The 57,671-nt window shown below is 46.3% G+C and carries 48 protein-coding genes (1 of these 48 running past the window's edge); 17 read left to right on the forward strand and 31 right to left on the reverse strand.

Annotated elements, in window-relative coordinates:
* Positions 1–502, forward strand: a 502-nt coding sequence (locus H8K33_RS17945) for a hypothetical protein (protein WP_186892448.1), incomplete at its 5' end; no start/stop codon positions are given.
* Positions 503–1,562: 1,060 nt separating this feature from the next.
* Here H8K33_RS17945 and comJ read toward each other — a convergent pair.
* The 5 genes from comJ to H8K33_RS17980 form a co-directional block, all read right to left on the reverse strand.
* Positions 1,563–2,036 carry a competence protein ComJ gene (gene comJ, locus H8K33_RS17950; RefSeq protein WP_186892449.1) on the reverse strand — a complete coding sequence of 158 codons (474 nt, stop codon included), beginning with the start codon at positions 2,034–2,036 and terminating at the stop codon, positions 1,563–1,565.
* Positions 2,036–3,433, reverse strand: coding sequence for an RHS repeat-associated core domain-containing protein (locus H8K33_RS19770; protein WP_222613488.1), 1,398 nt, complete (start codon positions 3,431–3,433; stop codon positions 2,036–2,038). Before H8K33_RS19770 ends, comJ begins: the two co-directional genes overlap by 1 nt.
* A gap of 615 nt (positions 3,434–4,048) precedes the next feature.
* The gene (locus tag H8K33_RS17970; RefSeq protein ID WP_222613489.1) at positions 4,049–4,393 is read right to left on the reverse strand and encodes a hypothetical protein; all 345 of its coding nucleotides are present in this window, start codon (positions 4,391–4,393) and stop codon (positions 4,049–4,051) included.
* Positions 4,394–4,410: 17 nt separating this feature from the next.
* Complete coding sequence (locus H8K33_RS17975; RefSeq protein ID WP_222613490.1) at positions 4,411–5,586, reverse strand: RHS repeat-associated core domain-containing protein; 1,176 nt, start codon at positions 5,584–5,586, stop codon at positions 4,411–4,413.
* Between the two features lie 297 nt (positions 5,587–5,883).
* Entirely contained in the window at positions 5,884–6,183 is a 300-nt protein-coding gene (locus H8K33_RS17980) for a hypothetical protein (protein ID WP_186892451.1), read from the reverse strand.
* A gap of 514 nt (positions 6,184–6,697) precedes the next feature.
* Between H8K33_RS17980 and H8K33_RS17985 the strand changes: the two genes are divergently transcribed.
* Positions 6,698–8,578, forward strand: coding sequence for a pre-peptidase C-terminal domain-containing protein (locus H8K33_RS17985; protein ID WP_186892452.1), 1,881 nt, complete (start codon positions 6,698–6,700; stop codon positions 8,576–8,578).
* 224 nt (positions 8,579–8,802) lie between these two features.
* Positions 8,803–9,138 carry a zinc ribbon domain-containing protein YjdM gene (locus H8K33_RS17990; RefSeq protein ID WP_186892453.1) on the forward strand — a complete coding sequence of 112 codons (336 nt, stop codon included), beginning with the start codon at positions 8,803–8,805 and terminating at the stop codon, positions 9,136–9,138.
* Between the two features lie 84 nt (positions 9,139–9,222).
* On the opposite strand, the gene H8K33_RS17995 is transcribed toward H8K33_RS17990, so the two are convergent.
* The 3 genes from H8K33_RS17995 to H8K33_RS18005 form a co-directional block, all read right to left on the reverse strand.
* Positions 9,223–10,686, reverse strand: coding sequence for a M4 family metallopeptidase (locus H8K33_RS17995; RefSeq protein ID WP_186892454.1), 1,464 nt, complete (start codon positions 10,684–10,686; stop codon positions 9,223–9,225).
* 463 nt (positions 10,687–11,149) lie between these two features.
* Complete coding sequence (locus H8K33_RS18000) at positions 11,150–11,923, reverse strand: LytR/AlgR family response regulator transcription factor (RefSeq protein ID WP_186892455.1); 774 nt, start codon at positions 11,921–11,923, stop codon at positions 11,150–11,152.
* Between the two features lie 49 nt (positions 11,924–11,972).
* The gene (locus H8K33_RS18005; protein ID WP_186892456.1) at positions 11,973–13,178 is read right to left on the reverse strand and encodes a sensor histidine kinase; all 1,206 of its coding nucleotides are present in this window, start codon (positions 13,176–13,178) and stop codon (positions 11,973–11,975) included.
* Between the two features lie 240 nt (positions 13,179–13,418).
* On the opposite strand from H8K33_RS18005, the gene H8K33_RS18010 reads away from it, so the two are divergent.
* A complete protein-coding gene (locus H8K33_RS18010) occupies positions 13,419–13,973 on the forward strand; it encodes a cytochrome b (protein ID WP_186892457.1) in 555 nt (184 codons plus the stop codon).
* Between the two features lie 95 nt (positions 13,974–14,068).
* On the opposite strand, the gene H8K33_RS18015 is transcribed toward H8K33_RS18010, so the two are convergent.
* The 4 genes from H8K33_RS18015 to H8K33_RS18030 form a co-directional block, all read right to left on the reverse strand.
* Positions 14,069–15,043, reverse strand: a complete 975-nt coding sequence (locus H8K33_RS18015) for an alpha/beta hydrolase (RefSeq protein WP_186892458.1) — start codon at positions 15,041–15,043, stop codon at positions 14,069–14,071.
* Between the two features lie 209 nt (positions 15,044–15,252).
* Positions 15,253–16,512: a pyridoxal phosphate-dependent aminotransferase gene (locus H8K33_RS18020; protein ID WP_186892459.1), complete on the reverse strand. Its 1,260-nt coding sequence runs from the start codon at positions 16,510–16,512 to the stop codon at positions 15,253–15,255.
* Positions 16,513–16,736: 224 nt separating this feature from the next.
* Positions 16,737–20,375, reverse strand: coding sequence for an ATP-binding protein (locus tag H8K33_RS18025; protein ID WP_186892460.1), 3,639 nt, complete (start codon positions 20,373–20,375; stop codon positions 16,737–16,739).
* Positions 20,376–20,812: 437 nt separating this feature from the next.
* Entirely contained in the window at positions 20,813–21,214 is a 402-nt protein-coding gene (locus tag H8K33_RS18030) for a DUF2845 domain-containing protein (protein ID WP_186892461.1), read from the reverse strand.
* A gap of 882 nt (positions 21,215–22,096) precedes the next feature.
* Here H8K33_RS18030 and H8K33_RS18035 point away from each other — a divergent pair.
* The 4 genes from H8K33_RS18035 (at position 22,097) to H8K33_RS18050 (ending at position 25,132) form a co-directional block, all read left to right on the forward strand.
* Positions 22,097–22,762 carry a 2OG-Fe(II) oxygenase gene (locus H8K33_RS18035; RefSeq protein WP_246443714.1) on the forward strand — a complete coding sequence of 222 codons (666 nt, stop codon included), beginning with the start codon at positions 22,097–22,099 and terminating at the stop codon, positions 22,760–22,762.
* Between the two features lie 101 nt (positions 22,763–22,863).
* Positions 22,864–23,325 carry a MarR family winged helix-turn-helix transcriptional regulator gene (locus H8K33_RS18040; RefSeq protein WP_186892462.1) on the forward strand — a complete coding sequence of 154 codons (462 nt, stop codon included), beginning with the start codon at positions 22,864–22,866 and terminating at the stop codon, positions 23,323–23,325.
* Between the two features lie 350 nt (positions 23,326–23,675).
* Positions 23,676–24,098, forward strand: a complete 423-nt coding sequence (locus H8K33_RS18045; protein WP_186892463.1) for an organic hydroperoxide resistance protein — start codon at positions 23,676–23,678, stop codon at positions 24,096–24,098.
* Positions 24,099–24,307: 209 nt separating this feature from the next.
* Positions 24,308–25,132, forward strand: coding sequence for an alpha/beta hydrolase (locus H8K33_RS18050; protein ID WP_186892464.1), 825 nt, complete (start codon positions 24,308–24,310; stop codon positions 25,130–25,132).
* A gap of 159 nt (positions 25,133–25,291) precedes the next feature.
* On the opposite strand, the gene H8K33_RS18055 is transcribed toward H8K33_RS18050, so the two are convergent.
* The 3 genes from H8K33_RS18055 to H8K33_RS18065 all read right to left on the reverse strand — a co-directional run bounded on the left by H8K33_RS18055 (position 25,292) and on the right by H8K33_RS18065 (position 33,374).
* On the reverse strand, positions 25,292–26,065 hold the full coding sequence (locus H8K33_RS18055; protein WP_186892465.1) for a hypothetical protein: 774 nt from the start codon (positions 26,063–26,065) through the stop codon (positions 25,292–25,294).
* 134 nt (positions 26,066–26,199) lie between these two features.
* Complete coding sequence (locus H8K33_RS18060) at positions 26,200–29,574, reverse strand: methylmalonyl-CoA mutase family protein (RefSeq protein WP_186892466.1); 3,375 nt, start codon at positions 29,572–29,574, stop codon at positions 26,200–26,202.
* Between the two features lie 197 nt (positions 29,575–29,771).
* Positions 29,772–33,374: an indolepyruvate ferredoxin oxidoreductase family protein gene (locus H8K33_RS18065; protein ID WP_186892467.1), complete on the reverse strand. Its 3,603-nt coding sequence runs from the start codon at positions 33,372–33,374 to the stop codon at positions 29,772–29,774.
* 1,211 nt (positions 33,375–34,585) lie between these two features.
* Here H8K33_RS18065 and H8K33_RS19775 point away from each other — a divergent pair.
* Positions 34,586–35,149 carry a hypothetical protein gene (locus H8K33_RS19775; protein WP_222613492.1) on the forward strand — a complete coding sequence of 188 codons (564 nt, stop codon included), beginning with the start codon at positions 34,586–34,588 and terminating at the stop codon, positions 35,147–35,149.
* Between the two features lie 238 nt (positions 35,150–35,387).
* Here the strand turns inward: H8K33_RS19775 and H8K33_RS18080 are convergent, their stop codons facing one another.
* From H8K33_RS18080 to H8K33_RS18095, 4 genes are read right to left on the reverse strand one after another with little or no spacing between them, the layout of a single operon-like run.
* Positions 35,388–36,110: a LytR/AlgR family response regulator transcription factor gene (locus H8K33_RS18080; protein WP_246443717.1), complete on the reverse strand. Its 723-nt coding sequence runs from the start codon at positions 36,108–36,110 to the stop codon at positions 35,388–35,390.
* The gene (locus tag H8K33_RS18085; protein ID WP_186892471.1) at positions 36,100–37,224 is read right to left on the reverse strand and encodes a sensor histidine kinase; all 1,125 of its coding nucleotides are present in this window, start codon (positions 37,222–37,224) and stop codon (positions 36,100–36,102) included. Before H8K33_RS18085 ends, H8K33_RS18080 begins: the two co-directional genes overlap by 11 nt.
* Positions 37,182–38,114 carry a LysR substrate-binding domain-containing protein gene (locus H8K33_RS18090; RefSeq protein ID WP_186892472.1) on the reverse strand — a complete coding sequence of 311 codons (933 nt, stop codon included), beginning with the start codon at positions 38,112–38,114 and terminating at the stop codon, positions 37,182–37,184. The genes H8K33_RS18085 and H8K33_RS18090 overlap by 43 nt, the downstream gene beginning before the upstream one ends.
* Before the next feature lie 60 nt (positions 38,115–38,174).
* A complete protein-coding gene (locus H8K33_RS18095; RefSeq protein WP_186892473.1) occupies positions 38,175–39,224 on the reverse strand; it encodes a GGDEF domain-containing protein in 1,050 nt (349 codons plus the stop codon).
* 693 nt (positions 39,225–39,917) lie between these two features.
* Here H8K33_RS18095 and ettA point away from each other — a divergent pair.
* The 3 genes from ettA (at position 39,918) to H8K33_RS18110 (ending at position 42,822) form a co-directional block, all read left to right on the forward strand.
* Positions 39,918–41,585 (forward strand): energy-dependent translational throttle protein EttA, encoded by a 1,668-nt coding sequence (gene ettA / locus H8K33_RS18100; RefSeq protein ID WP_186892474.1) that lies wholly within the window; start codon positions 39,918–39,920, stop codon positions 41,583–41,585.
* Between the two features lie 103 nt (positions 41,586–41,688).
* On the forward strand, positions 41,689–42,108 hold the full coding sequence (locus tag H8K33_RS18105) for a flagellar basal body-associated FliL family protein (protein ID WP_186892475.1): 420 nt from the start codon (positions 41,689–41,691) through the stop codon (positions 42,106–42,108).
* A gap of 111 nt (positions 42,109–42,219) precedes the next feature.
* Positions 42,220–42,822, forward strand: a complete 603-nt coding sequence (locus H8K33_RS18110) for an IMPACT family protein (RefSeq protein WP_186892476.1) — start codon at positions 42,220–42,222, stop codon at positions 42,820–42,822.
* On the opposite strand, the gene slmA is transcribed toward H8K33_RS18110, so the two are convergent.
* The 4 genes from slmA to argB form a co-directional block, all read right to left on the reverse strand.
* Positions 42,814–43,386: a nucleoid occlusion factor SlmA gene (slmA, locus tag H8K33_RS18115; RefSeq protein ID WP_186892477.1), complete on the reverse strand. Its 573-nt coding sequence runs from the start codon at positions 43,384–43,386 to the stop codon at positions 42,814–42,816. The two genes, H8K33_RS18110 and slmA, sit on opposite strands and share 9 nt — an antisense overlap.
* Before the next feature lie 54 nt (positions 43,387–43,440).
* Complete coding sequence (locus H8K33_RS18120) at positions 43,441–44,133, reverse strand: pyrimidine 5'-nucleotidase (protein ID WP_186892478.1); 693 nt, start codon at positions 44,131–44,133, stop codon at positions 43,441–43,443.
* A gap of 297 nt (positions 44,134–44,430) precedes the next feature.
* On the reverse strand, positions 44,431–44,781 hold the full coding sequence (locus H8K33_RS18125) for a DUF2489 domain-containing protein (protein WP_186892479.1): 351 nt from the start codon (positions 44,779–44,781) through the stop codon (positions 44,431–44,433).
* 18 nt (positions 44,782–44,799) lie between these two features.
* On the reverse strand, positions 44,800–45,723 hold the full coding sequence (gene argB / locus H8K33_RS18130) for an acetylglutamate kinase (RefSeq protein WP_186892480.1): 924 nt from the start codon (positions 45,721–45,723) through the stop codon (positions 44,800–44,802).
* A gap of 91 nt (positions 45,724–45,814) precedes the next feature.
* Here argB and H8K33_RS18135 point away from each other — a divergent pair, with 91 nt between their 5' ends.
* The 4 genes from H8K33_RS18135 to H8K33_RS18150 all read left to right on the forward strand — a co-directional run bounded on the left by H8K33_RS18135 (position 45,815) and on the right by H8K33_RS18150 (position 48,115).
* Positions 45,815–46,402: a sigma-70 family RNA polymerase sigma factor gene (locus H8K33_RS18135; protein ID WP_186892481.1), complete on the forward strand. Its 588-nt coding sequence runs from the start codon at positions 45,815–45,817 to the stop codon at positions 46,400–46,402.
* Between the two features lie 53 nt (positions 46,403–46,455).
* A complete protein-coding gene (locus H8K33_RS18140; protein ID WP_186892482.1) occupies positions 46,456–46,662 on the forward strand; it encodes a zf-HC2 domain-containing protein in 207 nt (68 codons plus the stop codon).
* Between the two features lie 140 nt (positions 46,663–46,802).
* Positions 46,803–47,507, forward strand: coding sequence for a GTP cyclohydrolase I (gene folE / locus H8K33_RS18145; RefSeq protein WP_186892483.1), 705 nt, complete (start codon positions 46,803–46,805; stop codon positions 47,505–47,507).
* A 182-nt stretch (positions 47,508–47,689) separates the two neighbouring features.
* The gene (locus H8K33_RS18150) at positions 47,690–48,115 is read left to right on the forward strand and encodes a BLUF domain-containing protein (RefSeq protein WP_186892484.1); all 426 of its coding nucleotides are present in this window, start codon (positions 47,690–47,692) and stop codon (positions 48,113–48,115) included.
* A gap of 18 nt (positions 48,116–48,133) precedes the next feature.
* Here H8K33_RS18150 and H8K33_RS18155 read toward each other — a convergent pair whose 3' ends face one another.
* The 5 genes from H8K33_RS18155 to H8K33_RS18175 form a co-directional block, all read right to left on the reverse strand.
* Positions 48,134–50,134, reverse strand: a complete 2,001-nt coding sequence (locus H8K33_RS18155) for a M48 family metallopeptidase (protein ID WP_186892485.1) — start codon at positions 50,132–50,134, stop codon at positions 48,134–48,136.
* Positions 50,135–50,186: 52 nt separating this feature from the next.
* Positions 50,187–50,774, reverse strand: a complete 588-nt coding sequence (locus tag H8K33_RS18160) for a LemA family protein (RefSeq protein ID WP_186892486.1) — start codon at positions 50,772–50,774, stop codon at positions 50,187–50,189.
* A gap of 63 nt (positions 50,775–50,837) precedes the next feature.
* On the reverse strand, positions 50,838–51,509 hold the full coding sequence (locus H8K33_RS18165; protein ID WP_186892487.1) for a BON domain-containing protein: 672 nt from the start codon (positions 51,507–51,509) through the stop codon (positions 50,838–50,840).
* On the reverse strand, positions 51,502–52,098 hold the full coding sequence (locus H8K33_RS18170) for a phosphoheptose isomerase (RefSeq protein WP_186892488.1): 597 nt from the start codon (positions 52,096–52,098) through the stop codon (positions 51,502–51,504). Before H8K33_RS18170 ends, H8K33_RS18165 begins: the two co-directional genes overlap by 8 nt.
* Before the next feature lie 243 nt (positions 52,099–52,341).
* Positions 52,342–52,728, reverse strand: coding sequence for a YraN family protein (locus tag H8K33_RS18175; RefSeq protein ID WP_186892489.1), 387 nt, complete (start codon positions 52,726–52,728; stop codon positions 52,342–52,344).
* A gap of 45 nt (positions 52,729–52,773) precedes the next feature.
* On the opposite strand from H8K33_RS18175, the gene rsmI reads away from it, so the two are divergent.
* Complete coding sequence (gene rsmI / locus H8K33_RS18180) at positions 52,774–53,685, forward strand: 16S rRNA (cytidine(1402)-2'-O)-methyltransferase (protein ID WP_186892490.1); 912 nt, start codon at positions 52,774–52,776, stop codon at positions 53,683–53,685.
* A 22-nt stretch (positions 53,686–53,707) separates the two neighbouring features.
* Here the strand turns inward: rsmI and H8K33_RS18185 are convergent, their stop codons facing one another.
* The 3 genes in view from H8K33_RS18185 to mrdA are tightly spaced (at most 9 nt apart) and all read right to left on the reverse strand, a layout consistent with a single transcriptional unit that may run on beyond the window.
* A complete protein-coding gene (locus H8K33_RS18185; RefSeq protein ID WP_186892491.1) occupies positions 53,708–54,901 on the reverse strand; it encodes a septal ring lytic transglycosylase RlpA family protein in 1,194 nt (397 codons plus the stop codon).
* Positions 54,902–54,910: 9 nt separating this feature from the next.
* On the reverse strand, positions 54,911–56,020 hold the full coding sequence (gene rodA, locus H8K33_RS18190) for a rod shape-determining protein RodA (RefSeq protein WP_186892492.1): 1,110 nt from the start codon (positions 56,018–56,020) through the stop codon (positions 54,911–54,913).
* A gap of 1 nt (position 56,021) precedes the next feature.
* A protein-coding gene (gene mrdA / locus H8K33_RS18195) for a penicillin-binding protein 2 (protein ID WP_186892493.1) crosses the window boundary here: on the reverse strand, positions 56,022–57,671 show its 3' portion. Its footprint extends 453 nt past the window's final position; 1,650 of the gene's 2,103 nt are visible here — the last part of the coding sequence; its start codon lies beyond the right edge, outside the window; its stop codon occupies positions 56,022–56,024.

Consider the following 57,671-nt stretch of genomic DNA (forward strand, 5'->3'; position numbering starts at 1 on the left):
TGGCCGGACTGACATTGGCGCTCAAGGGCGTGCTGTTGACTGTGAAGTTGGCTGTGACAGTGGCACTGGTGCTGGCATTGGTACTGTCTTTGACTGTGACCGTCCAGCTCTCTGTGAGGCTTTCTCCCGCTGTGTTGAGGGTGGCACTGATGCTGGGGTTGCTACTGGTCGTATTGGAGATGTTGCTACGACTGCCGCTGTTTCTGATCCAGGCGTAGGTGTAGGGGGCGACGCCACCACTCGGTGTTACGTTGACAGTTCCGCCCATGAAGCCCGGTGCTGTGGCCGTGAGGTTCAGGGGGCTGGGGTTGATGCTGGCACTGAAGGTCGGTATCGTGACTTTGAAGTTGATGCTGACACTGGCAGTGGTACTGACCTGCGTGCTGTCTTTGACCGTGACGGTCCAGCTTTCCGTAATTTTGGCTTCGCGTGGCTCTTTTCTGACTCACGGCATCGCGCGGTCGTGAGCGACGAAGAAGCGAACTTTGTTTCACTTGACTAGGCTTTGCTGCTTATCGAAGCCGCGAACATCAAGAACGATTAGCGCTAGCTTGGCGCACGCCTTGCTCCGTGCGCCTGATCAACTATTCCGCACGGCTCGCAAGGCGCATGACAAGCGATTTGATACGCTTAGCTTCTTCTTTATCTGCCAACTAACTCAACGGCTGGAATGGTGCAGTAGATAAAGCCCATTGCACCTTATCAATTCCTTACCCCTTACGGTCTTGGCGCGGAACCTGTAGGGCTGACTAATCTTTGCGCATCGAAGCGCACAAGCATAGCTTGGCGACGTGGAGGGGCGTAAGACATAAAGCCCGTTATGCGTGATTGCACCACCAAGTGTAACGACTGGGCAATTTCGCATAGCGTGCATTATGTGAACATCGCGCAGCGATTTCCCCCGCAACGACTGTGCTTTTGATCTTGACTTTGCGTGGCTCTTTTCTGACTGCCGACACCGTGCGGGTATGAGCGACGTAGGAGCGAACTTTGTTTCACCTGATTAGGCTTTGCTGATCGTCGAAGCCGCGAACATCAAGAACGATTGGCGCTAGCTTGGCGCACGCCTTGCCCCGTGCGCCTGATTAACTATTCTGCACGGCTCGCAAGGCGCGTGACAAGCGGTTTGATACGCTTAGCTTCTTCTTTATCTGCCAACTAACTCAACGGCTGGAATGGTGCAATAGATGAAGCCCATTGCACCTTACCAATTCCTTACGCCTTACGGCCTTTGTTCGAAATGAGTCGTCTGCAATGCGAGCCACAAGGGGTTGGAACCGAAAGGTAGCCACAGATCTGCCCATCAATTGGACGCAAAGCGGTACTGAGATGCTTCTGGAGTAGCAGTGCTACTTGGGCGAAAACAGTAACACCATTTTCGCTAGAACCACATGGGTGACTGGTGCGATTCACGCAACCACACGACGAAGCAAAAGGCACGATGGCATTTTGAAACGGACGTGTGGTGGCGCTACAGGAAAACTTTTATCGCGGTAATTTGCGAGTATTTGGTTCGACTACTTGACTACCGGGGGCTAATGGGTGACCCCGCGCTTTCAACTCTATGTTGCTGGTACAGCCTTCAAATCGAAATCCTCATCAAGAATCAATTCTTCATCGGCTTTCAAGATTGCGAATTCAGTCTGTCCTTTGTTTAGCCTGATATTTATCTCAGGCATCACCTCATCGTCGAGATGGAGGAACTCAACCTGCAAAGAGTACTTTCCCGGTGGTATCTCCAAAGGGGTTGAATCTGAGATACCCGCAATTTCGATTTTACCGTCCGAAGTCTCAAAAGGTACCCTGAAGGCTCGCACAATATGATCTTCTAAATCAGAACTAGGCTCATTGATAAATAAATTGACTTTGTGATTGCCCGCATCTGTAAGTGCGCGAAACGAAACGCTTCCTTTTCGCCAAGAAAATCCTTGAGTGAAATTTCGGTCACTCCAGTCATTATATGGCTGTGAGATGGAACTCGAAAAAATAGAAATCTGAGAATATGATAAATATATTTGAAATGTTAAATTAGCCATTAATCGACAACCCTTATTCTAACTTTTTCACCATTGTTGAGACCGCGACAAGCATTACCAATGCAAGCACCTGCGCCCATATTGTTGCTGGGATTAATTGCTCTAACACTCGCTCCTGCACCTCCCTCTTTCATCATCGCAGGAGGGTACTCATCTAGCTGCTTGCCGGCAACCTTTGGTATCCCACCAATCGAGGCTTTTCTATTTGGGTCAGCGCTATCGCGAGCTATTGTCAACACATCTGGATGACCAGCTTTTTGTGCGTCAGCTATATGCTCTGCTGCTTCGCCATATTTGGCTCTAGAAATGTCTATGGTCTTTGCAACATCATCGGCTTTGTGCTTTGCCAAATCTGCCACTGCACCATCAACCGCATGTGCCATTTTCTTGAGAGCAAAACCACCAACATTCTGCGCAGAACGACGTACTGATAGGAAATCCGAGGCACCACCAGTATAGTGACTCGCCACTTCTGCTGCGGCTTCTTTCACCAAAAAGACAACAACTGGCACGAGGAACGGCAATCGTCCATCTGGATCAACATACTTATACGGATTATTCAACGCATAGGTATATCGATTGAAATGCGCAGCGGAATTTTCATCCGTTAAAACCGGATCAGTACTGAGGAACCGCCCCGCGACCGGATCATAGTACCGCTGCTGCATATAAGTCAAACCAGTATCGGCATCATTGACATGCCCAGTGAACCCTATCGTCGGAATCGCCGTCCCTGCTACCGTCATCCCATACGGTTCATAACGGGTTCTGCTGTTGGCTATCAAATTCCCACTCGCATCACTCTTTGCAACCGGGCTACCTAATCCATCGGTATGGATATAGCGCACCACTGCCACTCCCGATGTCGTCACTTTGAAGTTGACGATCACATTGGCATTGCTGCTCACATTGTTGGCATCGGTGATGACGACGTTCCAGGTTTCTGTGAAGTTGTCATTCACACTGAGGGCGGCGCTGATGCTCGGGGCGCTTACCGTACTGCTGGAAATCACACTGCGACTGCCGACGGTTCGACTCCATTGGTAACGATATGGTGCGATGCCTCCACTGGGCGTGGCTGTGACGGTACTGCTGACGGTGCCCGCTTCAGTGGTGTTGAGATTGACCGTGGCCGGACTGACATTGGCGCTCAAGGGCGTGCTGTTGACTGTGAAGTTGGCTGTGACAGTGGCACTGGTGCTGGCATTGGTACTGTCTTTGACTGTGACCGTCCAGCTCTCTGTGAGGCTTTCTCCTGCTGTGTTGAGGGTGGCACTGATGCTGGGGTTGCTACTGGTCGTATTGGAGATGTTGCTACGACTGCCGCTGTTTCTGATCCAGGCGTAGGTGTAGGGGGCGACGCCACCACTCGGTGTTACGTTGACAGTTCCGCCCATGAAGCCCGGTGCTGTGGCCGTGAGGTTCAGGGGGCTGGGGTTGATGCTGGCACTGAAGGTCGGTATCGTGACTTTGAAGTTGATGTTGACGCTGGCAGTGGTACTGACCTGCGTGCTGTCTTTGACCGTGACGGTCCAGCTTTCCGTAATTCTGACTTCCCGTGGCTCTTTTCTGACTCACGGCAACGCGCGGTCGTGAGCGACGAAAAAGCGAACTTTGTTTCACTTGACTAGGCTTTGCAGCTTATCGAAGCCGCGAACATCGAGAACGATTAGCGCTAGCTTGGCGCACGCCTTGCTCCGTGCGCCTGATCAACTATTCTGCACGGCTCGCAAGGCGCGTGACAAGCGGATTGATACGCTTAGCTTCTTCTTTATCTGCCGAGTAACTCAACGGCTAGAATGGTGCAATAGATAAAGCCCATTGCACCTTACAACTTCGTTACGCCTTACGGACTTGGTGTTGTTTTGTTTTTAAACGATATTTTGTTTAGGGACATTGAGGTTACTTCTTCTACGATGTACGTACACACTCATTTACATTCGAATTCAATGCTGAACAGAACCATAACCGCAAAACCTCATCACAAATAACTGCTTTTTGAGATGGGTGTCTTACTTGGTTCTGCGTCGCTCACCCTGCCGAAAATACATTGAAGACACTACGAGTAAAACGCAAACAAAAATATAGGGTATAAATCCCTTATTCAGTTGCACAAAAATTTTTTCATCAAACACAGGAGGGATAACAAAAAGAGCGGTAGTAAAAAATCCTCCTAAAATTTTAGATGGAAAAAATAACCATAAGCCAAAAATTAGCGCCACGAATATAAAGAAGCAGAAAGTTAAAAACTGAGCCTTTTCAGAATCAACATACCATCCATACCGTAACATCAAAATATAATATGAAAGAAGGATACCAATCCCAAGTAATACCTGAGACATAATTTTAGTATTCATGCTGTTCAAAATACTCATTATTTACCTTCAATTTTATTGATAATTTTTTCTTGATTATCGTTCCATACTTTTGTTACTTGTGGATTCCAAACTTCCTTCAAAGCTGGCATCTGCTGCCACGCATTTCCTTCACAATAACTACGCAATGTTATCGCACCGTTGGAACCAATTTCACCAAACCTCATAACAAAACCTTCATTAAGTCCATGAGCACCTTTCACAGTGTAGTTCACTGTTATATCTGTGAATTTGGATGGATCTGGTGAGGCAACTGAAAACGACTTAACGAAATTAGAATTACCAGACGATGGAATACCACCAACCATATTGACAGTACCATTCGGTGACGCAGTATTATTCTGCAAAGGTGTAGGCGAACTAGCTATTCCCCTACCAACGGCTCCCGCGTCTGTCAAATTACTTTTAGTAGTGACGTTGTATGTATGGAAGAACATATCTTTTGTAGAAACGCCTGAAGCAAATACTGTATTCGGTATTGAAACACGAGGGACAGATTTATCCTCAGGGATTATATTAATTTTCTTTCCATTTACAATGGATTCTCTTCCATCCGGGTCAACATATTTATACGGATTATTCAGCGCATACGTGTAACGATTAAAACTAGCACCGGTATTGTAGTCAGTTAAAACTGGATCAGTACTCAAGAACCTCCCCGCGACAGGATCATAGTACCGCTGCTGCATATAAGTCAAACCAGTATCGGCATCATTGACATGCCCAGTGAACCCTATCGTCGGAATCGACGTCCCTGCTACCGTCATCCCATACGGTTCATAACGGGTTCTGCTGTTGGGTATCAAATTCCCACTCGCATCACTCTTTGCAACCGGGCTACCTAAACCGTCAGTATGGATATAGCGCACCACTGCCACTCCCGATGCCGTCACTTTGAAGTTGACGATCACATTGGCATTGCTGCTCACATTGTTGGCGTCGGTGATGACGACGTTCCAGGTTTCTGTGAAGTTGTCATTCACACTAAGGGCGGCGCTGATGCTCGGGGCGCTTACCGTACTGCTAGAAATCACACTGCGACTGCCGACGGTTCGACTCCATTGGTAACGATACGGTGCGATGCCTCCACTGGGCGTGGCTGTGACGGTACTGCTGACGGTGCCCGCTTCAGTGGTGTTGAGATTGACCGTGGCCGGACTGACATTGGCGCTCAAGGGCGTGCTGTTGACTGTGAAGTTGGCTGTGACAGTGGCACTGGTGCTGGCATTGGTGCTGTCTTTGACTGTGACCGTCCAGCTCTCTGTGAGGCTTTCTCCCGCTGTGTTGAGGGTAGCACTGATGCTGGGGTTGCTACTGGTCGTATTGGAGATGTTGCTACGACTACCACTGTTTCTGATCCAGGCACTTACATAAACTCGATCCGTTCATTGCCTGCAGCTTTCAACCAATTTCATTCGGCGTAATATGCTTTAACCGCTTATCCTAAGCTCAATCAATCTAATCAAACGATCTCATTCTTGACTCGGTGCGGTGGGGTTCGCAACTTGTACGACCTGTGCTGCTCTAGTGATGGCATCATGCAAGCAAACGGTGCAGATCCAGCACCAATTTGCTACCGAGTCGGCATAGTCATTCCACCCCCGATCTTTGATCCGGGCATCTTCGCAGATATTGCACCATGCTTGTTCGGGATATTCCTCGTCAGCTGGATTAATATAAATACAGCGACAAGCTTGCTCGCCTATATGTTCACAACTCATCACCGCTCCCGCGATGCCATGGCGCTCGCAACGAATGATCTGTTCACTCATAAAGATTCACCTCACTTCGAAAAATGTAGTTCAAGCTAGTGCAAAAAATATCATACAAAAATTCTATTTCCTAGTGGAAATTTGCTCAGATATTTATTCAGACCAAGGGGATAGAGCGCTATTTTGGTCTCGCATCGTTCAGCAAAGCCATCAAAAAACCACAAATGACGTACCAATAAATAAACTTATATCAGTAAACATTCCTATGACATAAATGGAATAAAAATGACTATTCCATGGCAAAGACGATTAATAGGCGACATTTATACTTAACATATACATACAAAGAAAATTTATCGAAAAATCATGCAATTCGTCTATACATATTTAAAGAATTTCAATATACCAAAGGTATATTGAACTGCAAGATTTTCTGTTTAACTCTCTCTTCGCTCCATCTTCACAGCGAATGTCAATCCAGCGGATTTCCTCGATCAAGGACTTTTTCAGATGGAGCGAGCACAAGCGGCAGTAAAGCCGCACACATCGTCGTAATTAAATTAGGGAGACAAACATGAAAAAAAATTCACCACAAAAAACAAGTAATACAACTCAAGGAATCTTGGGCTCAAGCTTGCTTTGCGCTTCGTTACTAAGTGCATTTGGTGCAGCAACTGCAGCAACCACAGCAACAGACGGTACCCGTCAAGAGATTGGTAATGCCGATGCCCTGATTCGAAGTTTAGGGGCACAGCACGCAAATCCCAATGCAAGTTTTTTGCGATCTACCGACACCAGTTCCGCTAAGAACAAACACCTCGATACAGACATCACCGACTATCACTTCAAAGATGGATTGGTATCCGTGTCAGGTAAAGCCCGAGGAAGTGCGAACTCGCATTTCTATTTAAAAGGTAACGCAAAAAATTTACGTGGCTACCTGGTGAAACATGATGAGAAGAAAGCGTATGAATACAGCACCGATGCAAACGGTGTCGTCAGTGTGACCGAAGTACCTATCAACAAAGTCGTTCCTGATTTAGATGAAAACTGGTTGAAAGCGACCACCTTCAACACCCTTGCAGGGGCAATTCATCCGGTATATAGCCCGATGGCTTTACGTCAAGCACGTCATATTGGTCCTTATAATAATGAAGACGTCACGAAGCTGGAAAGCAAACCTGGAAGCGCATGGGTTTTTTACTTAAACCATTCAGCAGTCATGAGCGGGACAACCCCATTAAATGGTGTAAGCAAAGAAAATATGTATCGGGTATGGCAAATCGTGGCGGATCAATTTTCGATGTACAACATCAATATCACCACGAATCCTGCGGTTTATAACGCTGCAAAATCTGCCAATATTTTGCGTACAGGTGTATTAAATTTCGTCAACCAAGATGGCCGCTCCAACGCACCGTTGAGCTCATTCGGTACCACCTCAGCGGGCACTTTATATCGCAATCCATCCAGTGGCTTTGACTATGGTTATGGCATCGGCATGACAGCTGCACATGAAATTGGTCATCAAATGGGCATGCTGCATGATGGTGGCGGCAGCGGCGGTGAGTATTTTGAAGGGATAGCAGCATTCCAATGGGGCCCGATTATGGGTAACTATTGGATGGGTTCCCAGTGGGCCGCTAGTCGCTGGACTTGGAGCAAAGGCGAATACAACACGGCAAATCGATTTGAAGACGACTTACGCATCATGAATGTGAATGAATCTATCCCTTATGTCGCTGATGACAATCCTTCTGGTAAAAACTTAGCGGTGGATACTGCAGGCAACATCAGTCCAAGCACCAACTTCGGACAAATCGAAAAAACTGGCGATACCGACACCTACAATTTTACGGTGACAGGAAATGGTAAGTTGGATTTGAAAATTGATCCGATTGAGTATTTTGGTATGTTGGATGTGGACGCGAAAATCTACAATTCTGCCAATACTTTAATTGCGAGCAGCAATAAGGCCGTCAATCGTTCTGCAGAATTTATCGGCTTAAATTTAAGCGCAGGTAACTATCGCTTGGTGATTGCAGGTGGTGCGGAAGGTACTCCCCAAAATGGCTTCTCTAACTATTCTTCACTTGGTTACTACGGTTTGAAAGGCGCTTTAGTTGGCAGCACGCCACCAGTCGATGTCATGCTCACGAGCGGCGTTGGATTAGCCAATCAAAGCGCATCAACAGGCACATGGAAATACTACGCGATTGATGTTCCAGCTGGAAAAACTAGCATTGTATTTAATGTAAACGGTGCGAATGGTGATGCAGATTTGTATTCACAATTGTCGGTAAAACCAACGACTGCATCGTACAAGTGCAAATCTGATGGCGCAACTTCCGTCGAAACCTGTACCGTCAATGCCCCTGCTGCAGGTCGTTACTACCTCGGTGTATATGCTTACTCAGCATTTAATACTTTGACCGTGAAAGCCACCGTCAACTAAGCGAGAGTGCAGTAAGCGCAACATCGCTTGTCCACAAAAAAGTGGTGAACGCAACAATACGTTCACCACTTTCTTCATTTCTTAGCTAAAACAACAAACCCTAAGTTCGCGTTAAACATAGACAACGAGTCACTTTATCGAGCTACATCAAACATCGTGATCACAAATCTATCTACTTGGTCGGTTATACTAGCGGCTCTCAAGCTCCTCGTAAGAAAGAAATTATGTCTCAGTTACCAGCCTGCCCAGTTTGTGGCATGGAAAACACCTATCCCGATAACGACAATTATGTCTGTGCAGATTGCGGTCATGAATGGCCGATGCAAGCCGCAGCCGAAGAATCCGATGAACGTATCGTGAAAGATTCCAACGGTAATGTCTTAGCGGACGGCGATGCAGTCGTGTTAATCAAAGACCTTAAAGTCAAAGGCTCTTCTATCACTTTAAAGCAAGGTAGCAAAGTAAAGAGCATACGCTTAGTCGGCGGTGATCATGAAGTTGACTGCAAGATGGATGCAGGTAATTTTATGCTGAAGGCTTGTTACTTGAAAAAAGTGTAATTGATCAAAAATCACACATCAATAAAAAAGCCCGGCGAAAATATGAATTGACGCCAGGCTTCTCGTTAAGGTGACTCAACAATATTACGGTGTGCAGGTCACGCCAACCGCAGAAAATGCCGCAGTCACGTCGGCTTTTACATAGCCACGGTTCAATGCGGCAGTTTCAACGCCACATGCACCTTGATTAAACGTACTGTTAGCAGTCCAGTACAAACGATTCGCATCAGCCATTACCTGGAATGCTTTTTGTACATTCCATCCAGTTTTGGTCGCTAACAAATAGAAAGCTTTGTTATATACGCCGCTTGAATAATGCACATCCATCGTGCTAGTAAATCTGGAAGCGTGATCAATCGAGCGACCATCTTGTGGTGGATTTGCCATATAACGTAAGGCACCTGCGCCTTTGAAAATATCTGCACCGACCAAGAAATCATTCGTACCTTTCATATAGGATTCTGCAGCTTCGCCAGCCATGTCAGAAAACGCTTCGTTCATACCACCAGACATACCGGAATACACCAAGCCAGCATTTTGCTCAGTGAAACCATGACTGACTTCGTGCGATGTTACGTCTAAGGATACCAATGGATAGAAAGTTGTCGCGCCATCGCCAAAGTACATCGCTGTGCCATCCCAGAATGCATTTTCATAGGAACGCTTGTAGTGCACCTTCATAATCAGCTTTTGCGTTAAAGGACGAACGCCAGCCCATGCTTGATACATATTGAAAACGACGCCACCGAAATAGTGTGCATCGTTCATTGGTGAATATGCGCCATTGATCGCTTTTACCGTATTACGTGGGCAGGTGTAACTATGTGGCTTTGATGGTGTGCTAGTACGCGAATTCATGTTGTAAGTCGCAACGTTTGCATTATTGAGCGAGCAAGTAGAACCTGACTGCGTTACATCGAGAAAACCATAATTCACGCCAAATTCATATTGACCAGTTTTGGAATTTCCTCCAGGTCCTGTGCCATTGGCGTGATTAATTCCTTCCCAATGATCAATCACAGCTCCTGTATTCGCATCCAACATGTAAAAAGGACGACGTGGCTCTTCAGTATTTTTTGCGTTGAACGACACCAAATAAACTAAACGCACAGTGTTATTCTCTTCACGTTTGACATACATCTTTACCTGATGATTTTCAATTTCAAAAATTTGCGCTTTAGTCTGCGCTTGTATCAACGCCTGAATTTTGTTAAAGATAGGCGTGACCGATGGAAGGTCTTGATCTAGGTTGCGTAGCATTGCACCAGTAACTTCGCGCTTCCCACTTTTAGCAACATGTTCAACTACGGCTTCATTCCAGACAGGAATGCCTTGAAAAGTTTGCTGATGACGCGTAACAACCAAACCGCTTGGATAAGTGATGCTGCGTTCTACCTTAAGTGCAGATCCCTTTAAGCTTGGCTGAGCCAAAGTGGCCGGAGACAAATCTTTCATGACTTGACGATCTGCCGCCTGCACACTAAATGCACTGGCAACCAAGATCGCCATAACTAACGGACGTACTACTTTATTTTGCTGCTTTACCATAATTAAATATCCCCATTTTTTTGAAATAATTATGAACAGGCAGATTGATCGACGGTGACAAAACAAGTTTGCCATCATCTCGCTGAGCTTACATACCAATTTTGTAATTCAGCGCCTATAGCTTTTGACTACAGGTTCTCCCCGAACGCTTCATTTGATCCAATTTATCTCAGATTTATTTGGATTCTGTATTTGTATGTAAAGTGTAACGGCAAGTATCAAATTGTACGAGTCAAAATTTTAGAGGAAAAATCACTAAATTCATTATCAAATAAGCCGAAGACATAGATGAATACTGAATTTTATATAGTTTCAAAACACCGCAAAAAAATTTCTATGCGGTTGTATAAAACAAACGAAGATAAAAACAACAATAGTTAATAAGGCAAATAAAATCAATGCAACTGTCAAAACTACTGCTTTAGCAGCATGTTTATTCAGAATAGCGAACATACCACTTCATTTATTCACGAAACAAATAAGTGAAGTTTCGACTGACAAGCAACTTCTCACTATGCCCTTTAACCAAGATCTGCATACGTTCAGCATCAATACGCTCAGCCGCCGCAATCGCCTTTGCATTCACGACGGTAGAGCGATGTACTTGCCAAAATTTGTCGCTATCGAGTCCATCTAATAAGTCCTTCAATGGCGTTCTCAGTAAGGCCTCATACTCCGCCAATACCACACGGGTGTATTTGGTATCCGATTGAAAAAACAAAACTTCGTCGACATCAATCAATTTGATTTGCTTGCCAACACTCGCTTTAATCCACTTCATCTTTTCTGGTTTAGTGGTCACCGCTGCGGCTTGCAGACTTTTTAATATCGACGTCAAATCATGTGATGTTGTGTGCAGCGCATTTTGCGAAACATTGCGCAATTTATCTTGCACACGTTCAATTGCTTTTTGCAGGCGCTCTTCCTGCACAGGCTTTAAAAGATAATCAATAGCACCAGCATCAAAAGCGTCTATCGCGTATTGGTCGTAAGCGGTGATAAAAATGATCTGCGCATTTTTGCCAATTCGTTGCGCAACTTCAATCCCAGATAAGCCGGGCATGCGAATATCGAGCAAGACCAAATCTGGCTCGTGCTCAAGGTAGCCATCCCAAGCATCGTTCCCGTTTTCTGCCACCATCACAATCTCTGCCTGAGGCCACAACTTGGTCAGTTGCATGATCAGGCGTTCACGCATCAATGGTTCATCTTCAGCGATGAGAATTTTTGTTTTCATTTTCCAGATTCCTATAATCCACAGAACAATTTATGCGATCGTCAACTAGTCACGCCAAAGGAATATTCACCTCGACGATGACACCGCCCTGCTCAGCTTCTGCAATCGATAGAGAAGCATGTGCGCCATATTGCAAACGCAAACGATCTCGCACATTTTGCAGTCCAATTCCCGGGCTTGGTGTGTCACTTAAACCGACACCGCTATCTTGGATCGTGATCAAAAGATCCGTGCCAAGTTTTTCGGCGAAGACATGAATATGCCCACCCCGCAAAGACGGTTCAATACCATGTTTGATTGCATTCTCGGCTAACGTCAGCAACATCATACTAGGCACAGGAATCGCCGCCAATGCGGTGGGCAAGTTGATATCAAAGCTTAAGCGCACCCCCATTCTGGCCTTCATTACTTCCAAATAAGCGTGAATCAAACGGAATTCTTCAGCAAGCGTAATTTGTTCTGCGCGCATTTCACTCATGCTGGCGCGTAAAAACACAATTAAGTTGGCAGTCAATTCAGCGGCTTTTGGCGTACCTTGCTCAGCTAATTGTTGAACCGCGCCTAGCGTATTGAATAGAAAATGTGGCTCGATTTGCGCTCTCAATAGACGCAACTGCGATTCGCTTTCTTGCCGTGCATTTTTTTCTCGCTCTGCATCTAGTGCCAATTGGGCGGCAATCTTTTCATAGCCTTGGTTACGCCAACCAGCAACAATACCGATCAAGAGCACGTACACAGCCCCCAATACTGCCGCGACAATTAATACCAATGGTCCGTCTTTCCAGATGGTTGTCCACACGTCCTTACCTTGCACTAGTGCGCTGAGCGTCGTGAAGCCAAAGAAACCACACAAAACGCCCATGAAGGCACTGAGCGATATGCGGAAGCGACGCTTTGCAATCTGACGATAATTAAACCAAATACCCACTAAAGCGAATACCAAGATCCATCCCAACATATTGACCACCAAAATCGCGGGGAGCCAATGTAACTTGGTTTTCATCGAATACAAAACCAAACCCAGACATGAAAATACCAAACTTAATTTGAGTATGGTCAGCCACAATTTAGCACCCTGATAAACGATACTAAATTGATAGAGTTGCTGACGCTCGATCTCAGTGAGCGTCAATAATTGCTTAGCCATCTTTTTACGCCAAGGGATCGTAATATCTTCTGCGCGTTGCGGATCTAACAGCACTGCAAGTTGTTCATCATTCCAATCTTTGTACCAAGAAGACAATTTCTTCCACATATGCTTTCCTTGTTCAGTTCAACGCGGATACTACTGTAAGACGTGTAGCATCAATGCGTGCGCGAAATGAGATCAACGACGAATTCCGCTCACTCAAATACGAAATATCAAAGGACTTTCTCATCGCTACACAGCATCGCTTGCGCTTTTACAAATAATACGACACTTTTTTGCAGTGCTAGGCTGAGTTCGCCTATCATATAAAGACAAGGGTCGATTAACCCAATCAAAGGAATTTTTATGGCTATCCCGAAGGCAGTACCCACCATCAGCATCCAGCGTTATCACAAGCTTAGTATCGGCTTACACTGGTTTATGCTGCTATTACTTATCGCCGTCTATGCAACGATAGAATTACGCGAGCTTTTCCCCAAGGGCACCGATGCGCGTAAAGCCATCAAGATGTGGCATTTCATGCTGGGCTTATCCGTGTTAGGTTTTGCCGTTTTACGACTGTTGATACGCTTGCGCAATCCAACGCCCGCCATTATTCCTGCGCCACCAGCATGGCAAGCCTTGTTGGCGAATGTTATGCACATCGCTCTATATGGCCTAATGATAGGAATGCCACTTGCAGGGTGGCTTATCTTGAGTGGTGAAGGCCAAACCATACCCTTCTTTGGTCTTGAATTACCACCATTAATTGCGCCAGATAAAGCGCTCGCAAAAAGTATCGAAGAGCTACATGAAACTGCCGGCTTGGTCGGCTATTACTTGATTGGCCTACACGCGCTTGCTGGCTTGTATCACCACTACTTCGTCAAGGACAACACCTTGAAACGCATGCTGCCTTAGAAGATTCAGTCCATCAGACTACAAAAAAATAGCACCGTAAGAATGCTGAATCCATTGCATTTTTACGGTGCTCAATTTATTTGAACACGCAATCTTTATTTCGTCGCCATATTCTTCTTTAAGAAAACAATGAGTTTTTTAACGAAGTCTCCGTCGAGCATCAGATTGGGATCGCTGTATGAAGCCACTTGTTGACTATTCTCTGCGGGTACCGACTTCATAATATGGTTCATTCCTTTGATCACATGAAACTCTGCCTTGGGCTGTGCCTGTGCTAATAGCACAGCTTGATTCACACCAACCTGAATATCGGTATCGCCCTGAAAAATCGCAATCGGCATGGTCAGCTTTTTAATCGCATCCGCTGGCACGATAGGAAACCAAGACATCAAATAACTCTGTACGCTAGGGCGATACAAAGCCAATAGAGGCGCAGGAACATCTTTAACGTATTCAGATTTTTCCATGTTGGTCAAAATCGCCTCGTTCATTTTGGCCAAATCAGGAGGCAACTTGTTCGCCAATTGCGTTCGCAAAATTTTGGCTGCTGATTGCCCTGGGCCAGCAACAGAAACATAGGCTTGCGCGGAGAGGTTCTGCAAAGCCATAATTCCCAAGGTCGAGCCTTCACTGTGGCCTAACACAACAACACCGCTAAAACGCGCATCTTGACTTAATAATTTGATCCAACTTTGCACGTCAGCGACATACGTTTGAAAACGCAAATCCTCTTCTGCACCACCCGCAGCAAAGCTTTCACCAACACCGCGTTTATCGTAACGAACCGAAGCAAAACCGGCAATCGCCAACTCTTCTGCCAACATCTTCAGACTATTATTTTTGCCAGGTAAAGCTGGGCTATTCCCGTCGCGGTCAGTTGGCCCTGAACCAGCAATCATCAGCACCACCAAAGGTTTGGCTTTATGTCCGGGCACTAACAAACTGCCATGCAAAGTATTGACGCCCTCGCCCACCGTGATCGCCGTTTGAATAAACTCCGCTTGGGCGGGCGCAAAAATGAAAAGCGATAGACTGAATAAGATTTGTCGGATGACAGGCAGCACAGACATAAACAACTCCAGGTTAATGAATGGTCTCTAAGGCGTAATCTTCAGCGACGAATAGAGAGATATACGAACCGCCGCGCGAATACTATACAAGCAAATCATCGCAACACGAGCAGCCGGAAGCTATCTCGGATTTTAATAGAAAAGTAGCACGAAATGCGCAGTTTGACGCACAAGACAACAGCATTCGATGTGCGGATCAACTCATCACGTTAAGAAACACGACGACTTTGCCAAGTTTGTAGGCCGCGCGCAATCCTATCGACCGCTTGCTGCAAACGCGGTAAATCCTGGGTGTATGCAAAACGCACGTGCTGCTGCGCCTGATATTTGCCGAAATCTAATCCCGGCGTAAAGGCAACATATTCAGTTTCTAAAAAATGCTGACAAAAAGCATAGGCATCGCCGCCAAACTCGCTGATATCTGCATATAAGTAAAATGCACCTTCTGGTTCCACAGTGATCTTGAAACCCAATTCTCGCAACGCTGGTAATAAGAAATCACGGCGACGGGCAAATGCGTGACGACGCTCTTCAAATATCGCGATGCTGGCAGGTTCAAAACATGCTAAAGCGGCATATTGCGCGACGCTTGGCGCACTGATGTATAAGTTTTGCGCTAATTTCTCGAGTTCGCTCACCGCGGCTTCCGGTGCAAGCAACCAACCAAGTCGCCAACCTGTCATGCCAAAATACTTGGAAAAACTATTGAGCACAAATGCTTCGTTATCAACTTCCAACACACTTGCGGCATCAACGCCATAAGTGAGTCCATGATAAATTTCATCAACCACAAGATGTCCGCTACGCGCACGAACCGCCGCCGATAACGCAGCTAATTCTTCTCTCTTCAACAACGTTCCGGTTGGGTTGGCAGGTGAGGCAATTAATGCGCCAACGGTATCTGCCTGCCAACATTGCGACACTAATTCTGGGGTCAATTGATAACGTACTTCAGGCCCTGCTGGCACCAATTGTGCAGAGGCTTCAATCAAACGCAAAAAATGTCGGTTGCAAGGATAGCCTGGGTCTGCCATCAACCAGTGCTTACCCGGATCCACCAGTAAACTGGTGGCCAACAGTAATGCACCAGAACCACCGGGTGTAATTAAGATGCGGCGCGGATCGATTTGCACACCGTAACGCTGTTGATAAAATCCACTAATTGCCTCGCGCAATTGTGGTAACCCACGCGCCGCGGTGTAACGGGTGTGGCCCGCGGCCAGCGCAGCCTGCCCCGCCTGAATAATCGGTGCCGCTGTGACGAAATCGGGCTCACCAATCTCGAGGTGAATGACATCATGCCCACTCGCTTGCAACTCGTTTGCACGTGCCAATAAGGCCATGACATGAAAAGGTTCAATCGCCTGACTACGCGCACTGTAACTGCCAGATGCCAGCTTTGGCGAGCTAGAAACAAGAGTGGCTGAAGTAGCTGCCAGAGCCGGTGAAACCGAGGGAGGTAGAGTCATCAATTATTACGTCAAGGTGAAGAGAAGTTTTAGCGATGCGAACTTAACATCATTAAAATGAATTCATAAGATCGTCGCAAAACAGGCGGATCTTCCGAACTGAATTCACTTAATTTGTGCAACTGAGCCGAAGTTCAAACAGCTAGTCTGAGTTTAACCGCGGCTCGGATTTTTGGGAAATACAATTCCACAATTACGCTATCAATAAAAGTGATAGTTCTGTTTCAATTTGCCTCACGAATAACAAACAAGGCATCGTCATAGGCATACTGTTCAATGTATTGTTCTATTTTCGCCAGTGATACTTCATCCAAAATCTGCAACAACAATGCCCGATGCTCTTCGAAATATTGCGGACAGTCGCCACTAAAGTCGCTCAGTAATAGACTTAATTGATCCAACTTGGAGCGCGCATCCTGATCATCTAGCTGCATCACTGTATTTGCCATAACCGATGGCTGAAACCCAGTTGGCAATTGCAGCTTCAACTCAGTCAACAACTGACGCAAAGAGCTGTCCAATTTTTCCCCTAGCAAATGGCATCGATTGCCAACATCGTGTTCTTGTTGCGCTAGTTGTAAAGCGATTTCCAATTGCACCGCATCTGCCTGCACTTGTTGTGCGCCTATGCTGCCGGCCAAGCCCTTGAGGGTATGCACGACTAAATGTGCCTGCGTAAAATCCTCTGCCGCCAGTGCCTGCTGCAACTGTTGTCCGGTATTTGCTTGCCCTTCACAAAAGCGCGTCAACACTTTGAGATACAAATCACGTTTCCCCATCATCAGACTTAAGCCCAGATGACTATCAATCTGCGTCAAACGATGAAAGTCAAAACGCTCAGCTAAATCTGCATAACTCAGGTAGGCAGTCGGCGCTTGCTGTACCGACGCAATCTCTAAAGCATCGGATGAATAACTGCGATCAGGATGAACAACCGGGCTAATCTTATGTTCTAACCAGCGTGCCAAAGTTGAAAACAAGGCCCCCGGTTGCACTGGCTTTGCCAGAAAATCTTGCATACCTTCATCCATACAACGTTGCCGTACATCGGCCATCGCATGAGCTGTCATCGCGATGATAGGAACGGCGTTAAACGCGGGTTGTTGCCGGATAAGTTGTGTCGCCTGGTGCCCATCCATACCTGGCATTTCCAAGTCCATCAGAATTAAATCGAAGCGTTGCGCATCGGTTTGTTCGAGACGATAGAGCGCATCGTGTCCACTCGCAGCTACTTCTACCTGAATCCCTACAGTGGCTAATAACTCGACAGCGATTTGCTGATTGATTTCATTATCTTCAACCAACAAAATCAACGTAGCCGTATATTGGTGTTGCACACTTGAGATACTTGTCCCCAATTGCGATAAGGTAGTCGCACTACACACCTCAAACGGCAGGCTAAATTGAAAGCAAGAACCCACGCCGAATTCACTTTGCGCAGTGATCTTGCCACCCAATAATTCCACTAATTGATGCGAAATCGATAGCCCCAAACCAGTGCCGCCAAATTTACGACTAGTGGAGCTATCTGCTTGCGTGAATGCTGAAAACAAGCGTCTGACCTGATCTTCAGTCATGCCAATACCAGTGTCTTTGACCGCAAAGTCTAGTTCTAAATTACGCCCTAACTCCCTACCGTCAGTATGTCGCAAGGTCACAGACAAACAGACTTCACCGCGTTCTGTAAATTTAATCGCATTATTGACCAAATTCACCAACACTTGCCCCAATCGCAAAGCATCGCCAACTAAAAAACGTGGCACATTGTCTGCGACATCAAACCTTAACAATAATCCTTTTTCATGGGCTTTCTGTGCCGTCACGGTAGTGACATGACCAATCACATCATCAAGCGAAAACGGATTAAAATCGACCTCCATTTTTCCTGCTTCAATTTTTGAAAAATCTAAAATGCTATTGATGATGCCTAACAGTGCATTACCAGCATCGTGAATTTTATTCAGATAATCTCTTTGCCTTGCGCTCAATTCGGTTCGTAAAGATAAATACGCCAAACCAATAATCGCATTCATCGGCGTGCGAATTTCATGACTCATCGTCGCTAAGAAAGAACTCTTCGCCTGATTCGCTAGTTCCGCAGCCTCGCGTGCATGCAACTCTGCTGCCATTTTTTCGGCCAACATACGTTGATGTGAACGCTGCGCTTCTGCCTGTAAATCCTGATCTAATAAGGCGGCAGTTTCGGTGATAGTACGAACTTCATCCGGGCGATATTGATTAAAATCTGGCTTACCGCCAACCAACAGCATGCCCGTTAAATTGCCGCGATGAGTAAATGGCACTACCAAGGAATTTTCGCCTGCGACATCGAACAAAGATAAGGGTAATCGCGATCTCAAAATCCGCGCCAGATCGCCACCTAATGCATAAACTTTATCTGGAGCGGCAAGAAAATCGCCCCCGATTTTTCTGCAGAAACCTTCATGATAAGTATAAATTGCACTTTGTGCGCCACCTGTGTAGGCGTTGAACGCACCGATGTAATGTTCCACCAATTGATCCTGACCTTGCATATCCGCCGCATTCGCGACAGCAATTTGCAAAGCTTCTTGCTGAGCTCGCCATTTTGGATACAACCAAGTACGGACTAAGCGTTCGGCAAATTCGCGCCAAGGTTTGTAAAGCGCCAACAAGACTGAGCCACAAATCACATCAAACAATAGCGTCTTCCAACGCATATCGAGCACCAAATAAGGCGCGATTAAGAGCTGCATCAGGGCGAGACAAGCCAGCAGGCCAAGTGTCAATAAGCCGTACACGCTAAAACGGTTCAGCGCAAAACTAAAATCAAACAGCCGATTACGCAATAAAGCGTAACCGAGACCGCCATACGCCAGAAAAATAATAGAAGAATTAAACGATTCAACATAAGCCAGCGCCAGCTCTTCATCAACGATGCGGAACAGATTATGAAATAAGTAAATCGCATAGATATTGCCCATGCAAAAACCTATCCACGCCAAACGCTGACGAGTAATGCCGCTACTCACCCGCCACGAGATTACCAAAGCGCCCAATGAAAAAATAACCGAGGTAATCGCGAGTGCGCGTCGCCACAATCGCAAATTCAACCATTCCCTAAGCTCCCAAGGAAGCATGCCTAGCTTCAAGAAAATATGGCAGAAAATATAACTGGCAAAGCACACCACATAGGCGTAAAACAACAGACGAACTGAACGCAAACGCCAATGTGGTCGGCTCTCTGGAAAGATCAGACAAAAATAGGTAAAGAAAACATAGCCAACAAATAGCTCGATCGGGAATACATACAGCGTCAAGAAATCCTGAAGTGCACCACCGGGTAAATATGGAATAAAAGTATCTGGGATAATGGCCAGCATCGCAATTGCCAAGACGCGCATCGGAACGCTGTTGGTATGCTGCCAGACCAACATACTAATAATAAACAACGCAATAAATGTGGTCGCAAATTGAGTCAGCGTAATCGCCAGCCAGATTTCAGCATGGCGTAAATTTTTAGGAATAGGCTGTACGAGCAAATGCTGTCCACGATCAGTCGGCTCATTGGCTCGATACCACCGCAAACTGATCTGATCATCCATCGCCAATAAGCGAGATTCATCGCCGATATGATCAAACACAAGGTGATCACCGACCCGGGCACCCGCTTTATACAAGGGAGAATCTGGTTTTAGATGCTCAATCGGCAAACGATATTGGCGATCTGGCGCAGAAAAAGTAACACCAAGTTCCGCCGCGATATTTGGCGCAGCACTGCGTTGCCAATAACTACTCGCCCAAAAATCCAGCACACCAAACACCAAAACCAGTGTCAGCATCAAGATCTTAAATTGCAGATTCGTTAGAAGTGCTTTAGTCATTCTTTATCGGCAATCAGAAGAAACCAGTCCACGTTTTACCATGGTGTAAAAGTGCACTGGTATTATGATCAAAGCCACATTTTTGCTTGTAATCTTCTGATTCTAAAGGTGAAGCGCATGTTTCTAGCAATTTCCACAAAAAAATTGTCTGAAATCACTGTTTTTTGTTGTGCAAACGATCTGCCATCTTGTCTGGAGACCAATCATCACACAATCACCCATGATTTAATACGATGTCATCTCCTCATGAATTGAATGTATTTAAACACTTAAGAAGTAGGTAGATACTAAATAAACAATTGCCAACCCTTTTGCATCTTTAAACGAATTTTTGTTGAAAGTCGCAAAGATCAAGCGAATATCAGCACAACAAATTCGAAGAGTGGGTAAAAAAGCCTAACTACTTACAAGCTGACAAAGAGGCCGCGATTCAGGCTTCATTTCCCATAAGCTAAATCCTGAATTTGCTTTAATCGTCCATCTTCAAATATCAGTAATTGCATGAATCGTTGTGGGCCAAAGTTGTACACCCATTCTTCAACTTGAATTTCGATTTCACGTTGGTATTCAATCGCACCGCGATTTATGTGCACTTGGGTGTTTTGTACGAATGTTGGCGGCGTGCCGGCGATGTTATGTTGATGAGCACCAAAACGACGACGCTCAATTCTACGATCTGCCATTGCTGGGTTGCCACATTTGTTCATGACATCCATCTTATGCATTCCAACGTCGATCACATAAGAATTACAACGAAACGCCAAGGCCTGTGCAGAAGATGTTGTGCACAAGATCACTAAGCATAGAATGGATAGCGGAATAGAAGAGTGCACGCGCATGATGGCCTCGATATTAGATCAAATTTTTGCAGGGCTTTAACTTGGACGTGTTGACCTAAAAACTGGCGAGATCAGCTCACGCAACGATGCACTGATAGAGTTGGTTGACTCACAGACGCTAGTCGCTACGAGCAACTGAGGTTTTAGCCCACATATTTAAAACAACTCGCTCATCGTTTCAACGACTACCGAGCTATCAAAAAACGTAATATTCTCGCCGCCAATATCCCAGAAAACATGGCCGTTGCAAACACTAGGGAGACCAAAGGTAAAGCAATGATTGCAGCGCTCCCTTCGATCAAAAAGAAGCTAATTAGGCTAAGCTTGATCAAAGCGATCAAAGCACCGAATCCCAATTGGAATGGACATGGATGAATCCAACTCGATAAGGCACTTAATACAACGGCAGCAAGAAAACCGGCCTGAGTCTCTGGGTACAAAAACGATAGTCCAGCAAACACCACGAATATCAATATCCCGTGTATCACTGAGTTGCGTATAAATGTGTGGATATTCAAAGTGAAATTTTCTGAGGTATTTTTTTAAATGACGAGATATCCGATGCGATCAAATTGGATCTGAGCACTTCTAGCTTACTGTGCGCACCGGACAGCTTTCATGACGATACGGTACCATGCCACAATTCAAACTCCAAGTACCACACATTTTTTCAATGAGTACGCGTTGCGATAGAAGAGCGAACCACTTTCTTTAGACAAGACAGGCAAGCACCTCGTGCATAAATAGCGTACATTGAAGCGCTTAACCAATAAGGTTAGCTCTTTCAGCCATTGCTGCTCGCCGATTTCATCCCTATTTCTCGCATTCATCTGATCTTCTGGCTGATTACGATGCCGTCAATGCTTAAGCACGAAAGCACCCATGAAGATTCAGATTCCAGAACCAATGAACGTTACAAATGCTACCTTTAATGGTGATTCCTTTAATGAAGTATTCAATGCCAAACTTTGTGCTGACCTCCGCGATCATGGGTGGTTTCAACACAATTTATTTTTAAGCAGCGAGCTGAACCACAGCTTAGCCGAAGAGTGCTTGCAATTGCACCTCAGCGATCAGCTCAAACCTGCCACAATTGGACAAGGCCAGCAAAGAAGCCTGCATACCAACATTCGTAGCGATCAGATCGGGTGGTTACACAGCGGCCAATCACGCGCCTGCGACGCCTATTTGTTGATGATGGAACAGTTACGCTTAACGCTGAATCAGACCTTATACTTAGGATTAGAAGACTACGAAAGCCATTTCTCTTTTTATGAGACCGGGGCGTTTTATAGCAAGCACTTAGATCGTTTCCATCATCACGATGCACGCACTGTCTCGGTGGTGATTTACCTCAACGACGATTGGCTAGCGGGCCAAGGTGGTGCATTGAGATTGCATCCTCACAATCTCGCTACGCACGATATTGCACCGCTGGCTTGCCGTTTGGTGGTATTTCTATCCGCAGAAATGCTACATGAAGTATTACCCGCGACTCGCAACCGGATGTCACTAACAGGATGGTTTCGGCTGCGTATCAGTACATGATGTGATCGCGGTGGTCGATCAATTTCCGGCAATGAAAGCATGCTAAAGATTGATAAATTGGATGCAGATCACCATAATGTACACAACATGAAAGAGATCTTATGAAAAAGAAATCCGATAACCTCGAAGACTATCTGGCGCTTGATAAACAATTTTGCTTTGCTTTGTACTCGGCATCATTAGCAATGACCAAAACCTACAAGCCATTGTTAGATGAGCTAGGTCTAACCTACCCACAGTATTTGGTGATGCTAGTGCTATGGAAGCAAGACAATATTTTGGTAAAAGAAATCGGCGAAGCACTTTTTCTGGATTCGGGAACACTGACGCCTTTACTGAAGCGCTTAGAAGCGGCACAATTCATTTCGCGCCAACGCGATGTCGACGATGAACGACAAGTACGCATACAACTAAGCCAACATGGTCGTAAGCTGAAACAACAAGCGGAGAAGATACCGCGCCAAATACTCTGCGCGAGTGGTCAAGATGCCAATCAATTATCCGCCCTGCGATCTGACTTGCAGCAATTACGCGACGCGCTTCGTCGCAATTTAGAGGAGTAATTTAGAGGAGTAATTTTTCCTCGGCAAAGAAACCAAAGCCATTCACAACAAGGGCTGGTCGCAGTCAATCGTGATCAGTTCCCAATCAACAACGATCAACATCGTTCACCAGCAACTAGCAAAAATTAAGTACTGAACAATAGCCAAGCACAGTAGCGATTGAGATTGACTATCGAATCGATAAAAATTCAATTTCAAATTTAAATTGTACACAATTAAATTGTGCGATATTATTCAACTCAAGCCGTAATGACATCAACGCCACGGCCAATGAAAATTTCATTCCATGTGATTTATTCGATGACATGAAATCAATCTATCCGCTAAATCAATAAACTAAGGAGTTCATCATGCAAGTTCTTTATACAGCCCGCGCAACAGCAACCGGTGGTCGCGATGGTCGCGCCAATACTGACGATCAAAAATTAAGTGTCAATTTAAGTACACCGAAAGAATTAGGCGGCGCGGGTGGTGAAGGCACCAATCCCGAACAACTTTTCGCGGCAGGTTACTCAGCGTGTTTTATCGGCGCAATGAAATTTGTTGCGGGAGCGGCCAAACAAGCTCTACCTGCAGATACTTCAGTCACTGGTGAAGTGGGCATCGGCCCGAATGGTCAAGGCGGATTCGGCCTTAAAGTAAAGTTAAGCGTCTCTTTACCTGGTCTAGATCGTAGCGTTGCTGAAGGGATTATCGCAAAAGCTCACGAAGTTTGCCCTTATTCGAATGCGACCCGTGGCAATATTGAAGTTGATCTAATGCTGGAGGAATAAACCTAACTACGCGTGAATTTCACGGCACATCGGGGCTTGCACGGAGTAGAGAGGGTGCAAGCCGCGCCCTTGGTAACTCTAGATATACATTTTATTGGATTAGAACGCTTGCTCTTTGCAGCAAATTTCTGATTTGACTATCATCAGTAGTTGCATCTTAGATCGAGTACCGACGACGATGTTGCTACCCCGCCGATAAAGAAAATCCCATGAGCCTTTCGCACAAAATTCTACGCAAACCCTTCTTCGGACGATTTGAAGTGCCGTGGGTTTGGCCAAGCAATAGTAAACAATCAGACTGGGAACGCGTCAGCTTTCAAAGCGGCAATGGTGCGCATCTACAAGGCTTATGGGGTGCGGCGGCAAGCGAAACTGGAGATGCGGGCAACGCAAACGCCACCCTAGTACTAGCGCATCCCATGGGCAAGGCAGCCAAAGGATTTTGGTTGCGCTATGGTCACGCCGAGTTATTCCGCCAAGCGGGTTTTAACGTACTGGTCTTCGATGCAAACGGCTTCGGTGAAAGCCAAGCCAAGTCTTTCGACTATCCCGCAGACATACTCGCCGCGGGCATCTGGGCGCAGCAACGTCAACCACGACTTCCCGTCGGACTCATAGGCGCATCATTCGGCGCAGCCTGGGGTTTATGCTCATTGGCACGCGAAGGGAGTCCATACCAAGCAGCCGTGTTAGAAGCCGCCTTCCCCACCCTCCCCGATTTTTGGAAACACTATCCAGTCGCCAATGCGGCAATTCGCATGTCACAAGTCGTCTGGCCATCGCTAGAAAAAAATCTCAGACCAGAACGCCAAGCTACATTAGTCAAAGGCAATCCCTCTGTGCTACTCATACACGGCGACGCCGATATTTATACCCCGCCACATTATGGCGAACGCCTACAACGCGCCTTCGGTGCTGCGGCAAAAACGGAGCTGATGATCTTGCCCGGTGTTGATCATACCTTTGCTTATCGGGATGCTGCGGATGCGTATAGCGCGCGAGTGATTCCGTTTCTTACGGCGGCGTTGCGGTGAGCGTAAACTAAATTTGTAGGGCGGGTGCAACCCGCGCCGCCAGAATTTTCAAAATGCCTCGATGGCAATTTAAAGCTTGAACGAATATTTGAACGATAAATCGTTAGGAATGATTCACAGCGCGGGTTGCACCCGCCCTACATGGCTACACGGCTCGCCCTACCCCTCGGGAGTAATTTTGTATAACGGTTTTGTCTCCTGAAGTATTCTCTTTAGCTCGCTCCAATTGAAAAGAGTCTCAAATTTCCCCCTGCTTTTCTCAAAGACTGTCTTTCCTGACATATTCAACGCATTAGGATCTGCGCCCCACTCCAAAAGGTATTGAGTCGACATTAAAGTATGAAACCCAATGCTTGTATTGAGTATTCTGTGAAGTAGCGTATCGCCTCGATGATCTTTGAAATTTGGATCGACGCCTTGTCTCATTAAAAAATGAATGGAGTCTGAATTCGAATAAGATATCTCAACTAACAAGTCTTGCATTTCGACCTTAGAGAGCATTATATTTGGATAAAGTTCCAGAAGTTGACCAGGGCTTTTTGAGCGAAGCGCGTTACGATAAAAACGTAGTTTAAAGTCACCGCCACATTTTTCTAGAACAGCTCCGTTCTTGATGAGGACTTGCATTACGTCAAATTTTCCGTTCATTATTGCAAGCTCTAATAAACACACTCCTCTTACGTAATCATTCGAATTTTCCGAGGTCACACCAAAAGATAAATCATCAATTTGTGACTTATAGCACTTGTTGATTGCATATTGTGTGACCCTCATTATGTTCACCTCAACAGGATGAAAATTACGATAGTAATCGCACTCATCATAAGTAGAAAGATACTTGGTGACCGAAAAATATGGTAAGCAACCTTGAAGTACGGCGGCGATTGAAAAATAGATCGCCATCACAATAAGCCTTCGACGTTTACGAATCATTCAGACCTCCGAGAATATGTATAATATTTATTGAATTATACATATTTTCTCAGTAGCCCAGAAAAGTAATAGTCACTTTTTCTATCATCTAGTACTGTTCTCGGTCAGATAGTTTTCATTAACGCATAACGCAACTACATATTCCTACGATACTGCCCCCCAACCTCAAACAAAGCCGTAGTAATCTGCCCCAACGAACAAACTCGTGCTGCATCCATCAATTTCGCAAACACGTTCTCATTATTAATCGCCGCTTGCTGCAATGCTGCTAGCGCTTGTGGTGCGACATCGGCATGACGTTGATGGAAATCAGCCAAACGCGTGAGTTGCGATTGCTTTTCCTCATCTGTGGAACGGGCGAGTTCTATCTTCTGTGGTGCTTCTCCGCCCTTAGGATTGCGGAAGGTGTTGACGCCGATGATCGGTAGTGTGCCGTCGTGTTTCAGGTGCTCGTAGTGCATCGATTCTTCTTGAATCTTGCCACGTTGGTAGCCGGTTTCCATCGCACCTAAAACGCCGCCGCGTTCTGCGATGCGTTCGAATTCTTGCATCACGGCTTCTTCTACCAGGTCGGTGAGTTCTTCAATGATGAAGCTACCTTGGATAGGGTTTTCGTTTTTCGCTAAGCCCCATTCGCGGTTGATGATCAATTGGATTGCCAAAGCACGACGTACAGACTCATCCGTCGGTGTGGTGATCGCTTCGTCGTAAGCATTGGTGTGCAAGCTATTGCAGTTATCGTAGATTGCGATCAGGGCTTGCAGCGTGGTGCGGATATCATTGAAGTCGATTTCTTGTGCGTGCAAGCTGCGGCCTGAGGTTTGAATATGGTATTTCAGTTTTTGGCTACGATCGTTTGCGCCGTATTTGTCACGCATGGATACCGCCCAGATACGGCGGGCGACGCGACCTAAAACTGTGTATTCTGGGTCCATGCCGTTGCTGAAGAAGAAGGACAAGTTAGCGGCGAAATCGTCGATGTGCATACCACGTGCAAGGTAGGCTTCGACGAAAGTGAAGCCGTTCGACAAGGTGAATGCGAGTTGCGAAATCGGATTCGCGCCAGCTTCTGCAATATGGTAGCCAGAGATCGAGACGGAGTAGAAATTACGTACTTGGTGATGCACGAAATATTCTTGAATATCGCCCATCACTTTGAGTGAGAATTCAGTTGAAAAGATGCAGGTGTTTTGACCTTGGTCTTCTTTCAGAATATCAGCTTGCACCGTGCCACGTACATTCATCAAGACCCAAGCGCGGATTTTGGCGGCTTCATCGGCAGTTGGTTCGCGTTTATTATCAGCGCGGAATTTATCCATTTGCTGATCAATTGCCGTGTTCATGAAGAAGGCTAAAATCGTTGGTGCCGGGCCGTTGATGGTCATGGAAACCGAGGTCGCTGGATCGCATAAATCGAAACCATCGTACAAGACTTTCATGTCTTCCAAAGTCGCGACGGATACACCAGAGTTACCAATCTTGCCGTAGATATCAGGACGGATAGCTGGGTCTGCACCGTACAAAGTCACGGAATCAAATGCTGTCGATAAACGCTTGGCATCCATGCCTTGCGATACCAGTTTGAAACGACGATTGGTACGGTAAGGATCACCTTCACCAGCGAACATACGGGTTGGGTCTTCGCCTTCACGCTTGAAGGCAAACACGCCAGCTGTGAATGGGAAAGAGCCTGGGACGTTTTCTAACATCAACCAGCGCAGGATTTCGCCATGGTCTTCAAAACGTGGCAAGGCGACTTTACGAATCGTGGTGCCGGATAAAGATTTTTGTGTGAGGCGGGTACGGATTTCTTTATCGCGGATTTTGACGACGTATTCATCGCCAGCGTAAGCCTTCTGCATATCTGGCCACATCGCGACCAGCTTTTTAGATTCTGCGTCTAGCTTGTTGTCGCGGTCTACGATTAGATCATCAATTTCCAAGAACATGTCATTCCCGCGAAGGCGGGAATCCAGTGGCGTATTTTCAGCCAGCTCGGAACTATCCACTTCAACGACGCTGGGTCCCCGCCTACGCGGGGACGACACGGATTCTAACAACATCTGCTTAGTCGCCTGCAATTGCTGACGTTCGCGTGCGATACCGACTTGTTTGTAAGTGTGCTTATGATAAGCACGTACGCTGTCGGCGATTTCTGCCAGATAACGGCTACGGGCTGGTGGCACAATCACGTTTTGTGCGCTGGAGGTTTTGCTGCTCACTGGTGTGAGTTTGCTTGGTTTTGCTTTGAGACCACGCGCTACGAGTTCCGGCAAAATACCTTGATACAAAGCCGTCACGCCATCATCGTTGAAACGTGAGGCTTGCGTGCCATACACTGGCATTTCGTCCGGCTTTTTAGTCCACAATTCGCGGTTGCGTTGATATTGTTTCGCCACATCGCGTTGCGCGTCTTGTGCACCTTTACGATCAAATTTATTGATGGCGACGAAGTCCGCGAAATCGAGCATGTCGATTTTTTCTAACTGTGACGCTGCACCAAATTCTGGCGTCATCACGTACATCGACAAATCGACATGCGGGACGATCGCTGCATCGCCTTGACCTATGCCTGATGTTTCTACAATCACCAAATCAAAACCTGCGACTTTACAAGCCGCGATGACATCGGGTAAAGCTTGCGAAATTTCTGAGCCAGCTTCACGTGTCGCTAAAGAGCGCATGAAAACTTTAACTTTGCCTTTCCATGGATTGATCGCGTTCATACGAATACGGTCGCCTAACAAAGCACCACCCGATTTACGACGTGATGGATCAATCGAGATCAAGGCGATATTCAATTCATCATCTTGATCAAGGCGAACGCGGCGTATCAATTCGTCAGTTAAAGAAGATTTACCTGCGCCGCCAGTACCAGTGATACCGAAGGCTGGCGTCTTGATGGTTTTCGCAGATTCGATAATGTTGGCGCGTAAACCTGCATCGACTCTATCGTTTTCTAAAGCGGTAATCAGTTGCGCTAATGGGCGATGTTTGTCGGCTAAATCACCTTGCTGCAAGACATCCAGCGTCGTCGGGGCAAATGGTGAAAAATCAATATCGCAGGCTTTGATCATCGCCAAAATCATACCGACCAGACCCATGCGCTGACCATCTTCCGGGCTGAAAATACGCGTCACACCGTAGGCGTGTAAATCTGCGATTTCTTCTGGCACGATCACACCACCGCCACCACCGAATACCTTGATATGTTCGCCACCACGCTGCTTGAGCAAGTCGATCATGTATTTGAAATACTCTACGTGCCCACCTTGGTAGCTGGAGATCGCGATGCCTTGCGCGTCTTCTTGCAATGCTGCCGTGACGATTTCTTCTACCGAACGGTTGTGACCCAAGTGAATCACTTCCGCACCATTCGCCATCAAGATGCGACGCATGATATTGATCGAGGCATCGTGACCGTCGAACAGGGACGCTGCAGTCACGAAGCGGACTTTATTGGCGGGTTTGTATTCGGTGAGTTTTTCAGTAATTGACAGATCAGTCATTTTCATTCCTTAGATGCTTGTGGCATGGTTTGGGTGTTTTTTCGATTATATGACGTTTCGATTTACGTTTACGTTCGCGTCACTTATTAATTGTGGTTTTGTGTTGGTTTTGGCAATTTCGTAGGGTGCGCCGTGCGCACCGCTTTTCGTTGAATAATTACACAACGGTGCGCATGGCGCACCCTACGCACTCAATTTCAAGCCGCGTGTTGCTTCCCTGGCGCACTCATCAAAGCCGCTTTCTCAAAATGATAAGCCTGCATTGCCTTTTCTTTCACATGGCCAAAGCCACGGATTTTTTCTGGCAAGCTGGCAATCGCGACGATTTGATCGAGATTGCCTGCGTTTAACTTACCCAACAAAGACAAGATCGTGTCGCGATAGTCGGTGATCAAAGCGCGCTCTTGTTTGCGTTCTTCGGTGTAGCCAAATACGTCAAGTTTAGTGCCGCGTAAGCCTTTGAATTTTGCCAGCAGCTTAAACGCCTGCCACATCCAGGAACCATATTGCGCTTTGATCAAATGACCTTGGCCATCTTTCTTGGCAAACAGCGGTGGTGCGAGATTGAATTTAACTGAGAAGTCACCTTCAAATTGCTGTTTGAGTTTTTCTGTGAAGTCACCATTGGTGTACAAACGCGCGACTTCGTATTCGTCTTTGTAAGCCATCAGCTTGTAAGCGTATTTTGCTACCGCCGTTGCTAATTTATTGCCGCCGATTTTTTCTTCGACTGCGCGTACTTTGCTTACTAGGTCTTGATATTGAGCGGCGTAAGCTGCGTCTTGGTACTCGGTTAAGAAAGCAACGCGACGATTAATGATGCTGTCTAAACTTTGCGGCATCTGGATCACAACAGGTTGACCCGGGATTGCAATTTTCTCTACGCGTGCCAGATCGACTGCGGCTCTGCGTCCCCACAAGAAGGCTTTTTTATTCGCATCAATTGCCACACCGTTTAATTCAATCGCACGTAACAAAGCTGCTTCAGATAAAGGGATCGCGCCTTTTTGGAAAGCAAATCCTAAGATGAATAAATTGGTAGCGATCGAGTCGCCCATTAAAGCCGTCGCGAGTTTTGTCGCATTGACGAAATCGACATTGCCACCTACCGAATCAGAAATCAAACGCTCAGTCGATTCTAAAGGGAATTGCCAGTCAGGATTTTTGGCGAATGGTCCGGTTGGTTGTTCATGCGTGTTGATCACGGCGCGGGTGCGACCTGCACGCATCTTAGAGATGGCATCATGTTGGCCTGCGGTCAAAATATCGCAGCCCAAAATCAAATCGGCTTCACCTGTCGGAATACGTTGCGCGCGCAGTTTACTGACTTTTTCTACGATACGAATATGGGATGTCACTGAACCATTTTTCTGCGACATGCCGGTCATATCCAACACGGAAGCGACTTTGCCTTCGAGATGCGCAGCCATGCCGAGTAAAGCACCAACAGTGATCACACCTGTGCCGCCGATACCGTTCAACAAGATGTTGTAAGAAGTATCGCAGCTAGGCAATACTGGTAGTGGCAAATCGCCAAAATCATCGGCCTGATTTTTCTGTGTGACACCGGTTTTAGACTTCACTAACTTGCCGCCTTCGACTGTCACAAAACTTGGACAGAAGCCCTTCACGCAAGAGTAATCTTTGTTGCACGAAGACTGGTCAATCGCGCGCTTGCGACCGAATTCGGTTTCCACTGGCATGATGGAAGTACAGTTCGATTGCACACCGCAATCACCGCAACCTTCGCACACGGCTTCGTTGATAAACATGCGTTGATTCGGGTCAGGGAATTGCCCTTTTTTACGACGACGGCGTTTTTCAGCTGCACAGGTTTGATCGTAAATTAAAACACTCGCGCCTTCAATTTCACGCAATTCACGTTGTACTGCATCCATGTCTTTGCGATCGTGCAAAGTGATGATGGCTGGTAGGCCGCTGCGATCTGTGTAGCGTGTGAGATCTTCGGTCACCAAAGCGATACGCTTCACGCCTTCGGCTGCCATTTGTTGCGCCATCATTTGCACGCTGATCGTACCATCGACGGGTTGACCGCCTGTCATCGCAACTGCATCGTTGTACAAAATTTTATAGGTAATATTGACCTTGGCGGCGACCGCGGCGCGTATCGCCAAATAGCCGGAATGGAAGTAAGTACCATCGCCAAGATTTTGGAAAACATGTGGCAAGGTCGAGAATGCTGCCTGCCCTATCCACGGTGCGCCTTCGCCGCCCATGTGGGTCGTCAACTTATTAAACTCAGGATAGATCGCGGTCGCCATCACGTGGCAACCGATACCTGCTAAGGCCAAACTACCTTCGGGTACTTTGGTGGAAGTATTGTGCGGGCAACCTGAACAATAGTAAGCGGGACGCGCTGGCGTATTGACTTGTTTGTTCAGTACTTCGTCTTTGGCTTCGAGGAATGCCAAACGTGCTTTGATCAAATCACTTGTGTGGAATCTCGCGATACGCGCAGAAATCACACGCGCAATTTGCGATACGGAGAAATCCGCTTTCGAAGTCAGCAACCATTCACCACGCGGCGCCACCCATTCACCTTTTTCGTCAAACTTACCAATCACCCGTGGACGCACATCATCGCGCCAGTTGTACAGTTGTTCTTTGAGTTGGTACTCGACCATTTGGCGTTTTTCTTCGACCACCAAAATCTCATCGAGACCTTGCGCGAATTCACGCACGCCATCGGGTTCGAGTGGCCATGGCATGGAGACTTTATACAAACGTATGCCGATATCGGCCGCCATTTGTTCATCAATACCGAGATTTTCAAATGCTTCTAAAACATCGAGATAAGATTTACCGGAAGCAACGATACCGAGTTTGGCATGTGGGCTATCTATCGTCACATGATTGAGCTTATTCGCGCGTGCATAAGCCAATGCCGCGTAGATTTTGTAATCCTGCATCAAGGCTTCTTGCTTACGCGCTTGTATGCCTAGCGTATCGAGCGAGAGACGTGTATTCAAACCACCTTCTGGCATCACAAAATCTTCTGGAATTGTGATTTTCAGACGGAAAGGATCGGCATCAACAGAAGAGGTCGATTCAACAGTATCCGCCAAGGCTTTGAAACCCACAGCGCAACCCGAGAAGCGCGACATCGCCCAAGCATGCAAACCCAAGTCCAGATATTCCTGCACATTGGCGGGATACAACATCGGGATCATGCAAGCAGAAAAAATATGATCAGACTGATGTGGCAGCGTTGAAGAATAAGCGCCGTGATCATCGCCCGCCACCAAAATCACACCGCCGTGTTTTGATGTACCCGCATGATTCATGTGTTTGAAGACATCAGCGCTGCGGTCAACGCCTGGACCTTTGCCGTACCACAAGCCAAACACGCCATCGTATTTTGCGGGACCTATCAGATCCACAGTTTGTGTGCCCCACACAGCGGTGGCGGCGAGGTCTTCATTCACGCCGGGGACGAACTTAACGTGATGTTGTTCTAAAAGTTTTTTGGTTTTCCACAGAGTTTCATCCAAACCTCCTAGCGGCGAGCCGCGATAGCCTGAAATGAAACCGGCAGTGTTTAAGCCAGCGGCGAGATCACGCTGTCTTTGTATCATAGGCAAGCGCACTAATGCCTGAATGCCTGATAAGAAAATCGTGCCGGTGTTCGAGGTGTATTTGTCGTCTAAAGTAACTGGCGCTAATGCGCTAATTGCGTTGACGTCGGAGGATGTTGCTGAAGTTGATGCTATAGCTGAGGCGGACGAAAGCGAAGACGCTTCCACCAGACCAGCAGATTTCATTGCTGTGTCGGATGACATGTAGAGCTCCAAAAAATTTGTGATTTTTGTGTGCAAAGAACTTGGGCTGCGTCCGGTAAGACACAAGTCTGTTCTGAGCTTATGGGAAGGTAATCGCCATAAGGTCAAGTTGCATCGGCTGAGATGGCAGCCATTTTAATTCAATTCAGGCCTGATACCCAAGAAAAACCTAACAGTTCCAGCAAGGTCATTCGGCTAAACCTTAGTCTGTATCTCGTCATTCCCGCGGAGGCGGGAATCCAGCGGCGTAAAAGCCTAAAGACACTGGATCCCTGCCTGCGCAGGGATGACACTAAGACGATGTCGGCTTAACTAAACAGCATTACTCTCAATTCTGAGGTTTTCCCATCTAAAGTTTTTCAAAACCTAATTATCCGCACCACTATTTAAATGAACGGCGCTTGAAAATCAGGTTTTAAAACTTCGACTAAGTTTCCACTTAGCATCAGGCAAATCTGAATCGGAGACATCAAAGAAAGCTTTCGAAATTCTGGGATGGAGACCACACCCATTCGCTGCAGCGCTTTCTCGACTTCCTTTGAAATCTGCTGTGTTCACAGTTTAGTGAGACTTATGTTGTTTGGAAAATACGGAATAAAAATAGGGGTATCACAAAAAGTGATGACGGCAGATGCCAGGTCATGAATCTATAAAAATTGCGTAAATAGACACATAAAAAATAATTTTGATTTTTCCAGATGTGAGCGAAGTTTCAATTTCAGATAAGCACGTATCGGAAGCAAGTTCAATCACAGCGCGCCCGTTGCCGAATGATTCAACTATCAATACGCAATTTACAGAAAATATTGCCCGAGACTCTGACAATAAAGTCATTACTTTACCGGCAAACTTACAGAACATCATTAGTGCATTAACTCTGACTTGGTTGCTCTATGGCGTGTTTTCTATCCTCAAAGTTTTACACGCAGTGCGACAGTTGAATCGCATGGCGAATGCGATGCCTGTAGTGAATCGAAGCGATCTCAATGAGCTGCTATCGAAGTATTTACCGCATTCAAATAACATCGCACGTCTTCGCGTCAGCCGCGATCTCAACAGTCCATTCGTCTGTCCAAATGGCGTCATCTGCATGCCTTCTTGGGCACTGGAACAAAGTAATCAAGCTTTGTGCCTCGCAATGTTACATCACGAGATTCAGCACATCATCAGACGTGATGGTGCATGGCGTATTGCTCATGAATTCATAAAAAATGTTTTGGTACGGCGACGGCATAGCAACGGATCCAGCTGCGGCAAAAATTTGGTTAGCAAAGGCCGCGGCACAAGGATATCCGAAAGCACAAGAATTCACGAAAATGTTTGCGGAGCGAGAAAAGCGCCAGCATGAATTAAATTTTTACACAACACAATTCGACGGTGGCTCACTGAAATGGGAAAAACAAACTTGTGAAGCTGCGATAAAAATCGATTCGATTCTTGAGTGCTACAACAATTACGTCGCAACAATTACGCACGGACTAGCGAGTGGAAATTACATACCGACGGACTTGAATCAAATTATGCGCGCAGAAGAAATTGAAAAATCAAAACACCTTGCAAGAACTGTACTTTTCCAACAAGGATTGCTGGCCAAATCCGAAGTCGAAAATCGTCTAAAATCATTAAAACGGCAACTACATGATATGAATGACTTCAAACTAGAATCAATACGGCGCGAGTATGACGCTTTACGTAACATGAGCAAGCACACGGATTGGACTATGGTTGATGGAACACCCGTTGCGAAGATAAATAATTTACCGCGCAATTGGTAATTAATTTACTGTAGACATAAGAACTATTAAAGATTCTGCCAATCCTGCTTCTCTCTTCAGAGGTTCTTTTCAGTTCAGTAATGAATCGTGCCTCTATTTTTCAACAAAAAAACGCTCATTTTTTTACAAAAATAGTCTCGTTACTTTTCTGTAGAGTAGGATCAAGACTGCCGATTCAAAATTGTGATGAAATCAATTTTTAGTAGGCGCATTGCGCAGTATTCTCGATTTTGAGTTTTTAGCTTTGCGCTAAAGCGAACATGATGTCGTCACGATATTGTCGACTGCAAGGAACCCGCGCGCCGCTTTGTAGACATAAGTCACTATCACCACGTCCGTTATTTTCCAAACGCGTAATCTGGTCGAGACGTACCAAGTAACTACGATGACATCGAACGAACGCGGAGCCGAGTCTTTGCGCAGTCGTTGCCAGTGTTTGGCGTAACATGTGCGAGCTGGCTGAGGTATGTAAGAGAACATAATTATCTGCCGCTTCTACCCAATGTACCTCATGTGCGGGTAGTACGATGACGGCATTGCGCTCGCGTATCACGATTGGCGCAACTGCTTCAGCTGGTGAGCGAGAATCGTATTGCAGCCGTGCTTTTCGTAACTTCGTGATGGCTTTTAAAAATCTATCGTCATCATAAGGTTTGAGTAAGTAGTCGATCGCGTTTGCATCAAAAGCCTGTATCGCAAATTGATCAAAGGCAGTGACAAATACCAATAGTGGTGCAGACGCTGGTAGCTGCTGCGCCAGGCTGACTCCGTCCAGTTCGGGCATCTGTATATCCAAAAACAGCACATCAAATTTCTCTTGCGCTAACTTGGCCAAAGCATCAAGTCCATCACGCGCCTCGGCAACGTACGTCACATCAGACTGTGTCGCCAATAAACGGCGCAATTTATCGCGCGCGGGTCGCTCATCATCAACAATCAAGACACGAAGTTCAGGCATCATTTTGTGCTATCGCCGTAATCATTATTTCGGTTCGGACGCCACCTTGAGGACGATTTTGGATGTGCAAATTCGCCTGCACATCTTTCATCAGCGCCAAACGCTGGCGCAAGTTATCTAAGCCAATACCTTGAGGCTGCATGGAATTTGTTGATAGTACACCGAGGTCATCCTCAACTGACAGGATCACATTGCCTTCACGCTCTTGTACCGCAATGGTAATCGTGCATAAGCCGGATCGTTTCTCTACCGTATGTTTAAACGTGTTTTCCACTAAGAGTTGTAAACACAGACTAGGGACTTTGCGATTTAGTGCTGCCGAATCGATTTCCCAGCGAAGCGCAACGCGATCAACAAAGCGCAGTTGCATGAGTTCCGCATAAGCACGCAACAAAGCAATTTCTTGCGCCACAGTTGTTTCGGTTTGTTCGCCAGAATCTAATTGATGTCGAAGTAAATCAGCAAGTCGATTCAAAGCCATATCAGCGGCCTTCAAGTCGGAGTACATCAATGAAGAAACCGTATTTAATGCATTAAACAAAAAATGCGGTTGCAATTGCTGATTCAAATTTTGTAGCTGGGCTTGTTGAAACAATTGGGTCGCTCTTTCAGCACGGACTTTCTCGCGCAATAAGAAAAGATAAGAACGGATACCAAAAATCACCATGTAAAATAAGCCCATGAAAATCGAGAGCTTAACCGACTCATAGAAGAAAACTTCCAGCCACGGCTCATGTGAATAGCGTCGTTCTAACAAAGCATATACAGCGTGTCGCAAACTAAAAGTTAATACGACAAAGCTGACACAGACTAGTGGCAAATAACGCAGAATTCGAGAAAACCACAAACGCGGTGTTTGTAGCAATTTCTGATCAAACAACAGCGATGACTGCAAATAAAAAATCAATGTGACCACTAACGCCGAGCTGGTTTCCCACACCACTGGCTCCCACCAGTCTTGGCCGCCATCACGTTGATAATCCTGTACCGCCACCACTACCATCAAAATCCAAAACAAGATGGCGCCGCCTGCCAGGCTTAAATTGCTCATGCGCTGCTGTTCGCGCTCACGCCTTACATCAGACTCTTGGTACCCAACCATGATCCACTCGCGCATAAGTCACGGCTCACATCCAAGACCAGACGTTCAACCGCCATCGCCGCGTTGGTTAAAGGAATATTTTTTGATGAACATAAACTGACGGTGCGCGATAGTTGCACATCACTAATCGGACAAGCACGCATTTCACCTCGCTCAATCTCTGCAAGTAAAGGCGATACCGGTAAAATGGTTGCCCCCATGTCAGCCAAAATTGCCGATTTCAGAATCGCTATCGACGTAATATCAATCACATTCTCAATTTGCCTTCCCTGCTCACGCACGACTTGCTCGATACGTGGTCGCACGCCATGTTGAATGCTGGGCAAAATTAATGGCGCTTGTAGTACCTTATCCAAGTTGATCGATTTACGCTTGCAGGCAAATTGCGAGTTAGCGCGTGTGATGTACATCATCTGTTCTTCGACTAAAGGTTTGGTATTGAATTTACCAAGCTGTCCATCATCAAACAAAATCGCCAAATTCAAACGCCCAGAGGCCAACTGCTCAGTGAGATTACCTGTCAGCTCTTCGGTCAGTTGAAACACGATATCAGGATATGCGGCGCGTACTGCGGTCAGAAGCGGGAATGCCAAAGCGCCAGACGCACTTTGCGGAATGCCCAAAGCGACCGTACCCGAAGGCTTATCGGTGGATTGATTCACCGCTGACTTCGCATCAGCAACTTGCTTTAATATCGCCAATGCATGTTGATAAAAAATTTTACCCGCATCGGTAGCTTGCATGCCTTGCGCGGAACGATGCAATAAGCTCGCACCAAGTTCTTCTTCTAATTGCTGAACTTGCTGAGTTAAAGCGGGCTGCACGATATGCAAAACACGGGCTGCACGAGACAGAGAACCATGATCAACAATTGCGACGAAATAGCGTAGTTGACGTAGTTCCATGGAGTAGGAAGAAATGAAGAGAAACGGCTAAGAAATGACCAACGATAGCACGAATTATGGCTAGAAAAACTCCACACTATCTTGAGAATGCTCGATATGTAACATACCTGACTCCACCAGATCTTCATAATGACAAATCCGGTTGCGCCCATTACTTTTCGCGTAGTACAAGGCCTGATCGGCACGACCAATAATACCGACCGCAGGTTCAAACGGATCGATATGTGCAAACCCAATACTGATGGTCACGGTGCCAACCTGCGGGAAAGGATAGCGTGCAACATTTTCGCGGAAGCGCTCAAAAATCATATGCGCATCTTCTTTCGTGGTGGAGCGCAATAAAATAACGAACTCTTCACCACCAAACCGGAATAACTTATCACTAGGACGGAAAGAACTGCGCATCAAGTTCGCCACTAGAATCAACACTTCATCACCATACAAATGACCGAAGGTATCATTAACGCGTTTAAAGTGATCGATATCTAGAACCGCCAGCCAATGCTGTTTTTCTTTATCGTCGCGACGACGTTCTACATCGGGTTGTTCAACTTCTTCTGATAATTGCTTCTGCACGCTAGTGCGCAAAATCTTTGAGAAATTGTCATCGAAAGTTTTGCGGTTCAACAGGCCTGTGAGTGAATCACGCTCGCTGTAATCGAGCAGATTTTGGAAGTTTCTGTACACGACCAAAATGCCACTCATGACTTCTTTGGTGTTGTCGGTAAAGGAAGCTGGATTGAAAATTTCCAGACAAACATTCACTTTCTCATTCATCCAAATCGGCAGCCATACGCTACGGTCGCCGTTTTCAGCAACATACTCAATGACATTTTGGTGTTGATTTAATCCAGCTGCGAGTTGCGGAAACTGTTCAATTGGGACTTCAGGGATCAGATGAACAAGATGCTCTTCGCTGGCAGCAAGTTTGCCGTGATCGATGGTGATCTGTGCTTTCACAAAGACCTTTTCACCAACCTGCAGGATATCCAATACACGTGCGCGCGAGGCGTGAGTAAGTTCACTTAAAGCAGAGATGACGGAAATATTGAGAAGATCGTGGTCACGATGACCCGTAATCTCCATCAAATGCTTAATGATTGATTCCATAAACACAATCTAAGGAACAGATTCCAAAAAATACATGAAAGAAAAACGCCTAAGTACTGAACACAAAAGAACAAAAAACACGAAGCTGTCACAACACCTCAGCCAAGTTCACTTCTACACGCGAGAAAGCACAATCAATTCAAACAGCTTAAACATCAACTATAGCAGTATTTTGCTTGTTTTCTAAGCATCTTAAAATAGGATCTGAACATCTTAACTTTATAGGTAATTGATAGCAAGACTTTCCAGCTCAACATAAAGCAAAATATCACGGACATTTGCGTTTGTTTAAAGAGGGCTCTGCACAATTGTAGTGAGCGTTAGAAGCTTGGATCGAGCAGCGCACTTGTACTGAATCGCTTACTCCCATCACAGATTCGACATTCGGTCGCGCCGTAGATTGTGCAGAGGTCTCTTAAAAGTTGTTAAAGAGAAGTTTGCAGGGTATGCATTTGCTTTTCTCAGAACTCAGAACTCAGAGTATCTATTTAATGCGATCAAATATATATATTCATACCCGCATTCATCAAGAAGCACAAAAAAGTAACATTTTATAACATTCCAAAGACTCTGCGAACTTGGAATGATGAAGAATCGGCACTAGACTAACTATTTTTCTTAGGTTCAAGCCGATTAGCAAGGCGATTGAGGTATCCTAGCGACTTCTGATTTCCCTCTCAAAGTACCCCAAAAATGGCAAATTACGTCTATACCATGAATCGGGTCGGCAAAATCGTGCCGCCTAAACGTCAAATCCTCAAAGATATTTCCCTGTCCTTTTTCCCAGGCGCCAAAATTGGTGTGTTGGGCTTGAATGGTTCAGGCAAATCATCGCTATTAAAAATCATGGCGGGTATCGATAAAGATATTCAAGGTGAAGCCGTGCCTATGCCGAATCTGAACATCGGCTATTTACCGCAGGAACCACAACTTGATCCAGAACAAACCGTACGCGAAGCCGTTGAAGGCGCGCTCGGTGAAGTGTTTGAAGCCAAGGCAAAACTAGAATTAGTGTATGCCGCTTACGCCGAAGAAAATGCTGATTTTGATGCGCTGGCAAATGAACAAGCGCGCTTGGAAGCTATCATCTCCACCTCAGCTGGCGACAACGTGGAATTGCAATTAGAAATGGCTGCCGATGCTTTGCGTCTGCCACCTTGGGATGCCAAGATTGCCGTCTTATCCGGTGGTGAGAAACGTCGTGTCGCTTTATGCCGTTTGTTGCTATCCAAACCTGACATGCTCTTGCTTGATGAACCAACCAACCATCTGGATGCAGAATCGGTCGATTGGTTAGAACAATTTTTACTGCGCTTCCCAGGCACTGTGGTGGCGATTACGCATGATCGCTATTTCTTGGATAATGCTGCAGAATGGATTTTGGAACTTGATCGCGGCGCAGGTATTCCTTGGAAAGGTAATTACTCTTCCTGGTTAGATCAAAAGCAAGCACGCTTAAAACAAGAAGAAGCCACAGAATCAGCCCGTCAACGCGCCTTGCAAAAAGAATTGGAATGGTCACGCCAAAATCCAAAAGCGCGTCAGGCGAAGAGTAAAGCACGTCTGGCACGCTTCAACGAGATGAGCGAGCACGAATACCAAAAACGCAATGAAACGCAGGAGATTTTCATCCCTGTGGCAGAGCGTTTAGGTAATGAAGTCATCGAATTTAAAAACGTCAGCAAATCCTTCGGTGATCGTCTGTTGATCGACAACTTGAGCTTCAAGATTCCACCAGGCGCTATCGTCGGCATCATCGGCCCTAACGGCGCGGGTAAATCCACTTTGTTCAAAATGATCAAAGGCATAGAGCAGCCAGATAGCGGTGAAGTCGCGCTCGGTCAGACGGCAAAAATCTCACTGGTTGATCAATCCCGTGAAGACCTCGGCAACACGAAAACAGTGTTTGAAGATGTCGCGAACGGCGCCGATATTTTGACAGTTGGTCGTTTCGAAATGCCGTCACGCGCCTACCTTGGTCGCTTCAATTTCAAAGGTGGCGATCAACAAAAAATCGTCGGCAATTTATCAGGCGGTGAGCGCGGTCGTTTGCATCTGGCAAAAACTTTACTGCAAGGCGGTAATGTCTTATTGCTAGATGAACCGTCGAATGATTTGGACGTAGAAACTTTGCGTGCCTTGGAAGACGCCTTGTTGGAATTCGCCGGTAGCGTAATGGTGATCTCGCATGATCGCTGGTTCTTAGATCGTATCGCGACGCATATCTTGGCGTTTGAAGGCGACTCTCAAGTGACGTTCTTTGATGGTAATTACCAAGAATACGAAGCGGATAAAAAGAAACGTTTGGGTGAAGAAGGTGCCAAACCAAAACGTATTCGCTACAAACCATTAACGACCTGATACGATCAATTCACGTCAGGAAAATCACAGCGATGCATCATTCCAATTGTCAAAATGATGCATTGTTGTGAACACAATGTGCAGATCCTCAAGAAAGTAAATTATGTCCAAAAAAATGCATCAATTTGTATTAGCGGCCAGTTTGTTTCTCAGTATGGTTTGCCTGGGTTCTGCTCAAGCTAGCGATAAGGCCAGCGCAAGCGGCAGCGCTACTGCCAGCGCACCGACAGCTCGGCTGGAGCCATTTGTTGTGAACCTCGCTAGCTTTGATCGTTATTTACAAACCATCGTCACCCTACAAATGGGCGCAGCTGAATCAGCGGACAAAGTCAAAGTGTTGATGCCAGTGATACGACATGCGGTGATCATGACATTAAGCGCGAAAGACTACACTGAATTGCAAACCGTTGAAGGCAAGAAAATTCTGATTGATGAGCTACGCAAGAAAATCAATGTGGCGCTTTCAACCAAAGAGAATGATGGCGTACAAGATATTTTCTTTGAGAATTTCGTGATTCAATAGTTATTCAATAGTTATTCAATAACTGTTTAGCTCTAGCGAACTTCTAGCTTCAAAAAACGCGATTAATTCAATTCGGCTTTGCTTTTCGGGCAGGCATCAACCTAAGCATGTATGTACCAACTAAGCTCAGCGGTCTGCGCTGAAATTGAAATTAAGAAAAGCCGCTTCCTCGGCCAACTCTATCCCATTTACACCCGCGCAGAAGCGCAAATCTTACTCACACGAATCCGTGCAGAGCATCCAAATGCAGTGCATGTTTGCTGGGTATTATTGTGTGAAGGTGATTCTGGTTTAGATGATGATGGGGAACCCTCTGGCACAGCAGCTAAACCGATGTACAACGTTCTGGTCCACAAAGAACTCTTTAACGTATTGGCGGTGGTGGTTCGATACTGGGGTGGTACCAAACTAGGCGCTGGTGGCTTAACTCGGGCTTACGGTCAGGCGATATCCGATGCATTTAAACATGCAGAATTAGCGCCTATCGAAATTCTTGGCGAACTACAACTCGCAGTCAACTTCGCAGACGAATCACCACTACGCCGACTGTGCGAAAACTATCAAGCGACTATTCTGGAAGTGAATTATGCTGAGCAGGCAATCTTGCATATTCAGCTCAAATCACATCAAATTGAAGACTTCTACCGCGACGCACATAATTTAATGCGTGGGAATATACGACGCCTGTCGACCGACGAAGGCGAACTACAGTAGCAAAGTAATTTGTGCAGTCGCTAACTCTGTCGGACTCGCCTTGAAGCCGGTTTTAGCATAGCGCTGCCAACGTCCTAAGACAAAATTAGTCAACAAATTCGCCCGCATCACAATCTCGTTATCAGGCACCTGCCCTTGCACGACCGCTTGTCGTAAGGCCTGCTTATATGCAAGTTCAATTCTGTCCATCAATTGATTCATGCGTAATTGCAGACGCGCATCTTCATTCACCAAGGCATCACCAATTAACACCCGTGTCATACCTGGATTGCGTTCAGCAAAACTCAGCAACATCAACGTAATGCCTTGCGCCTGCTGCAAACCGTCTTTATGTTGTTGACTGATTTGATTAATCAAACCAAAGACCGTCGTTTCGATAAACTCAATCAAGCCTTCAAACATCTGTGCCTTACTGGCAAAGTGCCGATACAAAGTCGCCTCAGATACATCAATCTTTGCAGCTAAGGCTGCCGTGGTGATTTTTTCTCCTTTCGGATTTTCTAACATCCCCGCTAAGGTTTGCAAAATCTGAAGTTTACGTTCGCCGGGCTTGGTAATAGACATAGTGTATAAAAAATGAAAATGACGACGATGAACACAAAGGAAGCACAAAAATAATCAACGAAATTGACGCAAGCGATGCGGCAGTTCGAACACTGATTTTACTGTGATATCGGCGCTGGCAGAAATACTTTTCTGCTGCACATGCTGTCCATGTCCAGTCACCATGACAGTACGGATGCCAATTTGTTTGGCCGCAATAATATTTGCAACACTATCTTCAACCAAAATACATTGACTGGCTTGCCAACCATGTTGTGCTAACAACTTGCGCAGATAAGGTTTACTCGGTTTTGGATGCGATTTGCCATGCACACGCATGTTCTCTATCGAGATATGGGCGGCAAAATGCCGATGTAGATTGAAATGTCGGATGGCTTGTTGTGAGTATTCTTGTGGTGCGTTGGTGAATAGAATTTTTTTACCTGGCAATCGCGCAAGTATCTTTGATAAACCACGTTCTCTTTTGAGTAAATCCGGCAAGTGATCGAATTTGTGCGCCTCACGCAGAAAATCTTTTTCATTTACGCCGTGGTGGATGACCATGCCTTTTAGCGTTGCGCCATAACGTTTGAGATAGTTGACTCTTAATTGGTTGACGGTTTCTGGGTCAGATGGATGATTGGCCTCGGCTAACACCTGCGTGATGTAGCGGGTCATGTTGTTGGCTATGCTGGGGAAGACTGCTGCACTGGCGTTGTGTAGGGTGTTGTCTAGGTCGAATAGCCAGATTGTTTGTTTTGGATTCATGGTTGGTTGGCTTGACTATGCTTTCAAAGTCACTTGATAATCGGAAATCAAACTACTGACTTTTCTAATCTGAACGTCCTAAGGTCGGGGGTGGCCCGACAGCCACATCCTTTCTTTGCTTCGCCAAAGAAAGGATGCAAAGAAAGGCGACGCAGGCGCCACTGCCCTTCGGGTTCCCAATTGTGCAAGACAAAAATGGGGAGAGTCAGAAACTCGCTTCGCTCAGACATCTGACTCTCTTTTTCCCATTTCTGCCTCGCACAATTGGCAGTGTCACATGCGATGAACGGCGCTTAATCAACCGATTCCTGAATCAAAACGCCTGACCAATGATTCACATGCAGAAAACCCAATCGTCCGTGCCCAACTTTCGGCATCGTCAATTTCAGTATTGAGATTACTCAATGCACTTTGTAACCAGAAATTTCGAATTTCGCCCAACGGTAAATCATCAGTATCAGATTCGATAACAACAAACACCCTGAAATCGACGTCCTCATCACTAATCCCTGCTGCATGTCGAAGATCAACAAGCTTTCGTGCACCTTCTAGAAAACTCAACTCTCCACCGATCATCGCTCTCGCAATTTCGCCAATGCGACTCCTTACATTGGCAACATATTCGATATGGCTTATATGCTCAGACATCAGAGGAAGCACTCAATCTCAATGACTACGAATCATCGTACCGAATGCTTGTTCCGTCAAAATCTCAAGCAACAGCGAATGTGGAATTCGTCCATCGATAATATGCACCGTATTCACACCTGATTTCGCTGCATCTAATGCTGAAGAAATCTTCGGCAACATGCCGCCAGAAATCGTGCCGTCTGCGAACATTTCGTCGATTTCTCTGGCGGATAAGTCGGTTACCAGATTGCCTTGTTTGTCTAAAACGCCTGGGATGTTTGTCATCATGATCAGCTTTTCGGCTTTCAAGATTTCGGCGATTTTGCCGGCGACTAAGTCGGCGTTGATGTTGTAGGCTTGGCCGTCTTCACCAAAACCAATTGGTGAGATAATCGGAATAAAAGCGTCATCTTGCAGAGCTTTGACGACCGCTGGGTTGATCGCGTCGATTTCGCCGACGAAACCGATGTCTAAGAATTCGCCTGGATTTTCACGATCTGGCATTTTCATTTTGCGGGCGCGGATTAAGCCGCCGTCTTTGCCTGTTAAACCGACCGCTTGACCGCCGTAATGATTGATCAGCATAACGATGTCTTGCTGGACTTCGCCGCCCAACACCCATTCCACCACTTCCATGGTTTCTTCGTCGGTGATGCGCATACCTTGCACGAAGGTGCCTTGTTTGCCGACTTTTTTCAGAGCGTTGTCAATTTGTGGCCCGCCACCGTGTACAACAACTGGGTTCATACCGACTAATTTGAGCAAAATCACGTCACGTGCGAATCCATGTTTTAAACGTTCTTCTGTCATCGCATTACCACCATATTTTACAACGATGGTTTTCCCATGAAACTTACGAATATACGGTAAAGCTTCAGCCAGAATTTCTGCTTTAATTTCAGGTTCTACACCAGCTAAGTGGTCGGAAGTTTCGTGAGGGATGTTTGTCGTAATGCTCATATTAAGGGTATCCTATGAAGAATCGTGGTCTTAGCCTGAATTTTACAGGCAAAAGCGCCCCTCGTTAAAACCAGATCAGGTATTTTTATTCATGCCTCACATTGCTGAACTACCTCAACAGTTAGAAGCTATGCGCCCGGCGTTATATCGATTTGCTATGCTACAACTCAGAAATACCGTGCATGCAGAAGATGCGGTGCAAGAAACCTTACTGGCTGTATTAGAAAAGCCTGCGAATTTTCAAGGTAACTCTAGCTTACGCACCTATGTTATCGGCATATTAAAATTCAAAATTATTGACTTTTTGCGTGCTGGAAATCGTGAAGCGCAGTTCACCGATTTTGGTGCCGACGATCAATCGGATGAAGATATTGTCGATCAACTATTTCATGCGAATGGGCACACAGTGGAAGCCGCTAGTGCTTGGGGCGCTCCAGAAGCGAGCTTGCAACAGAGCGATTTTTTCAAAACCTTAGAGATTTGTTTAGAGAAATTACCAGCACAAACTGCACGCGTGTTTATGATGCGTGAATGGCTGGAATTATCTACCGAAGAAATTTGTAAGGAATTAGGCTTGAGCACGTCTAATCTTTGGGTTCTTTTATATCGTGCACGCTTGCGTTTGCGCGAATGCCTAGAACTCAATTGGTTCGCCCATACATCCGCTCAGCACCGCTGATCAGCACAAATCAACACCAATCAGCGCTAACAAGCAAAAAAATAGAGTTCTCTATGTTATTTTTATATACCTGCAAACAAGCACACCAAAAATTATCTGAAAACTTAGATAGAAAACTCAGTCTGACCGAACGTGCGCAATTAAAAGTACATTTAAGCATGTGCCGTTCTTGTAGCAATTTTAGTACGCAGATGCGCACAATACGAAGCGCCATGAAACAAATGGCGAGCGGTAAGTCTTCTGATCAAGATCCTTCTTAATGCGACAACGCCCGTTTGCCGCAGTGCCATTATTGACTTAATTGAACCGTTAAAACCACTTACACGAAAAACACAAGCACGGCGATTCAGTTACCATATCAACTTCTTGCATTTTGGCGCCTACGCCGATTGGATACATAATGCCGACCGATTCTCATTACCAAGCAGTTCCCGCCATACCTGTCTCGCAACGCATACGCGAACGCATCGTCAAAGCCAAAGTGCGTTACCACGCCAATGACAACATCGCTGACTTCATCGAACCTGGTGAACTAGACCAGCTATTAGCCGAAGTCGAAGGCAAATTGCGTGGCGTATTGGAAAGCTTGGTGATCGACACTGCCAGCGATCACAACACTTTAGATACTGGACGACGTGTCGCCAAAATGTATTTAAATGAGATCTTCAAAGGTCGCTATTTGCCGATGCCGCCAGTAACAGAATTTCCGAATGCATCGCACTTAAATGAGCTGATGATCATCGGTCCGATTACCGTACGCTCAGCATGTTCACATCACCTCTGCCCTATCATCGGCAAAGTCTGGATCGGTGTGATGCCGAATGAACATTCCAACCTGATCGGTTTATCAAAATACGCGCGCATCGCGGATTGGATTATGAGCCGCCCGCAAATTCAAGAGGAAGCGGTGGTACAGCTCGCCGACACCTTACAAGAAAAAATGCAGCCCGATGGGCTAGCGGTGGTAATGGAAGCGGATCACTTCTGTATGCATTGGCGCGGTGTCAAAGATATGGATTCAAAAATGATTAATAGCGTCATGCATGGTTCCTTCTTAAAAGATCCGAATTTGCGCCGTGAATTTTTATCGCTGATTAAGAAGTGATGATAGTTTAAATGTAGGGTGCGCCATGCGCACCGCTCCAATAGACAGGTGTATTAACATTATTAGCGTCAATGTCGGCAGTAGTGATCATGGTGCGCATGGCGCACCCTACCGAAACCGTTTAAGCGGATCTGCTTTTGAATATAAGTGCACACAACACCAACCGTGATAGGGAAACCAGCATGTTAGTTCGTCTTTTATACGCCAGCCGCGCTGTCGATGGAAATCTGAGTGACATCGTCCAAAGCATCATGCAACAATCGCGCGATCACAATCCTCAACACGGCATCACAGGCATCCTCTGCCACAGCGATCAGGTATTTATGCAAGTCTTAGAAGGCGGTCGCGAAGCGATCAATACTTTGTACTCGCATATCTTGCGCGATCCTCGTCATACCGATGTGATTTTGCTCGACTATGAAGAAATCAGCCAACGCCGCTATGCGGGCTGGACGATGGGGCAAGCGAATTTGGGCAAAATCAATCCGTCAATCTTATTAAAGTATTCTGCTTTACCCGAACTGAATCCACATCGTATGTCTGGAAAAATGTCACTGGCTTTAATCGAAGAGCTCATGGCAACAGCAGCCATCGTCGGACGCTCTTAAGCGCCGATTCAGTGACACTCAATGCAGCGGCAAATCGGTGTAACTAGCACTGACAATATCGGGTACTGGCGCATCTAGCGCAGCACAAACGCTGCGCAATAAATCCGCACCATCGGCACTCAATGTTAGATCACTTGCTTTTAACATCAAGCGGATTAAAAATGGTTTTGCCAGCGGTGCCAGTTGTTGGAATTTATCCAAGGCTTGCTTCACTTCAAAAAAATCGACTTGATCTCGCGTCGAAAATTGTGTCGCTTGCAAACCCAACTCCGGCATACTATTCACAGATTTCATAAAGGCTTGTGGTGCAAGCTCGGCAGAAAATTCTGTCGTCGCCATTAAAGAAATCAACAAAGCGGTCTCTTTTTGCAGGTGAATCAATCCCTGATATTTCACACCCACATCGCGACCAGCATGTGGACTTAAACGGCGCTGCAAAACCGTTTGCAATACAAACTCTGCTTGCGATACTTTCTGATCCGCAGCAATTAATCGCGCACTGATCCCAAGCAACTGCTGACGCTGATCACTATCTAATAATTTCAAAGCAGGCATCGCCAAATCTAACACCGGCAAACGCATACTGCCCGCCATTTTTTCTGTTGCTTCGTGCAACAAACTCACCAATGCGCATTGCTGTGCAACCGCCTGCCGCAAAATAGATAATTGAATTTGAAAGCTAGCGGGATCTTTACGATCTAACAAAAGCGCATACACCAAAGCGCTGGCCGCTTTGGAATCGCGTGCAGCTTGTACTATCTCCGTAGGGATTTTAACCGTAGATTCAGTCGGCTTCACCACTGGAGATTGTGGCAAATCATTCGCGGCACTAGTAATCCCAGACGCCTGATAACCAAATTCTGGATGAAATGCCAAGGGTGACAAAGTCAAGCTCGCGCTCGACGATGGTGTTGAGCCAGCCCCAGCACCACCGGCGAATCCCATCATCGCGGATTGCGCATCAAGCTCCATCTCTGGCGGTAATTCACTCGCATCTAATAGCTCAACATTACGTCCATACAGGCGTTGCAATCGCTCACTTAGCGGCGGATGTGTAGCGAATAATCCTGATAATAGATTGGGACGTGCGGCCCCCAGAAACATGTGCGACAACTGCTCGGCATTCGGATTCTTAATGCGCGAACCGCATTTATTACTGCGTGTGAGACCACCAATTTTACGCAGAGCACCGCCGATACCATCGGGGTTGCGCGTGAATTGAACGGCGCTTGCATCTGCCAAAAATTCGCGCTGACGAGATACCGCCGATTTAATTAAGCGACCAAAGAAAATGCCGATATAGCCGATGACGAATAGAGCGAAGCCAAATACAAACAAGACCAATTGTATCGATGGGCCTTTTTCATCGCGACTACGTCCACCACCAAATCGCGCACCCCACTCCATCATGTGCTGACCAAACCCCGCCAACATTTGAATACCAAATAGAACACCAATTAATTTGATATTCATGCGCATATCACCATTCAAAATATGGCTGAATTCATGCGCGATCACACCTTGCAATTCATCACGACTCAAGCGCGACAAAGTACCTCGCGTGACCGCGACCACCGCTTCATTCTGATGATAACCCGCAGCAAAAGCATTAATTGCATCCTCTTCATCCATCACATAAACGCGTGGACATGCCATGCCTGCTGCTAAGGCCATTTCTTCGACGATATTCAGTAAACGACGCTCTTGAATATCGCGTGAATCTGGCTGCACTAATCGACCGCCAGCCATACGTGCAACAGCATCACCACCATCTTTCAAACGCGACATCTCAAATAACATGCCGCCACCAATGAACAACAAAGTGACAGCGGTATTGGTCAAAAAGAAACCGCGTGGATAGGTATAAATGCCAGTGCCGTATTGCCCCTTCATCCAAATCCATAGCAATGCTAACGTGCCGTTCACCGCCAGCACGATAGCGATCACTGCAAGCAAAAACAAGAACAGTAATTTTTTACTTTCTCTATGCGCTTGCGCTTGATGTTCAAAAAAATTCATGGTTGTTTGCTCAAGCAGGGATTCAGATGTATGGGATTAAACAAAGTATCAGTTAAAAAGAAACTTTGATCGCCTTACGTTCTTCTGGAGCTTCTGTCGATTCCAACAATTCTGCGACTTTAAAGCCAAACATGCCTGCAAAGATGTTGCCAGGGAACTGTTCACAAGCCGTGTTGTATTGCATCACGCTATCGTTATACGCTTGACGGGCAAATGAGATTTTATTTTCTGTGCTAGTCAGTTCTTCGGTTAACTGCAGCATATTTTCATTGGCTTTTAAATCTGGATAAGCCTCAGACAATGCGAACATTTTTCCCAATGAAGAAGCCAAAGCACCTTCCGCATTGGAGAGTTGATGTACCGCCGCAGCATCGGATGGATCGACCGCCACTTTTGCATTCGCAGTGACGGCCTGATTGCGCGCTGCGATCACGGCTTCTAAGGTTTCGCGCTCGTGCTTCATGTAGCCTTTGGCGACTTCCACCAGATTAGGGATTAAGTCATAACGGCGCTTGAGTTGCACATCAATTTGCGCAAACCCATTTTTAAACCGATTACGAAAGCTAACTAAATTATTGTAGGTACTGATTGCCCAGAAAATCAAAGCACCGATGATAATTAAAAAAATAATGAATCCCATATCTTTCTCCTGAAAAAAAGAGCTGCAAAATTATTCTGCAGCTCTGTAATATTGACAACGTTCTTACTTAGATTCTTCGTTTAAATCAACTTTGCTTGGTGTTGCCAGCATCGTTTTTAATTCATCTTCAGTAATGTATTCAAATACCTTGACCACCTTACGCACGCCATTCACACCCGCAGCAACACGCGCAGCTAAATCACCTTCGCGATGCGTTACACGTCCCATCAAGAACACGGTACCTGCTTCCGTGACGACCTTAAACGCACTGCTGTACAGATCTTTGGTATCAACGATAGAAGCTTTGACCTTAGTCGTAATCACCACATCCGATGAACGAGCAGAGTAATTCGACAAGCCAGAAACCAACAACTCATTTTGCACAGCTAACACACCTTGTATCGCTTTTACTTCTTTCTCAGCCGTCGCTCGCGCTTGTGCATCAGCAACTTCACCGGTCAACAATGCAACCCGGTTAAAACTATTCACGTTGACGTGTGCAGCATCGCCTAAGGCGCGCTTGACTGCCATCTCGCCCTTCAAAACAATCGCCTTGTCTTCGGTCTGTGCACCGAAGGTGCGTCGGTCGGTCGCCGCCAATGTACCCATTACTGCACCACCGACAACTACTGCCACACATCCTTGCAAACTAACTAAAGCTGCGCAAGATAAGCTAATTGCCAACAACGGGCGGGCAAAACTTTTTACTACAGGATTCCATAAAGACTTACTCATCCGAATCACCTCCAAATAAAGCGGCATCAATGCCGTCACACATGCAATGTATGGTTAATAAATGTACTTCTTGTATCCTTGCGGTCCGATCATGCGGCACGCAGATATGCACGTCGGCATCGGTCAGTTTGCTGCGCATCTCGCCACCGCCTTTACCAGTTAAGGCAATCACGCGCATATCACGCTCCAAAGCTGCATCGACCGCATTCAGCACACCTTGTGAATTACCAGAAGTCGTAATCGCTAATAAAATGTCTCCTGCTTGTCCAAAAGCTTGCACTTGCTTGGAAAACACTTCTTGAAAACTATAGTCATTTGCGATGGCCGTCATAATCGAGCTGTCGGTCGTTAATGCTAATGCGGGCAAAGGCAAACGCTCGCGTTCGAAACGACCAACCAATTCGGCGGCAAAATGCTGGCAGTCTGCCGCAGATCCACCGTTGCCACAGGCAAGTATCTTGTTACCATTCGATAAAGCAGTGAACATCAGCTCAATCGCTTGCTCGATGGGCTCGGCCAGCAATTCAGCCGAAATCATTTTCAGTTCTGCACTTTCCTGAAAGTGCGAAAGTATGCGTTGATTTTTCATAGTGAGGGAATTATAGGGGAGTCATGAATAAGTAGATACCTGCTTTGCAGGTAAAAAAAGGTTTTTATTACCGCTCAGCGAAATAAGCTCAATAAGGTCAACAAGGTCAACAAGGTCAACAACGCACAAGAAGCTTAATGTGCCATGAATCCATCTGCACCGAGTATTAATCTTGAATCCGGATCAACTGGTTTTCAGAGACTGCCTTGTTAAGGGTAACTATGAGAATAGCGCTATTTTAGCTCAGCCTGAGATCACGTTCTTTAGCCAGATTAATTCCTCTCCTTCGATTGCCACCAAATCAAATCTACAAGCTGGCACAGGCTTCATGTTCTGCAAGTAAACTTGGGCAGCATGCACTAGTCGTTTTTGCTTGCTCGACGTCACGCTCGCTAGGGCGCCGCCAAACTTTTTGCTACTGCGTTTGCGAACTTCGACAAATACCAAATGTCTGCCATCTCGCATAATCAAATCAATCTCGCCGCCTTTGCACAGGAAACTTCGCTGCACCAATTGCAAACCCTGTGTCTGCAAATGCAGTAAAGCTTGCTGCTCGGCCGCGTCACCAATTCTTTGCTTACTGGTGCGAAGCGCCGCCAGACGCCGCGCTAACCAATTTGATTCTGTCATAGCGTACAATCTTTATTCGCGCAAAAATCATTGAAGAATAGCCTTATGAACCAAGACCACCACACTGCATTCAATCCCGCTGCTCTGTTTGAAGCGGTGAAACAGCAAAGCTATCCTAACGCGACTCTGTATATAGTGGCAACTCCCATTGGTAACAGTGCCGATATTTCACTACGCGCCTTACACGTGCTGACACTGGTCGATGCCGTCGCCTGCGAAGACACACGCAATACCGCACAACTCATGACGCGTTATGGCTTACACAAACCCTTAATCGCAGCACATCAACATAATGAGCATGAAGTTGCGGCAAAGATTATTACCCGCCTGCAAGCAGGTGAACGCATTGCTTTGGTCTCCGATGCTGGCACACCGGCAGTTTCTGATCCGGGTGCAATTATCGTCGATGCGGTGCGTGCTGCTGGCTTGCGTGTCTCACCTTTGCCCGGTGCATCTGCCGCGATCAGTGCCTTATCGGCGAGCGGATTGCTCAATGATCAATTCTATTTTGTTGGTTTCTTACCATCCAAAGCTGGGCAACGCGACAGTGTTTTACAAGGCTTAGCGCAAATTCCAGCGAGTTTGATTTTTTATGAAGCACCACATCGGATAGTTGAATCCACGCAAGCTTTACGCCAAGCTTTCGGTGATACGCGACAGGTGGTTTTTGCGCGTGAACTCAGCAAACTTTTTGAGGAAATACATCGCTGTTCGCTGGCCGAAGCAGCCGCATGGTTGCAGCAAGACAGCTATCGCGAAAAAGGCGAATACGTCATGATCGTTGAGGGGGCAAGTACCGATAGCGATCAAGACGATCTGGAAGCGCGGCGCGTCCTGAGCATCTTACTATCCGAACTATCGGTCAAACAAGCTGCCGCGCTTGCAGCACAGATTACTGGTCACAAGAAAAATGCCCTATATCAAATTGCATTAGACATGAAAGGACAGGAAGGCTAAATTCCGTCGGATCACAAACTGCTTATCGCTGGATCACAATGGGTTTAGCGCTACCGATTGCTAAATCTAGTGCCGCTTTTTGTGCAGCTTCGCGTTGCGCATAAGGGCCGCCTTGCAAACGATACAGACTTCCTTGCTGAACAATTTCTAAATTAATCTCGTGCTCCGTACCTAGCTTACTTTGCTTATCTTTTAGTACCTGCATCAACTGTGTTTTTCCCGCCTCAGCGTTAGCACGAATCGCAAATGCTGCAAACTGTAAATAGAATAGATTCTGGGATTTGGACTGATCCACTACCGCGCTTAGCTTTTCTTCGCTGCGTGGCAATTCGGTTTTGATGATACGTTCTTGCGACGCGATCAAGGCCTCCAGACTGACGCCCTCTTTTTCATCTTTGTCTGAGCTCTTGTCTGCGCTCTTGTCTGTGCTCTTGTCTTTGCTCTTATCAGATACTGGCTTCACTTCGTTTTTCACCACTACTAAACCCGAGCTTGTATTTTGCGTTGACGTTGGCGTTTGTGCTTGCTGATTCTGACTATTCTCAGCCATTTTGGCGATGTCTTCCGGCAGCAATCGCTCTAACTCAACTTCGCTACTTCCCTTATTCAGATAACCGAGCTTTAGGGCAGCGGTGTAAGACAAATCCATAATGCGATTCGAATGAAATGGACCGCGATCATTAATCCGCACAATAATTTGCTTGCCATTACTTAAATTAGTCACGCGCGCGTAAGAAGGGATAGGCAAAGTCGGATGCGCGGCCGTCACTTTATACATGTCATAAGGCTCACCTGAGGAAGTACGCTTGCCGTGGAATTTCTTACCGTACCAACTGGCGTGTCCTTTTTGCTTGAATGGCGTAGTGCTATCGTTAATCGGGGTATAGGTTTTGCCGAACACCTTATATGGTTTATTACCAGTGCGCGAATATGGCTCCACCACCGGAATCGGATCAACTGTTGACTCTAAACCTTCTGGAATTTCATCACCTGGGCCATCGTCTAAATAATAACCACCGCGTCCAGAATTTGCTTTTGGTAATGCAGGCGCGGTACTTGTTGCAGGCTTAGCGACTGCTGTAGAAACCGTCGACGCAGGTGTCGATTTACTTTGCTCCTGTATGACAGGTTTGACTTTAGGCGGGCTTGAACAAGCACCCACCAGCAAAACACTTAGCAGGCATCCAATATATAAACCGCGCTGTAATAGAGCCATGGATTCGTCCTAAGATTTCATTAACTTACGATGATGCTGCACGCTCATCAAGATTCCCGCACCCATCCCCAGCGTCACCATCGCAGTACCGCCAAAACTAACGAAGGGTAATGGAACACCAACTACCGGCAAGATGCCAACGACCATGCCCATATTCACGAAAGCGTAGGTGAAAAAAATCATCGTAATAGCGCCGGCCATTAAACGCGAAAATAAGGTCGGCGCGTTTGCTGCAATCGTGAGTCCACGCAACACAAACAAAAAGTAAAGCGTGACCAAAAAGGCCGCACCCATAAAGCCAAATTCTTCCAAATACACAGCAGAAATAAAATCCGTGGTGTGCTCAGGAATAAATTCCAGATGCGATTGCGTACCGCTTTGCCAACCTTTGCCAGTTAAACCGCCAGAGCCGACGGCAATCATGGATTGAATAATATGAAAGCCTTTACCCAGCGCATCGACCGTCGGATCAAACATAATTTCCACCCGATGTCGCTGGTAATCATGCAGCAAAAATTTCCAAACCAATGGCAAACAGGCTAACCCGACCAATACTAAGCCTGCTAATAAACGCCAAGACAATCCAGCAAAAAAAATCACAGAAAAACCCGCCACAAAGACCAGAATCGTGGTTCCCAAATCGGGCTGTTTCGCGATGAGACCAGCAGGAATTGCCAAGATGACCGTGGCAATAGCAAAGTCTTTCCAACGCAAAGATCCTTCACGTTTTTGAAAGTACCAAGCTAGCATTAGCGGTAACGCAATCTTTAAGATCTCGGATGGTTGCACGATAGTACCAACATTGAGCCAACGCCGGGAGCCATTTTTAACGATGCCGAACATTGCCACACCGACCAACAAAGTAATTCCAAGCACGTACAAAGGCACTGCGAAACGCATCAGCGTTTGTGGCGGCACATTCGCCACGATCCACATCACAAAAAAGGCAATCACAATATTGCGCAAATGATGTTCAACCCGTCCAGGCCAATCTAAACCAGCAGAGTACATCGTTATGATGCCTGTCGAGATAATCAAAAATAACAAGATCGCCAGCGGCGCATCAAACACCATAAAGAGCGAACGGAAGCGACTCCAATAGACCGATTTATTGTCCATATTATTTTTTCACTCCTGCTGATTTCGCTTCGGGCGATACTTTTGCTGGCGCCACTGTTGGCACTTTCGGGCTTGCCGGTGATGTGACAGGAGGCGTTACCGAAGTCGTGGCAGGAACAGCTGGCTGCTTGACGATTGCAGGTGCAGGTGCAGCGGTGGGTGCGACAGTCGCCGCATTTTCTTCTTCATGGATATGCGCAAGATCTTCAACCTCGTCGCCAACTGCTGGCTGCACAGGCACCGCCTTTTCTGTAGGTCGTTTACCTAGCAAATAATAATCAAAGGCTTTACGCACAATAGGTGCAGCAGACTCAGAACCATAACCGCCATTCTCAACAATAATAGCGACGGCAATTCTAGGTTTATCAATTGGCGCAAAAGCGATGTACCATGAATGATCACGGAAGCGTTCTACTGCATGCTTGGTGCCATGCTTTTCGGTTTTCTTCATCGCGATTACTTGCGCTGTACCTGTTTTACCACCCGATGTGTAGGCTGCACCAGAAAACGCGCGCATACCTGTACCTTCACGAACCACGCCGCCCATCGCATTTTTAATAAATTCGATATTCTCGATTTTTAATGGAATCCGATAACTCTCTTTTGGAACGGTTAGGCTGCGTTGCTTTGATTGCGGATCTTCAACTTGCTTCACCAGATGTGGTTTCATCACGATGCCATTGTTCACCAAGGTGGCGGTGGCATGTGCCATTTGTAAAGGGGTGAACGTATTTTGCCCCTGACCAATCCCAAGAGAAATGGTATCGCCGGGAATCCAACGTTGATTCGCTGGTTTCTTGAATGCCGCGCGCTTCCACGCCGTCGATGGCAATAATCCTTTACGTTCATTATCCAAATCGATGCCGGTAATTTGTCCCATACCAAATTGCGCCATGAAATCGTGCATAGTATCGACGCCCATTTCATTCGCCAATTGATAAAAATAGGTATCGCAAGACAAGGCAACTGCGCGGTACATATCGACTAATCCATGCCCACCCGGTTTATCATCACGGAAAATTTTATTCCCAAAAGCGAAATAACCAGGATCAGAAATCGCCTGCGTCATGGTGCGTTTGCCTAACTCCAAAGCAGCCAAGGCCATGAATGGTTTGAAAGTGGAACCCGGTGGATAAGCACCAGTCAGTGGGCGGTTTAGCAAGGGAATGTCTTCTGAAGTATTTAGCTCATTCCAACTTTGTTGATCAATTCCTTCGACGAACAAATTGGGATCAAAAGTCGGCATAGAGACAAAAGACAAGACATCGCCTGTTTCTGGCTCGATCGCCACAAATGCACCACGGCGATCACCGAAAGCCTCTTCCACCACTTTTTGCAATTCGATGTCCACTGACAAAATCAGATTTTTACCAGAGGTGGGCAAATTGCGTGACAAGGTGCGTACCGGACGACCACCAGCAGATACCTCAACCTCTTCAAATCCGGTCGTGCCATGCAAGATTTTTTCGTAGCTTTTTTCCAGTCCTTCTTTGCCGATATAACTGGTGCCTTTGTAATTTGGCGCGTCTTCGCTGCCCTCAATCAAATCAGCATCACGTTTATTGATCCGACCAATGTAGCCAATCACATGCGACGCGACATCCCCCAAAGGATATTGGCGAAATAAGCGCGCCTGTACATCCACCCCAGG

Origin of the sequence: Affinundibacterium amnicola (assembly GCF_014284275.1) — a bacterium.
GTDB lineage: Bacteria > Pseudomonadota > Gammaproteobacteria > Burkholderiales > Burkholderiaceae_D > Undibacterium > Undibacterium amnicola.

Bases quoted from the DNA above. Each gene is read 5' to 3' on its own strand.
- comJ (WP_186892449.1), bottom strand. From the start codon at position 2,036: ATGGCTAATTTAACATTTCAAATATATTTATCATATTCTCAGATTTCT.
- H8K33_RS19770 (WP_222613488.1), bottom strand. From the start codon at position 3,433: ATGGGCGGAACTGTCAACGTAACACCGAGTGGTGGCGTCGCCCCCTAC.
- H8K33_RS17970 (WP_222613489.1), bottom strand. From the start codon at position 4,393: ATGAATACTAAAATTATGTCTCAGGTATTACTTGGGATTGGTATCCTT.
- H8K33_RS17980 (WP_186892451.1), bottom strand. From the start codon at position 6,183: ATGAGTGAACAGATCATTCGTTGCGAGCGCCATGGCATCGCGGGAGCG.
- H8K33_RS17985 (WP_186892452.1), top strand. From the start codon at position 6,698: ATGAAAAAAAATTCACCACAAAAAACAAGTAATACAACTCAAGGAATC.
- H8K33_RS17990 (WP_186892453.1), top strand. From the start codon at position 8,803: ATGTCTCAGTTACCAGCCTGCCCAGTTTGTGGCATGGAAAACACCTAT.
- H8K33_RS17995 (WP_186892454.1), bottom strand. From the start codon at position 10,686: ATGGTAAAGCAGCAAAATAAAGTAGTACGTCCGTTAGTTATGGCGATC.
- H8K33_RS18000 (WP_186892455.1), bottom strand. From the start codon at position 11,923: ATGAAAACAAAAATTCTCATCGCTGAAGATGAACCATTGATGCGTGAA.
- H8K33_RS18005 (WP_186892456.1), bottom strand. From the start codon at position 13,178: ATGTGGAAGAAATTGTCTTCTTGGTACAAAGATTGGAATGATGAACAA.
- H8K33_RS18010 (WP_186892457.1), top strand. From the start codon at position 13,419: ATGGCTATCCCGAAGGCAGTACCCACCATCAGCATCCAGCGTTATCAC.
- H8K33_RS18015 (WP_186892458.1), bottom strand. From the start codon at position 15,043: ATGTCTGTGCTGCCTGTCATCCGACAAATCTTATTCAGTCTATCGCTT.
- H8K33_RS18020 (WP_186892459.1), bottom strand. From the start codon at position 16,512: ATGACTCTACCTCCCTCGGTTTCACCGGCTCTGGCAGCTACTTCAGCC.
- H8K33_RS18025 (WP_186892460.1), bottom strand. From the start codon at position 20,375: ATGACTAAAGCACTTCTAACGAATCTGCAATTTAAGATCTTGATGCTG.
- H8K33_RS18030 (WP_186892461.1), bottom strand. From the start codon at position 21,214: ATGCGCGTGCACTCTTCTATTCCGCTATCCATTCTATGCTTAGTGATC.
- H8K33_RS18035 (WP_246443714.1), top strand. From the start codon at position 22,097: ATGAAGATTCAGATTCCAGAACCAATGAACGTTACAAATGCTACCTTT.
- H8K33_RS18040 (WP_186892462.1), top strand. From the start codon at position 22,864: ATGAAAAAGAAATCCGATAACCTCGAAGACTATCTGGCGCTTGATAAA.
- H8K33_RS18045 (WP_186892463.1), top strand. From the start codon at position 23,676: ATGCAAGTTCTTTATACAGCCCGCGCAACAGCAACCGGTGGTCGCGAT.
- H8K33_RS18050 (WP_186892464.1), top strand. From the start codon at position 24,308: ATGAGCCTTTCGCACAAAATTCTACGCAAACCCTTCTTCGGACGATTT.
- H8K33_RS18055 (WP_186892465.1), bottom strand. From the start codon at position 26,065: ATGATTCGTAAACGTCGAAGGCTTATTGTGATGGCGATCTATTTTTCA.
- H8K33_RS18060 (WP_186892466.1), bottom strand. From the start codon at position 29,574: ATGACTGATCTGTCAATTACTGAAAAACTCACCGAATACAAACCCGCC.
- H8K33_RS18065 (WP_186892467.1), bottom strand. From the start codon at position 33,374: ATGTCATCCGACACAGCAATGAAATCTGCTGGTCTGGTGGAAGCGTCT.
- H8K33_RS19775 (WP_222613492.1), top strand. From the start codon at position 34,586: ATGTTTTGGTACGGCGACGGCATAGCAACGGATCCAGCTGCGGCAAAA.
- H8K33_RS18080 (WP_246443717.1), bottom strand. From the start codon at position 36,110: ATGATGCCTGAACTTCGTGTCTTGATTGTTGATGATGAGCGACCCGCG.
- H8K33_RS18085 (WP_186892471.1), bottom strand. From the start codon at position 37,224: ATGCGCGAGTGGATCATGGTTGGGTACCAAGAGTCTGATGTAAGGCGT.
- H8K33_RS18090 (WP_186892472.1), bottom strand. From the start codon at position 38,114: ATGGAACTACGTCAACTACGCTATTTCGTCGCAATTGTTGATCATGGT.
- H8K33_RS18095 (WP_186892473.1), bottom strand. From the start codon at position 39,224: ATGGAATCAATCATTAAGCATTTGATGGAGATTACGGGTCATCGTGAC.
- ettA (WP_186892474.1), top strand. From the start codon at position 39,918: ATGGCAAATTACGTCTATACCATGAATCGGGTCGGCAAAATCGTGCCG.
- H8K33_RS18105 (WP_186892475.1), top strand. From the start codon at position 41,689: ATGTCCAAAAAAATGCATCAATTTGTATTAGCGGCCAGTTTGTTTCTC.
- H8K33_RS18110 (WP_186892476.1), top strand. From the start codon at position 42,220: ATGTACCAACTAAGCTCAGCGGTCTGCGCTGAAATTGAAATTAAGAAA.
- slmA (WP_186892477.1), bottom strand. From the start codon at position 43,386: ATGTCTATTACCAAGCCCGGCGAACGTAAACTTCAGATTTTGCAAACC.
- H8K33_RS18120 (WP_186892478.1), bottom strand. From the start codon at position 44,133: ATGAATCCAAAACAAACAATCTGGCTATTCGACCTAGACAACACCCTA.
- H8K33_RS18125 (WP_186892479.1), bottom strand. From the start codon at position 44,781: ATGTCTGAGCATATAAGCCATATCGAATATGTTGCCAATGTAAGGAGT.
- argB (WP_186892480.1), bottom strand. From the start codon at position 45,723: ATGAGCATTACGACAAACATCCCTCACGAAACTTCCGACCACTTAGCT.
- H8K33_RS18135 (WP_186892481.1), top strand. From the start codon at position 45,815: ATGCCTCACATTGCTGAACTACCTCAACAGTTAGAAGCTATGCGCCCG.
- H8K33_RS18140 (WP_186892482.1), top strand. From the start codon at position 46,456: ATGTTATTTTTATATACCTGCAAACAAGCACACCAAAAATTATCTGAA.
- folE (WP_186892483.1), top strand. From the start codon at position 46,803: ATGCCGACCGATTCTCATTACCAAGCAGTTCCCGCCATACCTGTCTCG.
- H8K33_RS18150 (WP_186892484.1), top strand. From the start codon at position 47,690: ATGTTAGTTCGTCTTTTATACGCCAGCCGCGCTGTCGATGGAAATCTG.
- H8K33_RS18155 (WP_186892485.1), bottom strand. From the start codon at position 50,134: ATGAATTTTTTTGAACATCAAGCGCAAGCGCATAGAGAAAGTAAAAAA.
- H8K33_RS18160 (WP_186892486.1), bottom strand. From the start codon at position 50,774: ATGGGATTCATTATTTTTTTAATTATCATCGGTGCTTTGATTTTCTGG.
- H8K33_RS18165 (WP_186892487.1), bottom strand. From the start codon at position 51,509: ATGAGTAAGTCTTTATGGAATCCTGTAGTAAAAAGTTTTGCCCGCCCG.
- H8K33_RS18170 (WP_186892488.1), bottom strand. From the start codon at position 52,098: ATGAAAAATCAACGCATACTTTCGCACTTTCAGGAAAGTGCAGAACTG.
- H8K33_RS18175 (WP_186892489.1), bottom strand. From the start codon at position 52,728: ATGACAGAATCAAATTGGTTAGCGCGGCGTCTGGCGGCGCTTCGCACC.
- rsmI (WP_186892490.1), top strand. From the start codon at position 52,774: ATGAACCAAGACCACCACACTGCATTCAATCCCGCTGCTCTGTTTGAA.
- H8K33_RS18185 (WP_186892491.1), bottom strand. From the start codon at position 54,901: ATGGCTCTATTACAGCGCGGTTTATATATTGGATGCCTGCTAAGTGTT.
- rodA (WP_186892492.1), bottom strand. From the start codon at position 56,020: ATGGACAATAAATCGGTCTATTGGAGTCGCTTCCGTTCGCTCTTTATG.